Annotated in this window: 61 protein-coding genes (2 of these 61 running past the window's edge); 35 read left to right on the forward strand and 26 right to left on the reverse strand. The window is 61.8% G+C overall.

The window, feature by feature from the left end; translation table 11 throughout:
* From FJQ55_RS13185 to FJQ55_RS13200, 4 genes are all read right to left on the reverse strand, one after another.
* Window positions 1-1,443, reverse strand: partial view of an AAA family ATPase gene (locus tag FJQ55_RS13185; RefSeq protein WP_140828504.1) — the 5' portion only. It extends 474 nt beyond the left edge of the window; 1,443 of the gene's 1,917 nt are visible here — the first part of the coding sequence; its start codon is at window positions 1,441-1,443; its stop codon lies beyond the left edge, outside the window.
* A 3-nt stretch (window positions 1,444-1,446) separates the two neighbouring features.
* Window positions 1,447-2,598: a hypothetical protein gene (locus FJQ55_RS13190; protein WP_246085098.1), complete on the reverse strand. Its 1,152-nt coding sequence runs from the start codon at window positions 2,596-2,598 to the stop codon at window positions 1,447-1,449.
* A 31-nt stretch (window positions 2,599-2,629) separates the two neighbouring features.
* The gene (locus FJQ55_RS13195) at window positions 2,630-3,718 is read right to left on the reverse strand and encodes a hypothetical protein (RefSeq protein WP_140828506.1); all 1,089 of its coding nucleotides are present in this window, start codon (window positions 3,716-3,718) and stop codon (window positions 2,630-2,632) included.
* A gap of 201 nt (window positions 3,719-3,919) precedes the next feature.
* On the reverse strand, window positions 3,920-4,306 hold the full coding sequence (locus FJQ55_RS13200; protein WP_140828508.1) for a c-type cytochrome: 387 nt from the start codon (window positions 4,304-4,306) through the stop codon (window positions 3,920-3,922).
* Window positions 4,307-4,640: 334 nt separating this feature from the next.
* Between FJQ55_RS13200 and FJQ55_RS13205 the strand changes: the two genes are divergently transcribed.
* The 5 genes from FJQ55_RS13205 (at window position 4,641) to FJQ55_RS13225 (ending at window position 8,770) form a co-directional block, all read left to right on the forward strand.
* Window positions 4,641-5,531: a choline ABC transporter substrate-binding protein gene (locus tag FJQ55_RS13205; RefSeq protein WP_246085147.1), complete on the forward strand. Its 891-nt coding sequence runs from the start codon at window positions 4,641-4,643 to the stop codon at window positions 5,529-5,531.
* 92 nt (window positions 5,532-5,623) lie between these two features.
* Window positions 5,624-6,499: a choline ABC transporter permease subunit gene (gene choW / locus FJQ55_RS13210; protein ID WP_140828510.1), complete on the forward strand. Its 876-nt coding sequence runs from the start codon at window positions 5,624-5,626 to the stop codon at window positions 6,497-6,499.
* Window positions 6,496-7,539 carry a choline ABC transporter ATP-binding protein gene (gene choV, locus FJQ55_RS13215; RefSeq protein ID WP_140828512.1) on the forward strand — a complete coding sequence of 348 codons (1,044 nt, stop codon included), beginning with the start codon at window positions 6,496-6,498 and terminating at the stop codon, window positions 7,537-7,539. Before choW ends, choV begins: the two co-directional genes overlap by 4 nt.
* Before the next feature lie 51 nt (window positions 7,540-7,590).
* Window positions 7,591-8,337, forward strand: coding sequence for a HugZ family pyridoxamine 5'-phosphate oxidase (locus tag FJQ55_RS13220; RefSeq protein WP_140828514.1), 747 nt, complete (start codon window positions 7,591-7,593; stop codon window positions 8,335-8,337).
* A gap of 112 nt (window positions 8,338-8,449) precedes the next feature.
* Window positions 8,450-8,770 (forward strand): ArsR/SmtB family transcription factor, encoded by a 321-nt coding sequence (locus tag FJQ55_RS13225; protein ID WP_140828515.1) that lies wholly within the window; start codon window positions 8,450-8,452, stop codon window positions 8,768-8,770.
* A 162-nt stretch (window positions 8,771-8,932) separates the two neighbouring features.
* On the opposite strand, the gene FJQ55_RS23890 is transcribed toward FJQ55_RS13225, so the two are convergent.
* A complete protein-coding gene (locus FJQ55_RS23890) occupies window positions 8,933-9,055 on the reverse strand; it encodes a hypothetical protein (RefSeq protein ID WP_281285487.1) in 123 nt (40 codons plus the stop codon).
* A gap of 153 nt (window positions 9,056-9,208) precedes the next feature.
* Between FJQ55_RS23890 and aptA the strand changes: the two genes are divergently transcribed.
* From aptA to FJQ55_RS13280, 11 genes are all read left to right on the forward strand, one after another.
* Window positions 9,209-10,537, forward strand: a complete 1,329-nt coding sequence (gene aptA / locus FJQ55_RS13230; protein ID WP_140828517.1) for an omega-aminotransferase AptA — start codon at window positions 9,209-9,211, stop codon at window positions 10,535-10,537.
* A 254-nt stretch (window positions 10,538-10,791) separates the two neighbouring features.
* Complete coding sequence (locus FJQ55_RS13235; RefSeq protein WP_140828519.1) at window positions 10,792-11,067, forward strand: hypothetical protein; 276 nt, start codon at window positions 10,792-10,794, stop codon at window positions 11,065-11,067.
* A 169-nt stretch (window positions 11,068-11,236) separates the two neighbouring features.
* Window positions 11,237-12,343: a branched-chain amino acid ABC transporter substrate-binding protein gene (locus FJQ55_RS13240; protein WP_140828520.1), complete on the forward strand. Its 1,107-nt coding sequence runs from the start codon at window positions 11,237-11,239 to the stop codon at window positions 12,341-12,343.
* Window positions 12,344-12,513: 170 nt separating this feature from the next.
* Entirely contained in the window at window positions 12,514-13,158 is a 645-nt protein-coding gene (locus tag FJQ55_RS13245; protein ID WP_140828522.1) for a DUF47 domain-containing protein, read from the forward strand.
* Window positions 13,158-14,162: an inorganic phosphate transporter gene (locus tag FJQ55_RS13250; RefSeq protein ID WP_140828523.1), complete on the forward strand. Its 1,005-nt coding sequence runs from the start codon at window positions 13,158-13,160 to the stop codon at window positions 14,160-14,162. The genes FJQ55_RS13245 and FJQ55_RS13250 overlap by 1 nt, the downstream gene beginning before the upstream one ends.
* A gap of 93 nt (window positions 14,163-14,255) precedes the next feature.
* Window positions 14,256-14,657 carry a rhodanese-like domain-containing protein gene (locus FJQ55_RS13255; RefSeq protein WP_140828525.1) on the forward strand — a complete coding sequence of 134 codons (402 nt, stop codon included), beginning with the start codon at window positions 14,256-14,258 and terminating at the stop codon, window positions 14,655-14,657.
* Window positions 14,658-14,783: 126 nt separating this feature from the next.
* Window positions 14,784-15,653: an aldose 1-epimerase family protein gene (locus FJQ55_RS13260; RefSeq protein ID WP_140828526.1), complete on the forward strand. Its 870-nt coding sequence runs from the start codon at window positions 14,784-14,786 to the stop codon at window positions 15,651-15,653.
* Between the two features lie 68 nt (window positions 15,654-15,721).
* The gene (gene ade, locus FJQ55_RS13265; RefSeq protein WP_140828528.1) at window positions 15,722-17,416 is read left to right on the forward strand and encodes an adenine deaminase; all 1,695 of its coding nucleotides are present in this window, start codon (window positions 15,722-15,724) and stop codon (window positions 17,414-17,416) included.
* 57 nt (window positions 17,417-17,473) lie between these two features.
* Window positions 17,474-17,737 (forward strand): type II toxin-antitoxin system Phd/YefM family antitoxin, encoded by a 264-nt coding sequence (locus FJQ55_RS13270; RefSeq protein WP_140828529.1) that lies wholly within the window; start codon window positions 17,474-17,476, stop codon window positions 17,735-17,737.
* A gap of 3 nt (window positions 17,738-17,740) precedes the next feature.
* Window positions 17,741-18,007, forward strand: coding sequence for a Txe/YoeB family addiction module toxin (locus tag FJQ55_RS13275; protein ID WP_140828530.1), 267 nt, complete (start codon window positions 17,741-17,743; stop codon window positions 18,005-18,007).
* A gap of 9 nt (window positions 18,008-18,016) precedes the next feature.
* Window positions 18,017-18,805: an ion channel gene (locus FJQ55_RS13280; protein WP_140828532.1), complete on the forward strand. Its 789-nt coding sequence runs from the start codon at window positions 18,017-18,019 to the stop codon at window positions 18,803-18,805.
* Between the two features lie 6 nt (window positions 18,806-18,811).
* Here the strand turns inward: FJQ55_RS13280 and aac(6') are convergent, their stop codons facing one another.
* Together aac(6') and bglA are read right to left on the reverse strand one after the other, a co-directional pair.
* Window positions 18,812-19,264: an aminoglycoside 6'-N-acetyltransferase gene (gene aac(6') / locus FJQ55_RS13285; RefSeq protein ID WP_140828533.1), complete on the reverse strand. Its 453-nt coding sequence runs from the start codon at window positions 19,262-19,264 to the stop codon at window positions 18,812-18,814.
* A complete protein-coding gene (gene bglA / locus FJQ55_RS13290; RefSeq protein ID WP_140828534.1) occupies window positions 19,261-20,922 on the reverse strand; it encodes a beta-galactosidase BglA in 1,662 nt (553 codons plus the stop codon). The genes aac(6') and bglA overlap by 4 nt, the downstream gene beginning before the upstream one ends.
* A gap of 180 nt (window positions 20,923-21,102) precedes the next feature.
* On the opposite strand from bglA, the gene FJQ55_RS13295 reads away from it, so the two are divergent.
* Entirely contained in the window at window positions 21,103-22,203 is a 1,101-nt protein-coding gene (locus FJQ55_RS13295) for a glycosyltransferase family 4 protein (protein WP_140828536.1), read from the forward strand.
* A gap of 9 nt (window positions 22,204-22,212) precedes the next feature.
* Here the strand turns inward: FJQ55_RS13295 and der are convergent, their stop codons facing one another.
* From der to FJQ55_RS13310, 3 genes are all read right to left on the reverse strand, one after another.
* Window positions 22,213-23,637, reverse strand: coding sequence for a ribosome biogenesis GTPase Der (gene der / locus FJQ55_RS13300; RefSeq protein WP_140828537.1), 1,425 nt, complete (start codon window positions 23,635-23,637; stop codon window positions 22,213-22,215).
* A gap of 36 nt (window positions 23,638-23,673) precedes the next feature.
* Complete coding sequence (locus FJQ55_RS13305; protein ID WP_140828538.1) at window positions 23,674-24,345, reverse strand: tetratricopeptide repeat protein; 672 nt, start codon at window positions 24,343-24,345, stop codon at window positions 23,674-23,676.
* Window positions 24,346-24,451: 106 nt separating this feature from the next.
* Window positions 24,452-25,030 (reverse strand): NnrU family protein, encoded by a 579-nt coding sequence (locus FJQ55_RS13310; protein ID WP_140828540.1) that lies wholly within the window; start codon window positions 25,028-25,030, stop codon window positions 24,452-24,454.
* A gap of 127 nt (window positions 25,031-25,157) precedes the next feature.
* Between FJQ55_RS13310 and FJQ55_RS13315 the strand changes: the two genes are divergently transcribed.
* A complete protein-coding gene (locus tag FJQ55_RS13315; protein WP_140828541.1) occupies window positions 25,158-26,174 on the forward strand; it encodes a polysaccharide deacetylase family protein in 1,017 nt (338 codons plus the stop codon).
* A gap of 80 nt (window positions 26,175-26,254) precedes the next feature.
* Here FJQ55_RS13315 and sbmA read toward each other — a convergent pair whose 3' ends face one another.
* From sbmA to FJQ55_RS13330, 3 genes are all read right to left on the reverse strand, one after another.
* On the reverse strand, window positions 26,255-27,526 hold the full coding sequence (gene sbmA / locus FJQ55_RS13320; protein WP_140828542.1) for a peptide antibiotic transporter SbmA: 1,272 nt from the start codon (window positions 27,524-27,526) through the stop codon (window positions 26,255-26,257).
* A 159-nt stretch (window positions 27,527-27,685) separates the two neighbouring features.
* On the reverse strand, window positions 27,686-28,063 hold the full coding sequence (locus FJQ55_RS13325; RefSeq protein WP_140828544.1) for an HVO_A0114 family putative DNA-binding protein: 378 nt from the start codon (window positions 28,061-28,063) through the stop codon (window positions 27,686-27,688).
* Window positions 28,060-28,326, reverse strand: a complete 267-nt coding sequence (locus tag FJQ55_RS13330) for a toxin-antitoxin system TumE family protein (protein ID WP_246085099.1) — start codon at window positions 28,324-28,326, stop codon at window positions 28,060-28,062. Before FJQ55_RS13330 ends, FJQ55_RS13325 begins: the two co-directional genes overlap by 4 nt.
* A 147-nt stretch (window positions 28,327-28,473) precedes the next feature.
* On the opposite strand from FJQ55_RS13330, the gene FJQ55_RS13335 reads away from it, so the two are divergent.
* Window positions 28,474-28,710, forward strand: a complete 237-nt coding sequence (locus FJQ55_RS13335; protein ID WP_140828547.1) for a hypothetical protein — start codon at window positions 28,474-28,476, stop codon at window positions 28,708-28,710.
* 30 nt (window positions 28,711-28,740) lie between these two features.
* Here FJQ55_RS13335 and map read toward each other — a convergent pair whose 3' ends face one another.
* Window positions 28,741-29,493: a type I methionyl aminopeptidase gene (map, locus tag FJQ55_RS13340; RefSeq protein WP_140828548.1), complete on the reverse strand. Its 753-nt coding sequence runs from the start codon at window positions 29,491-29,493 to the stop codon at window positions 28,741-28,743.
* A gap of 64 nt (window positions 29,494-29,557) precedes the next feature.
* Window positions 29,558-30,604, reverse strand: a complete 1,047-nt coding sequence (locus FJQ55_RS13345; RefSeq protein WP_140828549.1) for an LLM class flavin-dependent oxidoreductase — start codon at window positions 30,602-30,604, stop codon at window positions 29,558-29,560.
* Between the two features lie 250 nt (window positions 30,605-30,854).
* On the opposite strand from FJQ55_RS13345, the gene FJQ55_RS13350 reads away from it, so the two are divergent.
* The 3 genes from FJQ55_RS13350 to xdhB all read left to right on the forward strand — a co-directional run bounded on the left by FJQ55_RS13350 (window position 30,855) and on the right by xdhB (window position 35,891).
* A complete protein-coding gene (locus FJQ55_RS13350; protein WP_140828551.1) occupies window positions 30,855-31,628 on the forward strand; it encodes a 3-hydroxybutyrate dehydrogenase in 774 nt (257 codons plus the stop codon).
* 90 nt (window positions 31,629-31,718) lie between these two features.
* On the forward strand, window positions 31,719-33,191 hold the full coding sequence (xdhA, locus tag FJQ55_RS13355) for a xanthine dehydrogenase small subunit (protein ID WP_140828552.1): 1,473 nt from the start codon (window positions 31,719-31,721) through the stop codon (window positions 33,189-33,191).
* A 363-nt stretch (window positions 33,192-33,554) separates the two neighbouring features.
* On the forward strand, window positions 33,555-35,891 hold the full coding sequence (gene xdhB / locus FJQ55_RS13365) for a xanthine dehydrogenase molybdopterin binding subunit (protein ID WP_140828553.1): 2,337 nt from the start codon (window positions 33,555-33,557) through the stop codon (window positions 35,889-35,891).
* Window positions 35,892-35,895: 4 nt separating this feature from the next.
* On the opposite strand, the gene FJQ55_RS13370 is transcribed toward xdhB, so the two are convergent.
* A complete protein-coding gene (locus tag FJQ55_RS13370) occupies window positions 35,896-36,780 on the reverse strand; it encodes a hypothetical protein (RefSeq protein WP_140828555.1) in 885 nt (294 codons plus the stop codon).
* 136 nt (window positions 36,781-36,916) lie between these two features.
* Between FJQ55_RS13370 and xdhC the strand changes: the two genes are divergently transcribed.
* Window positions 36,917-37,717 carry a xanthine dehydrogenase accessory protein XdhC gene (gene xdhC / locus FJQ55_RS13375; protein ID WP_140829289.1) on the forward strand — a complete coding sequence of 267 codons (801 nt, stop codon included), beginning with the start codon at window positions 36,917-36,919 and terminating at the stop codon, window positions 37,715-37,717.
* Window positions 37,718-37,786: 69 nt separating this feature from the next.
* On the opposite strand, the gene FJQ55_RS13380 is transcribed toward xdhC, so the two are convergent.
* Window positions 37,787-38,017 (reverse strand): hypothetical protein, encoded by a 231-nt coding sequence (locus tag FJQ55_RS13380; RefSeq protein ID WP_140828557.1) that lies wholly within the window; start codon window positions 38,015-38,017, stop codon window positions 37,787-37,789.
* Between the two features lie 111 nt (window positions 38,018-38,128).
* On the opposite strand from FJQ55_RS13380, the gene FJQ55_RS13385 reads away from it, so the two are divergent.
* From FJQ55_RS13385 to FJQ55_RS13425, 9 genes are all read left to right on the forward strand, one after another.
* On the forward strand, window positions 38,129-39,046 hold the full coding sequence (locus FJQ55_RS13385; RefSeq protein ID WP_167507705.1) for a LysR substrate-binding domain-containing protein: 918 nt from the start codon (window positions 38,129-38,131) through the stop codon (window positions 39,044-39,046).
* Window positions 39,047-39,209: 163 nt separating this feature from the next.
* The gene (gene puuD, locus FJQ55_RS13390) at window positions 39,210-40,442 is read left to right on the forward strand and encodes a urate hydroxylase PuuD (RefSeq protein ID WP_140828562.1); all 1,233 of its coding nucleotides are present in this window, start codon (window positions 39,210-39,212) and stop codon (window positions 40,440-40,442) included.
* The gene (gene guaD, locus FJQ55_RS13395) at window positions 40,442-41,758 is read left to right on the forward strand and encodes a guanine deaminase (RefSeq protein WP_140828564.1); all 1,317 of its coding nucleotides are present in this window, start codon (window positions 40,442-40,444) and stop codon (window positions 41,756-41,758) included. Before puuD ends, guaD begins: the two co-directional genes overlap by 1 nt.
* 7 nt (window positions 41,759-41,765) lie before the next feature.
* Window positions 41,766-42,188, forward strand: a complete 423-nt coding sequence (locus FJQ55_RS13400; RefSeq protein ID WP_140828566.1) for a hypothetical protein — start codon at window positions 41,766-41,768, stop codon at window positions 42,186-42,188.
* Window positions 42,189-42,204: 16 nt separating this feature from the next.
* Entirely contained in the window at window positions 42,205-42,639 is a 435-nt protein-coding gene (locus FJQ55_RS13405; RefSeq protein ID WP_140828568.1) for a potassium channel family protein, read from the forward strand.
* A gap of 78 nt (window positions 42,640-42,717) precedes the next feature.
* Window positions 42,718-43,302 (forward strand): TetR/AcrR family transcriptional regulator, encoded by a 585-nt coding sequence (locus tag FJQ55_RS13410; RefSeq protein ID WP_140828570.1) that lies wholly within the window; start codon window positions 42,718-42,720, stop codon window positions 43,300-43,302.
* Between the two features lie 120 nt (window positions 43,303-43,422).
* Window positions 43,423-43,938: a hypothetical protein gene (locus FJQ55_RS13415; RefSeq protein ID WP_140828572.1), complete on the forward strand. Its 516-nt coding sequence runs from the start codon at window positions 43,423-43,425 to the stop codon at window positions 43,936-43,938.
* A gap of 97 nt (window positions 43,939-44,035) precedes the next feature.
* A complete protein-coding gene (locus FJQ55_RS13420; RefSeq protein ID WP_140828574.1) occupies window positions 44,036-45,181 on the forward strand; it encodes an alpha-hydroxy acid oxidase in 1,146 nt (381 codons plus the stop codon).
* Window positions 45,182-45,322: 141 nt separating this feature from the next.
* Entirely contained in the window at window positions 45,323-46,660 is a 1,338-nt protein-coding gene (locus FJQ55_RS13425) for a TIGR02594 family protein (protein ID WP_140828576.1), read from the forward strand.
* A 6-nt stretch (window positions 46,661-46,666) separates the two neighbouring features.
* Here FJQ55_RS13425 and FJQ55_RS13430 read toward each other — a convergent pair whose 3' ends face one another.
* The 6 genes from FJQ55_RS13430 to FJQ55_RS13455 form a co-directional block, all read right to left on the reverse strand.
* Window positions 46,667-47,416, reverse strand: coding sequence for a metallophosphoesterase family protein (locus FJQ55_RS13430; protein ID WP_140828578.1), 750 nt, complete (start codon window positions 47,414-47,416; stop codon window positions 46,667-46,669).
* A 2-nt stretch (window positions 47,417-47,418) separates the two neighbouring features.
* Window positions 47,419-47,775, reverse strand: a complete 357-nt coding sequence (uraH, locus tag FJQ55_RS13435; RefSeq protein ID WP_140828580.1) for a hydroxyisourate hydrolase — start codon at window positions 47,773-47,775, stop codon at window positions 47,419-47,421.
* Window positions 47,772-48,272, reverse strand: a complete 501-nt coding sequence (locus FJQ55_RS13440; RefSeq protein WP_140829291.1) for an ureidoglycolate lyase — start codon at window positions 48,270-48,272, stop codon at window positions 47,772-47,774. Before FJQ55_RS13440 ends, uraH begins: the two co-directional genes overlap by 4 nt.
* A gap of 5 nt (window positions 48,273-48,277) precedes the next feature.
* Window positions 48,278-48,562 (reverse strand): HepT-like ribonuclease domain-containing protein, encoded by a 285-nt coding sequence (locus FJQ55_RS13445; RefSeq protein ID WP_140828582.1) that lies wholly within the window; start codon window positions 48,560-48,562, stop codon window positions 48,278-48,280.
* 76 nt (window positions 48,563-48,638) lie between these two features.
* A complete protein-coding gene (locus tag FJQ55_RS13450; protein ID WP_140828584.1) occupies window positions 48,639-48,929 on the reverse strand; it encodes a nucleotidyltransferase family protein in 291 nt (96 codons plus the stop codon).
* A 128-nt stretch (window positions 48,930-49,057) separates the two neighbouring features.
* Window positions 49,058-50,098 (reverse strand): glutamine synthetase beta-grasp domain-containing protein, encoded by a 1,041-nt coding sequence (locus FJQ55_RS13455; protein WP_140828586.1) that lies wholly within the window; start codon window positions 50,096-50,098, stop codon window positions 49,058-49,060.
* 396 nt (window positions 50,099-50,494) lie between these two features.
* Here FJQ55_RS13455 and FJQ55_RS13460 point away from each other — a divergent pair, with 396 nt between their 5' ends.
* A complete protein-coding gene (locus FJQ55_RS13460) occupies window positions 50,495-50,674 on the forward strand; it encodes a DUF2735 domain-containing protein (protein WP_140828588.1) in 180 nt (59 codons plus the stop codon).
* 98 nt (window positions 50,675-50,772) lie between these two features.
* On the opposite strand, the gene alc is transcribed toward FJQ55_RS13460, so the two are convergent.
* On the reverse strand, window positions 50,773-51,795 hold the full coding sequence (alc, locus tag FJQ55_RS13465) for an allantoicase (RefSeq protein ID WP_140828590.1): 1,023 nt from the start codon (window positions 51,793-51,795) through the stop codon (window positions 50,773-50,775).
* A 1-nt stretch (window position 51,796) separates the two neighbouring features.
* On the reverse strand, window positions 51,797-52,294 hold the full coding sequence (gene uraD / locus FJQ55_RS13470; RefSeq protein ID WP_140828592.1) for a 2-oxo-4-hydroxy-4-carboxy-5-ureidoimidazoline decarboxylase: 498 nt from the start codon (window positions 52,292-52,294) through the stop codon (window positions 51,797-51,799).
* 230 nt (window positions 52,295-52,524) lie between these two features.
* On the opposite strand from uraD, the gene FJQ55_RS13475 reads away from it, so the two are divergent.
* Window positions 52,525-53,574 carry an NAD(P)-dependent alcohol dehydrogenase gene (locus tag FJQ55_RS13475; protein WP_140828594.1) on the forward strand — a complete coding sequence of 350 codons (1,050 nt, stop codon included), beginning with the start codon at window positions 52,525-52,527 and terminating at the stop codon, window positions 53,572-53,574.
* Window positions 53,575-53,580: 6 nt separating this feature from the next.
* Here FJQ55_RS13475 and FJQ55_RS13480 read toward each other — a convergent pair whose 3' ends face one another.
* Entirely contained in the window at window positions 53,581-54,066 is a 486-nt protein-coding gene (locus FJQ55_RS13480; protein ID WP_140828596.1) for a helix-turn-helix domain-containing protein, read from the reverse strand.
* 68 nt (window positions 54,067-54,134) lie between these two features.
* On the opposite strand from FJQ55_RS13480, the gene FJQ55_RS13485 reads away from it, so the two are divergent.
* Window positions 54,135-54,548, forward strand: the start of a protein-coding gene (locus FJQ55_RS13485) for an MFS transporter (RefSeq protein ID WP_140828598.1). Its footprint extends 1,002 nt past the window's final position; the window shows 414 of its 1,416 coding nt (coding positions 1-414); its start codon is at window positions 54,135-54,137; its stop codon lies off the right edge, out of view.

A 54,548-nucleotide genomic window follows, 5' to 3' on the forward strand; every position in this document is an offset into this window, starting at 1 on the left:
CTGGATCTCCTGGCCGGCAAACAGCTGGTGGTCTCCGAGCGGGATAGAGTGGTTCTTGCCGACGAGCAGCGAGAAGATGTCGATATAGTCCTCGCGCGTCTGCGGCCCGTCGACCAGCCAGCGGGCGCCGGCGCGCTGGCGCAGCGCATCGTCGACATTCTCGGGATAGTTGGAGAACATGCCGAAGGTGGCATTGCCCCGGACCACAGTCGAAGCACCGGCAAAGCTCTCCATCAGCACCGCAGTGACCTCGTGCTGACCAGATGACGCCCGGTCGTCCGAGCGCTTGGCCGTCACCTGGTCGACATCGTCGATCGTGCCGAAACCGATGACGCGCGGATTGAGCACGTTGTTGACGAAGCTCTTGGCATTCTGGCCCGACTTGCCCTGATAGGACGAGATCTGGTCGACGCCGAAATTCTCGTAGTGGAAGGCATAACCCGCCATCTTGCAGTAGTCGTTCAGGAGACCTGCCAGCATCTGGATCAGGATCGTCTTGCCCGTGCCCGGCATGCCGTCGCCGATGAAGGTGAAGAGGAAGCCGCCGAGCTCGACGAAGGGGTTCATCTGCCGGTCGAAATCATAGGCCATCAGCATCTTGGCAAGCTTCAGCGCCTGATACTTGGCGATGTGATTGCCGATGATTTCTTCCGGCTTCTTGAAGCTCATCGTGAGCGGCTTGGACTTGGCGCTCGGCACGGCGTCGAAACCGTCGAGTGTGAAATCGTCCTGATCGACGCGGATATGGGCGTTCTCGAAGGCACCGAGATGCTCGAAGCGCGCCTTGCGGGTCAATAGCCCCTGCAGAGCCAGTTCGGCGAAGGCACGGGTGCGGCCGATCACGGTCGCGTCGTCGCCGGCCCCATGCAGGGCCGCATCCAGCCCGCCGACCAGGCTTTTGAGCGCATCCTGGGCAGTATCGAACAGGAAATCCGGCTCGCGCTGCCCGTCGAGCTGAGCGCTCTCGCCCGCAATTGTCGACAGCAGATAGGCGGAGAAAGCGAAGGCCGAGATATAGGATGCCGATGCCAGAAGCCCCTTGAACCGCGCAGCCTCCTCGCCCTGCAAGGGGGCAGTGATATTGCGGGCCTGCAGGCTTTCGAGCTCGGTCTGCCGGGCGAACACATCGGTGACCGCCAGCGCCACCTGTGCTCCGCGCCGGACACGATAAAGCACCGTGTGCTGGGCAGGCGTCAGGAGCGGATCGCCCTGCCCGCTCGCCTGGATCGTTTTTGTCAGCTCCACCTCGCGGGTCTTGCGCACGGACCCGGTCGACACCGTCGAAACGAAGCGGCGGCTCGTCCCGGCGAGTGCCGCCCCGTCGCTGCCGCCGCCGCCGGCATCCAGCATGACGAAGCGCGTGACCAGCCCCTGGGCGACAACGAGATGTTTGGCGATATCCGCCTCGTGCAGCGTGGTGAGCCCGGCCGTCAATTCGCTCATCTCTTAGACCTCGCTGACGATCTGGTCGCCGGAAATGACGTGAACCTTGTAATTGCCGAAGACGGCGGCCACCTCGCCGGCGGCATAGAGGGCCTGATAGGCGTCATGCGGCACCAGCGCGTGTTTCTCGTAAGCCGAAACACCCATGCGCGCGGCCTCGAGATCATGCGTCTCGATATGGAATTCCTGGATCGCCGGCGTCGAGGAGAAAAAGCCTTTGGTTGCCGGCTGCTCGCGCTTGGAAAACACTTCCTGCACCGTCCAGGTCATCACCCAGGCGTTTTCCGGCTTGCGCACGCGGCTCAGAATCTCGTTCACCCGGCCCGTGTTCTCGGTGATCCCCGTCGAATAGAGCGGCCCGAGCACGACGCGCCGGATTGATTTCGGATGCAGTGTCGGAAAATCCCGGTCCAGATTGGTGGCAATCGTTGCGGGTGTCAGCGAGAAGGCCGAGTTCTTGGCGCAGAAATCGTCGAAGCTGCGGGCGAGCTCCGGATTGAGCAGCCCGCCGACCGGCAGCGGGATCTCGACCGTCTCGTCGAGCCGGCCATCCGGTGTCACCAGGATCTTCGTCACGCCTTCGGACGAGTCCTCGATGGTCGCGAGATAGATCATCGGCAACGTGCTGGTCCCGTCGAAGGCTGCCCAGGAGACGAGGCAACTTGGACGTTTCGTCTGCGGATTGACGCTGACGGCGACCGTGGTCGGCAACACGAAGGGCGAGAACACCTCGCCGGCACTCACCTGCTCCAGATAGAGCCGTTCCGCCATCTGCCGCTGCAGGGCGGCCGGAAACTCTTTCTGCCGCAGGATGAAATCGACCATTTCCTCGCGCAGTGCCGGAGCCGCCGGGATCGCCGCCAGCCGCTGGGTCGCGCCCGCCCGGTCGTTTTCCAGCTCCAGCACATTCTGGTACACCGGAAGGCCGCTTTCCGCCCGCGAGATCCGGAACTGTTCGCTGAAAGCCACCCGGTTGCGCCAGGAGGCAAAGGAATTGCGCAGCCGGTCGAGATAGGGCAGCAGGTGCAGCCCCGACGGCCCGTTCTGAAGGATGCGCCGCTCCGGTTGGCCGAAAAACAGCTCAAGCCCGGCGAGCGCCGCCGAGATGGTGGCGAAATAGGACGTAACGGCGCTGTTGCGATCGATGACGTTCAAGGCTGGCCCCCGAGCCGGTAGCATCCCGTCATCACGGCTTCACGTAATTGGCCGCGTTGTGCTTGTCGAGCACGCCCTGGAAGCGCCGGGCGAAAGCCTCGTCGGCGAGCTTCTTGCGCCGCTGGATGTCCTGCGTCGACAGCATGTTCTTCTCGTGCAGTTCCAGGAGATCGCCGATATGGCGCTGGGCGGCAGCGCCGATGCCGGCCATGGTCTCTTCCGCGGCGGTGTCGACCTGGCTGCCGAGCGTATTGATCCGGTGGGCGACCTCCTGCTGGGCGGCGGTCTTCAGCGAATCCTCCAGCGCCTTGTAGAGCACGATGCGCTGCTCGGTATCGATGGTCAGCTTGTTGATCAGCGTGTTCTGCGCGGCAATCTGGTTGTTGAGGCTGTCGACGAAGGTCTGGAACATCGAGGTATAGCGTTCCAGCGTCTGGCTTTCGGCCAGGAGCTCCTGTTCGCGGGCCTGGGCCTGATTGTATTCGGTGGCGAGCCTCGAACGTTCGGCTTCGAGATCGGTGCGCTCACCGGTATCGGTGGACGCGGCGATCTTGTTTTCGATGTCGAGCAGCGCCGGGTTGAGCTGTTCGATGCGCTTCTGGGTTTCCTCCAGATTGGCGATCGTCTGCTTGCGCCGCTCGATCACCTGGATGAGGCTCGCCTCGGAGCTCTTGTAGCGCTCGTCGAGAACCGATTTCTGCTCCTTCAGGATGCCGACAATGCTGTCGGATTTGGCGAGCAGTTCCTGCAGATTGCCGGCGAGCGACATGTTGCGCACGCGCTCGGTGCGCATCCGCTGCGCCTTCTGCTTCGAAAAGATGCCGATGAATTTTTCCATGCCGGAAAAGCTCTTCATGCTCTCGAATTCGGAGCCGAAGACATTGGTCGCGTCCTCCAGCCCGATGATCAGGTCGGCGATATTCGCCTCCATCACCTTCTGCTGGTTGAGGACATCGGAAATCCGGGCATTCTCGATATCGAAGTTAGGGTCGGTGAGCTTGCTGTCGCTCTTGGCCAGCGTGTCGAGAACGCTGCCCGACTGTTCGATCTTGCCGCGCATCTCGGCCACGATCTGCCGTGTCTTCTCGATGTCGCTGTCGAAGGATTGCAAAGTCGCCATGTCGTCCCCTGTCTCTCCTGCCGGCGATCGCCGACCTCTCCACTGCCAGCATAGCGGGATTCTCACCCGGCGGAAGCGATGCTTCGCACAATGCGCCCGCTCATTCGATATGGATGGCGCGCCGGGCAACACAAGGGGCTATGGCAGAGAAATGCGACAGCCGTTCCGTGGCTGTCGCAATCCAGGGGCGAACCGCAGCCTTTACTGGCCGCCGGCGGCCGGGTCCTTGAGATAGGCGATGATGTTGGCGAGATCATCGTCCTTTTTCACGCCAGCAAAGGCCATCTTTGTGCCCTTGACCACCGCCTTGGGAGCCTTGAGATATTCCGTCAGCAGAGCCTCGTCCCACACTTTGCCCTGGCCGAATTCGGTCATGGCGGTGGAGTATTTGTAATCGGCGATCGAGGCCACCGGACGACCGACGACGCCCTGCAGCGTTGGGCCGACCTTGTTCTTGGCTTCGGTCGCGATGTGACAGGCGGAACAGACCTTGAAGGCCTTGGCGCCGGCGACCGGGTCGCCCTCGGCCAGCGCCGGGAGCGGGAGGGCAAGCGAGGACAAAAGCATGAGCATGGAAGACGTCTTCATCGGGACTCCTCTTGAACCTATTCGAAAAGCGCCTGAGGCGCCGCCCATCAAGATACCCGTTCGCACGACAGGGCAACGGCGCGCATTGACGCGCCTCAGGAGAGCGACGTTTTTTTAACATTCGCGACATGGTCGTCGTATTGCGACGTATCATGGGCATGGAGGTCGCAAACGGGGGGCATGCCGCGGCGCAAACGCACGGGCATCCTTGCAATTCTTCGGTATTGATTGTTGACTTGGGAACTTAATTAAAAAACGGGAGCCTATAATGCATAATTTCCTCGCCTGTCGCCGCACCCTCGTTGCCACCGTTTCGCTGCTGGCACTCTCCGCCATGCCGCTCGCGGCCGCAGAAGCCGAGAGCTGCTCCACGGTTCGCTTCTCCGACGTCGGCTGGACCGACATCACGGCGACGACGGCCACCGCCTCTGTCATCCTGAAAGCGCTCGGCTACGAGCCGACCACCACGGTGCTCTCCGTTCCGGTCACCTATTCCTCTCTGAAAAACAAGGACATCGATGTCTTCCTCGGCAACTGGATGCCGACCATGGAAGGTGACCTTGCTCCCTATCGCGACGACAAGTCGGTCGAAATCTTCGGCCCGAACCTTGAAGGCGCGAAATACACGCTCGCCACCAATGCCAAGGGCGCCGAACTCGGCATCAAGGATTTTGCCGATATCGCCAAGAACGCCGATGCGCTGGGCGGCAAGATCTACGGCATCGAGCCGGGCAATGACGGCAACCGCCTGATCCTCGACATGATCGACGCCAACAAGTTCGACCTCGGCAAGTTTGAAGTGGTCGAATCCTCCGAACAGGGCATGCTGGCCCAGGTGGCCCGTGCCGAAAAGGATGGCGAACCGGTCGTCTTCCTCGGCTGGGAACCGCATCCGATGAACGCCAACTTCAAGCTGACCTATCTCTCGGGCGGCGATGATGTCTTCGGACCGAACTTCGGCGGCGCCACCATCTTCACCAACACCCGGGCCGGCTACACCACCGAATGCCCGAATGTCGGCAAGTTCGTCACCAACCTCAAGTTCTCGCTCCAGATGGAAAACGAGATCATGGGCAAGATCCTCAATGACGGCGCCGACGCCGAAGCCGCAGCGACCGACTGGCTGAAAGCCAACCCGGCCGTGATCGACCCCTGGCTTGCCGGCGTCACCACCAAAGACGGCGCCGAAGGCCTCCCGGCAGTGAAGGCGGCCCTCGGCCTCTGACCGCAGTCCGTCGACTAGGGAACCGCGCGAAAGGAGGGGGAGCCTTTCGCGCGGTCTCCAGGCAATACAATTGAGCCTGCTCGGGGACATCCATGAATTTTCTGACCGACTACAAGTTGCCCATCGGGGCTCTCTCGAAGAGTTTTGTCGACTGGTTGACCACCAATCTCGACGTGCTGTTCGATCTGATCGCCACCATCCTCAGCGCCTCGATCAATGCGATGCTGTTCGTCCTGCAGGGCCCGTTCCTGAAAGCGACCGCGCTTGAGCCCTTTTATCCGCTCTTGATGATCGCGCTGTTTTCGCTCTTTGCCTGGTTCATGCGCCGGTCGATCGGCGTTGTGATCTTCACTTTCCTCGGCCTGCTTCTGATCTACAACCAGGGCTATTGGAAGGAGACCATGGAGACGCTGGCGCTGGTATTGGCCGCAGCCGGTGTATCGATGGTGATCGGCGTTCCCGTCGGCATCGCCTGCGCCCGCCGTCCCTGGCTCTACACGGCTGTGCGCCCCGTACTCGACCTCATGCAGACCATCCCCACCTTCGTCTACCTCATCCCGGCGCTCATCCTGTTTGGCCTCGGCATGGTGCCGGGTCTGATCGCGACAGTCATCTTCGCCATCCCCGCCCCGATCCGCCTCACGCGCCTCGGCATTATCTCCACCCCGCCATCCCTGGTCGAAGCCGCCGTTGCCTTCGGCGCAACGCCCTCCCAAGTGCTGCGCAAGGTGGAACTGCCCTTCGCCACGCCGCAGATCATGGCAGGCCTTACCCAGACGATCATGCTGTCGCTTTCGATGGTCGTGATCGCGGCGCTGGTTGGCGCAAGCGGCCTCGGCGTTCCCGTTGTCCGGGCGCTCAACACCGTCAACATCGCCCGTGGTTTCGAGGCAGGTCTCTGCATCGTCATCCTCGCCATCATTCTCGACCGGATCTTCCGCATCCCCGGCATGGGAGACGACGCATGAGCGACGCAGTAATCTTCGGCAATGTCGACATCGTCTTCGGGGACAATCCTCAGCGTGCCCTGGACATGGTCGACAAGGGCAAGACCCGCGACGAGATCGGCGCGGAAACCGGCCTGGTGCTCGGTGTGGCCGGCGCCTCGCTTGCGGTCCAGGAAGGTGAAATCCTCGTTCTGATGGGCCTGTCCGGCTCCGGAAAGTCCACCCTGCTGCGCGCCGTCAACGGTCTTGCGCCCGTGGTGCGCGGCAATGTCGGCGTCAAGACGGATGCCGGCTTCGTCGATCCCTACAAGGCCTCGGCCAACGTTTTGCGCGACCTGCGCATGCATACGGTGTCCATGGTTTTCCAGCAGTTCGGCCTGCTCCCCTGGCGCACGGTCGCCGAAAATGTCGGTTTCGGTCTCGAACTCGCCGGCGTGCCGGATGCCGAGCGCGAGAAGACAGTGGCCACCCAGCTTGAGCTGGTCAACCTGTCGAAATGGGCCGATCGCAAGGTGCAGGAACTGTCAGGCGGCATGCAGCAACGCGTCGGCCTTGCCCGTGCCTTTGCCACCGGCGCGCCGATCCTGTTGATGGACGAACCCTTCTCGGCGCTCGACCCGCTGATCCGCACCCGTTTGCAGGACGAATTGCTGGAGTTCCAGGCGCGCCTGAAGAAGACGATCCTCTTCGTCAGCCATGACCTCGACGAGGCCTTCCGCATCGGCAACCGCATCGCCATCATGGAAGGCGGGCGTATCATCCAGTGCGGCACGCCGCAGGAGATCGTGCAGAACCCCACCAACCAGTATGTCGCTGACTTTGTGCAGAACATGAACCCGATCAACATGCTGACGGCGGCCGACGTGATGCGCGACGGCGTAACCGGCGAACAGGGTCAAGTGACCGGCACGACGGCCCCGCGCACCCCGCTGGTCGACGTGCTCGATGCGCTGGCACGGCAACCCGGCACGATCGGCGTCGTTGACAATGGCGTCGTCATCGGCACCATCAACGCCCAGGATGTGGTGAGTGGCCTGACCAAACACCGTCGCAAGGCCTGACGCCCGGCCTGACATCCGCAAGACCAAGGGGCGGATGCCGGAGACGAGGACATGAACGACAAACCGAAGGTGATTCGTGACACCGACGACGATGCGCGCCGTCAGGCGCGCATTTTGCTGCGCGGCGCGCGCTTTGCCGCAATCGGGGTTATCGACCCGGAAACGGGTTTCCCGTCGGTCAGCCGCGTATTGCTCGGCACCGATATCGATGGCGCCGCCGTCATCCTGGTTTCCAACCTGTCGGCCCATACCACGGCACTGCTCGCCGATCCCCGTGCCTCGCTGCTCACAGGGGAACCGGCCAAGGGCGATCCGCTCGCCCATCCACGACTGACGCTGCAATGCCTGGCCGAAAGCGTCGAACGCGACAGTTCATCACACACCCGCCTGCGCTTCCGCTTTCTCGCCCGCCATCCAAAATCGCAGCTCTATATCGACTTTCCCGATTTCCGCTTTTTCCGCCTTGTTCCTGAACGGGCAAGCCTGAACGGGGGCTTCGGGCGCGCCTATCATTTGGGCAAAGAGGACTTTCTGATCCCGATTCCCACTGACAATTTTTGGGAGGATCAGCAGAGCCTCATACGAGATTTAGGGGTACGAGACCCAGACCTGGCGAGCCGGATTGCCACCAAAATTCATCACGGCCCCAGCGGAGACTGGGCTGTTTGTGGGATTGATTCGCATGGATTAGACATTAATTTCAAAGACATGCTGATTAGGCACGAATTTGTGACGCCCGTCACAGAAAAATCCAAACTCGAATTAGAGTTACCTAAATCAGAATACGCAGTACCTTAAATTTAGGCATATACAATTTTGTTGTGATCGATAAACTTGACGGCATATCTAAGGCACGGATTTTTTACGACTGCCCCTCCCCCAAGGCGCTCGACCAAGGAAAGTTGAACCGATGAAAACCAAAGCTTTGTCTGAACAATCAACCGTTGCTGCCGGCTTGCTGTCCGCCATGGCAAACCCGAAGCGTCTGATGATCCTCTGCAGCCTTGTTGAGGGTGAAGTCCCGGTTGGCGTTCTGGCGGCCCAGGTGGGCCTGAGCCAGTCGGCTCTGTCCCAGCACCTGTCCAAGCTGCGCGCGCAGAAGCTGGTGAAGACCCGCCGCGACGCCCAGACCATCTACTACTCCTCGACGTCTGAATCGGTCATCAAGATCCTTTCGACGCTGGAAAGCATCTACTGCGCACCCGTCGCGGCGAGCAAAACTGCCGCCTGATGACAGCGCTGCCAAAGCCCGCCCAATGGCCTTGGGAGGAGCCACACCTGATCTCTCGACGATCGGTGCGGTACCGTTAGGCTGTGCCACGGCAACACGACATCTGATCTTCAGAAGCCCCGGCCGCGACAGCGCCGGGGTTTTCTCATTGATGCCGAATGATCAGATCATCACGTCGCCTCCCGAGGCGCTGTCATCAAGAGCGGGGCTTTCCTGCTGCGGCTCTGCGCCCTCATCGCCGAAGACGCCCGGATCCTCCTCGTCAACGTCGGCTTCATCAAGCAAACTGCCTGATCCATGACCTTTGTTGATGCGGCCCGCGGTGGCTTGACCATGCTTCTCGCCCTGCTAACGTGACGGCGCAAACGACAGCCGCGGCGACAGAGCCGATGGCCGGGAGAATGGCCGCCCGCGACCGAAAGGGCCATGGAGAACACGATGTCGAACCGCCTCAATTCCACGCCGAACGACCTGCGCGCCTTCTGGATGCCGTTCACCGCGAACCGCCAGTACAAGAAGGAGCCGCGCCTCTTCGTCGGCGCCAAGGACATGCACTATACCACCCATGACGGCCGCCAGGTGCTCGACGGCACCGCAGGCCTCTGGTGTGTCAACGCCGGCCACTGCCGCCCGAAGATCACCGAAGCGATTCGCGAACAGGCCGGCGAACTCGATTATGCGCCGGCCTTCCAGCTCGGCCATCCCAAGGCTTTTGAACTGGCGAACCGCCTGATCGATCTCGCGCCCGACAACATGGCGCACGTGCTCTACACCAATTCCGGTTCGGAATCGGTCGAGACGGCGCTCAAGGTGGCGCTCGCCTATCAGCGCGTGAAGGGGCAAGGGTCGCGCACCCGCCTGATCGGTCGCGAGCGCGGCTATCACGGCGTCAATTTCGGCGGCATCTCCGTTGGCGGCATCGTCTCCAACCGTAAGATGTTCGGCACGCTGCTCACCGGCGTCGACCACATGCCGCACACTCACCTGCCGGCCCAGAATGCCTTCACCAAGGGCATGCCCGAGCACGGCGGCGATCTCGCCGACGAGCTGGAACGTATCGTCACGCTGCATGACGCCTCGACCATTGCCGCCGTCATCGTCGAGCCGGTCTCCGGCTCCACCGGCGTGCTGATCCCGCCGAAGGGCTATCTGCAGCGTCTGCGCGAGATCTGCACCAAACACGGCATCCTGTTGATCTTCGATGAAGTCATCACCGGTTTCGGCCGCCTCGGCGCGCCCTTCGCCGCACAATATTTCGACGTGAAGCCGGATATCATGGTCACCGCCAAGGGCCTGACCAATGGGGTTATCCCGATGGGGGCAGTCTTCGTGACGGCCGAAATTCATGACGCCTTCATGGCCGGACCCGAGCACATGATCGAGTTCTTCCACGGCTATACCTACTCGGGGAACCCGATCGCCTCGGCCGCAGCCCTCGGGACGCTCGACACCTACAAGGAAGAGGGCTTGCTCACCCGCGCCGCCGAGATTGCGCCTTACTGGGAAGAGAAGCTGCACTCTCTACGCGATTGCCCGAATGTGATCGACATCCGAAACCTCGGCCTGATCGGCGCGATCGAGCTGAAACCGATCGACGGCGAACCGACCAAGCGCGCCTTCAACGCCTTCCTCAACGCCTATAATGACGGCCTCTTGATCCGCACCACCGGCGACATCATCGCGCTGTCGCCGCCGCTGATCATCTCGCACGCTGAGATCGACGAACTCTTCGACAAGCTGCGCAAGGTGCTGATGAACAACATCTGAGCCTCGTCTCGGTTGATCCCGGAAGAAGCGGCCCACGTGGCCGCTTTTTTCATGCCTTGCCCAAAGCTTGCGGCCTCGGTTCCGCCCAGCTTGTTCCGGCCGCCCCCTTCCCTTATTGTTGAGAGAATCGCACGTTCGATCCCGACGCAGATGACCGCGAGGGCCCGACCGACGACTTTAGCAGCCCCGGCCGTCTCCGCCTCCGACATCAGGTCCGGGGCGATCTGACCGGGTCAGGTCCCGGGAGGAAATCCGTGGTCGACCTCTTCAAGCGTTTGTTCGGCAAAGACACTTCATCCACGACCGTACCGGCGGATGCTGGCGAACCCATGCCCCAGCCGACGCCTCAAAACCGCGTCGACGAAGCGCGACTCGCCGCCCGCCGCGCCCAGATCAGCAATGATCTGTTCGAACTGCAGCAGATCGCCATGGCCGAGCTGGCGCTGCGCAAGGAGCAGGACGCCGCCGCCGCCAAGGCAGGCTTCGAGGCCGACGAAAAGGACACGACCGGCCGCGTTCTGATCGTCTGAGGCGAACTTGCGCTGTTTCCCGCAGAAACCTGTGGTGTGACATCGCACCCCTTTGGTCGGGCTTTTGCCGCTTCCCGAATTTGTCTAAAGACGAGCCGGGGAGCAACAAAAGAACCCTCATGGCGTTGAAGCTGACACAGATCGGTCGCGCCGACCCAAGGAGACGGACATGAAATTTCAATATCTCGCCAGTGCGGCCCTCGCCGCCCTGATTGCCACCGCACCTGCAGCCCGTGCCGAAATTGTGCTCGGTCTGATGGCGCCGCTCACCGGCCCGCTGGCCGCCGTCGGCGCCCAGGTCAAGAACGGCGCCGAAACGGCTGTTGAGGAAATCAACAAGAAGGGCGGCGTCAACGGCGAACAGCTGAGCTTGAAGATCGCCGACGATGCCGCCGAACCCAAGCAGGGCGTGTCGGCTGCCAACCAGCTCGTCGGTGAAGGCGTGCGTTTCGTCGTCGGCCCCGTCACCTCGGGTGTCGCCGTCCCGGCCTCAAGCGTTCTCGCCGAAAACGGCGTGCTGATGGTCACCCCGACCGCGACCGCACCGGATCTGACTGCCCGTGGGCTGACCACGGTGTTGCGCACCTGCGGCCGCGACGACCAGCAGGCCGATGTCGCTGCTAAGTTTGTGCTGTCAGCCTACAAGGACAAGAAGATCGCCATCCTCGACGACAAGGGCCAGTACGGCAAGGGTCTGGCGGATGCCTTCAAGGCAGCGCTCAATGCCGGCGGCGTGACCGAAGTCTTCAAGGATTCGCTGACCGCGGGCGAAAAGGACTTTGGCGCCCTCGTGACGCGTCTGAAGTCGGAAGGCGTCGAAGTCATCTATTTCGGCGGCTACCACCCGGAAGCCGGCCTGCTCGTGCGCCAGATGCAGGATTCCGGCCTGAAGGCCCAGCTGATCGCCGGTGACGGTCTGTCGAACAATGAATATGTGACGATCGGTGGCGACGCTGCCGAAGGCACGATCTTCACCAACGCCGCCGATGCGCTGAAGAACGAAGACAGCAAGGCCGCCGTCGCCGCCCTGCAGGCGAAGAACATCCCCGCCGAAGCCTTCACCCTCAACGCCTATGCCGCGGTCGAAGTGATCGCCGCCGGCATCGCCAAGGCCGGCAGCGCCGAAGATGCCGAAGCGGTCGCGACAGCCCTGAAGGACGGCTCGGAAATCCCGACCGCCATCGGCAAGCTGACCTATGGTGAAACCGGCGACCTTACCTCCCAGAGCTTCGCCGTCTACAAGTGGGAAGGCGGCAAGACGGTTTCGGCCGAATAAGGCACGAGCACCGAAAACGACGAAGGCGGCCGGCAACGGTCGCCTTTTTTTGTCGGTCATCCCCAGGGAATGCGAAAAAACCCGCATGTCCGGCACGCCGGACGGTTTCCTTTGCCGGTCCGGCCTTTTATGACAGCCGCATGACATTTCCGTGAAAGGGTCCGGAACCCATGCTCAGCCTGTTTCGTAAAATGCTCCCGCGCGAAGACCGCTTCTTCGACATGTTCGCTGCCCATGCAAAGAAGGTGGTCGGCGCCGCCGAGGCGCTGAGCGCACTGCTTGATGGCAAGGATGTGGAGACCAATTGCGCGCTTATCGTCACGCTGGAAGACCAGGCGGACAACATCACGCGTGATGTTCTCCAGGCCGTGCGCCGCAGCTTCATCACGCCCTTTGACCGGGGCGACATCAAGGATCTCATCCAGTCGATGGACGATGCGATCGACATGATGCACAAGACGGTGAAGACGGTTCGCCTGTACGAGCAGACCGAATTCGACCCACGCATGCAGGAAATGGGTCGCGCTGTTGTCGAAGCAGCGCGGCTCATCGCCGAAGCCATCCCGCTGCTCGACAAGATCGGCCAGAACCACCAGCGCCTGACACAGATTGCCGAGGAGGTGACGCGCGTAGAGGGCCGCTCGGATGAACTGCACGACCAGGGCCTGAAGGCGCTCTACCGCATTCATCGCGACAGCGGCAACGCCATGGCCTATCTCATCGGGACCGAAATCTACGGCGAACTGGAGAAAGTTCTCGACCGTTTCGAGGACGTCGCCAACGAAATCAGCGGCATCGTGATCGAGAACGTCTGATGGAAGCGACGCTGGCCTTCCCGCTGCTGGTCGCCCTGATCGGCGTTGCGCTCTTCTTCGACTTTCTGAACGGTCTGCACGATGCTGCAAACTCGATCGCAACAATCGTCTCGACGCGGGTGCTCAAGCCGCAATACGCGGTGGTCTGGGCGGCCTTCTTCAATTTCATCGCCTTTATGTTCTTCGGATTGCATGTCGCCGAAACGCTCGGCAAGGGCATCATCGACCCCGCCATCGTCTCGCCGGCCGTGATCTTCGCGGCCCTGATGGGCGCGATCATCTGGAACATCGTCACCTGGATCTTCGGCATACCGTCTTCCTCCTCGCATGCCCTCGTCGGCGGCCTGGTCGGTGCGGGTCTGGCGAAGGTCGGCTTCAGTGCAATCGTCTTTTCGGGCCTGTCGAAGACGGTGCTCGCGATCTTCCTGTCCCCGATGATCGGGTTTTTGCTTGCACTCGTTCTGGTGCTGATCGTCTCCTGGGTTTTCGTGCGACAGACACCCTTCGCAGTCGATAATACCTTCCGCATTCTGCAGTTCATCTCGGCCTCGCTGTATTCTCTCGGACATGGCGGCAACGACGCGCAAAAGACCATGGGCATCATCGCCGTCCTGCTATTCAGTCAGGGTTATCTCGGTCCGGAATTCCACGTGCCCTTCTGGGTGGTCATTTCCTGTCAGTCGGCCATGGCGATCGGCACCCTCTTCGGTGGCTGGCGCATCGTGCACACCATGGGGTCGAAGATCACAAGGCTCAACCCGATGCAGGGCTTCTGCGCCGAGACCGGCGGAGCGATCACCCTCTTTGCCGCCACCTGGCTCGGCATCCCGGTCTCGACGACCCACACCATCACCGGCGCCATCGTCGGTGTGGGGGCAGCGCGCCGCGCAACGGCGGTTCGCTGGGGCCTCGCCGGCAACATCGTCATCGCCTGGATCGTCACGCTGCCCGCCGCAGCCCTGATCTCCGCCACGTTTTATCTGCTGACGGATCTGTTCGGCTGAGTGCTTTGCGCAAGCGCGCGCGAAGTCTATGATAGGGCGGCGATGAGGAGCCATATTGGCACGGGCTCCACGAGACATGATCGGGAGGCTGGCATGCGCAAGGGCTACAAGGACCTTCTGGCGGAAGCCGATGCACTCGTGGAGGCCGTGAACGTATCGGAAGCGGCCAGGTTGCACGGCGCGAGCAACGTCGTCTTCGTCGATCTGCGCGACCCACGTGAGCGCGAGCGCGAAGGCACGATTGCTCACGCCTTCTCCTGTCCGCGCGGCATGCTCGAATTCTGGATCGATCCGGAAAGCCCCTATCACAAGCCCATTTTCGCGGACGACAAGCTCTTCCTCTTTTTCTGCGCCAGCGGCTGGCGCTCGGCCTTGGCGACGAAGACGGCGCTTGAGATGGGACTTGAGAATGTCTGCCATCTCGAAGGCGGTTTTTCGGCTTGGCGCAATGCCGGGCTAGCGGTGGAACAGCTGCCGGCAAAGGCGAAGGAATGAGCGGCCGTACCGCTCTCTTCATGGGGATACTCCCATCAAAGCACCGCACCGGTCAGCAGCAGTCATTTCCCGTCGCGATCCCTCCCTTATCTCCGTAAGATGGCGGAACGCGCAAAAGGAGTCCCCATGTCCGAGACGATTCGCATCGCCAACGCAGACCTGTCCGTCGAAATCGCCTCGCTCGGCGCCGAGATGCAGTCGCTGAAGACGGCGGATGGCCGGGACTGGCTGTGGAATGGCGATACTGCCTGGTGGACGGGGCGCTCGCCGATCCTCTTTCCCATCGTCGGCAAGGCGCCGGGAGACATGCTGGCCGTCAACGGCAAGACCTATCCGATGGCCCAGCACGGGATTGCGAGGCGTCGCGACTTTGCCCTGATCGAGCAGACGGCAACGGCCTGCCGGCACGAACTCGTCTCGTCCTCCGAGACGCGCGAGGTCTATCCCTTCGACTTCCGCCTGACACTTGAGCACAGCCTGCACGGCCGCACACTGTCGGTGACCGCCACCGTCGAGAACACCGGCGCTGGCCCGCTGCCCTTCGGCATAGGCTTCCACCCGGCCTTTCTTTGGCCGCTGCCGGGTGCCGAGAGCAAACCGCATGCGGTGATCCTCGACAACGGGGCCGAACCCGGCGTCATCCAGCTCGAAGGCGGCCTGATCGGCAAGACGCTGCCGACCTCGCCCTTCAAGGCGGGCCGATTGGAGCTCTCGCACGACCTGTTCGCCAACGACGCCCTGATCTTCCCCGAAGGTGCCGGCACCGGCCTCACATTTGCGGCAGAAGGCGGCCCATCGCTCGCCTTCACCTTCGACAACCTGCCGAACATCGCGCTGTGGCAGAAACCCGGCGCGCCGTTCCTCTGCATCGAGCCCTGGCACGGCATGGCGGCACACGCGGGCGGCACGGCGGAACTGGTGGAGCGGCCGTATACCGTTGCGCTTCCCGAAGGTGGAACAATGCGGTTTGGCTTCAGCGTTGAGGTCAAAGGATAGGCACATCATTTGCCGCTCGGCTTCCAGCCGCTAAACTGCTGCACGAACAACAGAATCGGAGAGCCTGCATGACCGACCTCGCACGCCGCATCGACCAGGGCACCGGCCGCGAGCTCGCGGATATCGTCTTGAAGGGCGGGCGCTTCTTCGATCTGGTCACGGGCGAGCTGGTCGCCTCCGACATCGCCATCTGTGGCGAAACGATCATCGGCACGGTCGAGAGCTATGAAGGCCGCGAGGTTATCGACATCTCCGGCAAGATCGTCGTGCCCGGCTTCATCGACACGCATCTGCATATCGAAAGCTCGCTGGTCACGCCGCATGAATTCGACCGCTGCGTGCTGCCCTATGGCGTGACGACCGTGATCTGCGATCCGCATGAGATCGCCAATGTGCTCGGCACCGAAGGCATCCAGTTCTTCCTGGATTCGGCCGAACAGACGATCATGGACATCCGCGTCCAGCTCTCTTCCTGCGTGCCGGCAACGCATCTCGAAACCTCCGGCGCCGATCTGCCGATCGAGCGCCTCGTTCCCTTCCGCAACCATCCGAAGGTCATCGGCTTGGCGGAATTCATGAATTTCCCCGGCGTGATCCACAAGGATCCGATCTGCATGGCGAAACTCGAGGCCTTCCAGGACGGCCATATCGACGGCCATTCGCCGCTCCTGTCAGGCAGGGATCTGAACGGCTATCTCGCAGCCCGCATCCGCACCGACCACGAATGTACGACGGCGGCGGAAGCCCTGGAGAAGATTCGCAAGGGAATGCACATCCTCGTGCGCGAAGGCTCGGTGTCGAAGGACCTGCATGCGCTGATGCCGATCCTGACCGAGCGGCTCTCGCCTTTCCTCGCGCTCTGCACCGATGACCGCAACCCCCTCGACATCGCCGAACAGGGCCATCTCGACTACCTCATTCGTGAGGCGATCAAAAACGGCGTCGAACCAATCGCCGTCTACCGCGCCGCCTCGGTTTCAGCCGCGCGCGCCTTTGGCCTGCGCGATCGCGGCCTCGTCGCACCTGGCTGGCGGGCCGATCTCGTGGTCGTCGACAGCCTGGAAAACTGTAAGGCCGAGATGGTCTTCTGTGCCGGTCGCCGCGTGACCAACGAACTCTTCGCCAGCCGCAAGCCGGTTGCCCCCGTCGGTCTCGACAGCGTCAAGGCGCGGGAAGTGAAGGCAGCCGATTTCGGCGTGCCGGTGGCGGAAGGTGAGACACCCGTGATCGGCGTGTTGCCAGGAAAAATCATCACCGAACACCGGCGCTACCGCCTGCCGACCTCCGGCAACCAGACCGCAGTCGATCTGGCAAACGACGTGATCAAGGTCGCCGTCATCGAGCGGCACGGCAAGAACGGCAACCACGCCAATGGCTTCGTCCAGGGTTTCGGTCTGAAGAAAGGCGCGATCGCCTCGACCGTCGGCCATGACAGCCACAACATCTGCGTCGTCGGCGTCTCAGAGGAAGACATGGCGCTCGCCGCCAATAGACTCGGCGAAATCAAGGGCGGCTTCGTGGTGGTCGAGGACGGCAAGGTGACCGGCGAGATCCCGCTCCCCGTCGCCGGCCTGATGAGCCTCGAGCCTTACGAGAGCGTGCGCGACACGCTGCACCACTTGAGAAAAGCGGCCTATGCCCTTGGAACGACTCTGGAAGAACCCTTCCTGCAAGTCGCTTTCCTGCCGCTGCCGGTCATCCCGCATCTGAAGATTTCCGACAAGGGCATGGTGGATGTCGATCAGTTCAGGTTGATTGGGTAATCGGCATTGCTTGATTGTCCTACTTGTACCATATTCGGGACAACTCGAGGATCAATCATGGACACCATCTTTTTCTCGAAGGCACGGGCCGAACTTGCCGGCCTGCTCGACAAGGTCAATGATGACGCCGCCCCCATTGAGATTGTCAGGCGGGACAAACCTTCGGCGGTCCTGATGGGCAAGGATGAATACGACAGTCTCGTTGAAACAATCCATCTGCTCTCCTCGCCGACCAATGCGGCCCGCCTGCTGAAGGCGAAGGATGATCTGGCGGCGGGTCGCTTCACGGAACGATCATTAATAGCGGATCTGGAACGCTGAACCATGCGGATCGCCTTCGCGCCGGATGGATGGGCTGACTACATTCACTGGCAAGAAACCGATCGAAAGATACTGGTCCGCATCAACGATCTGATCCGCGAGATGGTAAGGCACCCGTTCGAGGGCATTGGCAAACCGGAGCCTTTGAAAGGGACGCTGGAAGGCATGTGGTCCCGTCGTATCACACAGGAACATCGGATTGTCTACGCCGTTGTCGGCACGGGTGAGGATCAGACACTCGTCATCCTGCAATGCCGCTACCACTACTGATGAGGCCCCATGGCATCCGAAACTGACGGCACATCATCAACCCCTCTCCGCCAGCGGCTCGCCCGCCTCTACTACGGCCGCGACACCGCCGCCATCCGCTTCCAGTTCGCCCTGATGGTGATCGATATGGCGATCATCGCCTTCTTCCTGGCGGGCCCCTATCTGCGCGACCGGCCGAGTTATCTGATCCTCGACTATGCCATCGCCGCCTGGATCGCAGTCGAGATCTCGGCGCAATGGGCGGCGTCGCGCACGACGCGCGGCTTCCTGATGCGGCCGATGACGTGGGTCGATCTCTTCGTGCTCGGCACGCTGCTCTTTCCGCAATGGCTGTTCAACTTCGCCTTCCTGCGCGTGGCGCGGATCTGGGCCGTCGCCCAGAGACCGGTCTTCAAGCTGATGTTGAAAAGACTGGGGCTGAAGGAACAGACGGATGTCGTCACGGCCTTCATCAACCTCTTTGTCTTCCTCTTCCTGGTGACCGGTTTCGTCTACAGCTTCTTCTTCTACCGCGAAGACGCCGGCACCGGCTTTATCGATGCGTTGTATTTCACCGTAGCGACGGTGACGACGACAGGCTTCGGCGACATCACGCTTCCCGGCACCTTCGGCAAGCTCACCTCGATCGTCACCATGATCATCGGCATCTCGCTCTTCGTCCGTCTCGCCCAGGCGATCGTGCGTCCCTACAAGGTCACATTTCCCTGTCCCGAATGCGGGTTGCAGCGCCACGACGCCGACGCTGTGCACTGCAAGGCCTGCGGCCATGTTCTGAACATCCCTGACGACGGATTGTGACGGCGGTTATAGCGGTCGACGGAAATAGACGACCCGCTGGGTCTCCTCGAAACCGAGCGCTTCGTGCATCGCATGAGAGGCGGAGTTACCGATATCGGCGTCGGACGCGATTTCGCGCACTCCCTTGGATCGCGCCCAGTCACAGACGGCGGAAGTCAACGCCCGCGCGATACCCTGCCGCCTGAGGGCGGGAGCGACGACGATCCCCTCCAGAAAGGCAACCGGCGAGGTCTCGCAGCCGTTCACATAATCGGAACGCAAACTTGCCTCGGCCAATCCCACCGCCTGACCGGCGCCATCGAAACAAAGGAAGGCGACAAGCCTGTCAGGCTCTGCAAGTGCAGCCTCGACTTCCTCGCGATGGCCATCGGGCGAAAGATGCGGCCACAGACTGTGGCGCAGGGATCCCCAGCCGTCGAGATCCGCAGCACCTGCCACGCGCACCAGCCACCTCGTCATGTTACCCTCGCGCAAAATCCGTCGAGCAGGCCGAGCCGGATATCGCCGTCCACCAATTGTCCGCTCAAGCCCGGCATGGGGATCGCCTCCCGGACGGTCATGCCGTGCGGCAGGGCGATCTCCTGCGGACCACGCCTCAGATTGAAGACGAAAAGCAGTTGCTCTTCCCCCTTCTTGCGGGTGAAGGCGAGCACGTCCTCGTTGGTGGCAAGAAAATGCATATCGCCGTCGATCAGGGCCGGATGCTGTTTTCGGAAGGCGAGCACCGCCCGATAATGGGCGAGGACCGAGGACTTGTCCTTCTCCTGCGCGTCGACGGCCAGCCCCCCATGCTCCTTCGGCACCGGCAGCCAGGGTTTGCCGCTCGAAAAGCCCGCCTGCGCCTTGGCCCTCTCCCAAACCATCGGCGTGCGGCACCCGTCCCGCCCCTTGAAGGCCGGCCAGAAGCGGATGCCGTAGGGGTCGCGCAGATCCTCGAAGGCGAGTTCTGCTTCCGGCAGGCCGAGCTCCTCGCCCTGATAGAGGCAGATAGACCCCCGAAGCGTGGCGAGCACCGAGATCGCGAGCTTGGCGACGGCCACCCGTTCCTCCGGCTTGTCGATGAAACGGCTGACATGGCGGGTCACGTCATGGTTCGAAAAGGCCCAGCAGACCCAGCCATCCTTCACCTGTTTCTGAAAACTCTCGACACAGTGGCGGATATGGCTCGGGGTGAAATCCGGCCCCAGCAGGTCAAAGGTGTAGCACATATGCAGCTTGTCGCCGCCGGAGGTATAGGCAGCGACCGTCTTCAGCGAGCGCGCCCCGTCGCCCACTTCGCCAACAGTCGTGCGATCCTCGTACTGGTCGAGCAGCGCCCGGAACCGCTTCAGGAACTCGATATTCTCCGGCTGGGTCTTGTCATAGAGATGGCTCTGCATGCCGTAGGGATTGACGTCGGGCGCGTCGAGGCCTGCATCGTCGCTGTCAGGCATGTGCGGCGGATTATCCCTCAGTTCCTTGTCGTGGAAATAGTAGTTCACTGTATCGAGGCGGAAGCCGTCAACGCCCCGGTCGAGCCAGAACTTGACCGCATCCAGCACCGCGTCCTGGACCTCGCGATTGTGGAAATTGAGGTCCGGCTGCGAGGCTAGAAAGTTATGCATGTAATACTGCTTGCGCACCCCGTCCCATTCCCAAGCGGGACCGCCGAAGACCGAGAGCCAGTTGTTGGGCGCGGTCCCGTCGGGTTTGGCGGCGGCCCAGACGAACCAGTCGGCTTTGGCATTGTCGCGGCTGGTCCGGCTCTCCTTGAACCACGGATGCTGGTCCGAGGTGTGCGAGATCACCTGGTCAATGATCACCTTCAGCCCCAGCCGCTTCGCCTCTGCCATCATCGCATCGAAATCGGCAAGCGTGCCGAACATCGGGTCGACATCGCAGTAATCAGACACGTCGTAGCCCATGTCGGCCTGAGGTGAGGTGAAGAAGGGTGAGAGCCAGATCGCATCCACACCCAGCGAAGCAATGTAAGGCAGCCGCGCGATGATGCCCTTGATGTCGCCGATCCCGTCGCCGTCTGTATCCTGGAAAGAGCGCGGGTAGACCTGATAGATCACGGCACCCCGCCACCAGTTGGAAGAACTCGGGCGGAGAGATTTCGCGGCGGCTTTGGCCATGGCACGTCCTTTGCGGGAATCGGGATGGAGGTTCAGGCAACCCCCTTGCGGGGTGAATGTCAAACAAGACAAAGCCTAGACTGACATGCGGCTGTAATGTTCCGGTCGCATAAGGCCTTGTCACGACACTTGCAGGATGAGCGCCAAGTCCATGGGGTGATTCCGAAATCGAGCGGCCCCATGTCGATGCCCATGCAAAGCCTCGCCCCATCCAGACTGACCATCGTCACCGATGCCTGGCACCCGCAGGTGAACGGCGTCGTCCGCTCGATCGAGACGACCAATCGCGAACTGAAGACAATGGGCGTCGAGGTTTCGATGGTGACGCCCGAGCACTTCGCCAGCTTCCCGATGCCGACATACCCGGAAATCCGCCTGTCGCTCGCTTGGCCGGGTCAGGTCGGGCGGATGATCGCAGCCCAGCGCCCGGACTATGTCCACATCGCAACCGAAGGCCCGCTCGGCCTGATGGCCCGCCGCTGGTGCCTGAAAAATGGCCAGCCCTTCTCGACCAGCTATCACACCCGTTTTCCCGAATATGTCGCCGCCCGCCTGCCGGTCCCTCTGACCTGGCTCTATGCCTATGTGCGCTGGTTCCACAACCGCGGCGGCGCCTGCATGGTGGCAACCGAAAGCCTGCGCCGCGAACTGACAGCACGCGGCATCAAGAACCTCAGCCTCTGGAGCCGCGGCATCGACACGACGCTGTTTCGCCCGCGCGACAAGACGGAGAAGCCTTTCGGCTTGGCACGCCCGATCTTCATGACGGTCGGTCGCGTTGCCGTGGAAAAGAACCTGCCGGCCTTCCTCGATCTTGACCTGCCTGGCTCGAAGGTCGTGGTGGGCGACGGCCCCGCGCGCGCCGAACTGCAGGCGCGGTACCCGAATGTGCATTTCACCGGCATGTTGCATGGCGAGGCACTGGCAGAAACCTATGCGCAGGCAGACGTCTTCGTCTTTCCGTCGAAGACTGACACCTTCGGCAACACCATCCTGGAAGCGCTCGCCTCCGGCGTGCCGGTCGCCGCCTATCCGGTGACGGGGCCGATCGACATCATCCCGGCAGGCTCAAACGCCGGTGCCTTGAACCACGACCTGCAAATCGCCTGCATCGCAGCCCTGCAGGCTTCACCCGAAAGCGCCCGCAGACTGGCAGAGACCTATTCCTGGAAGGCCGCGACCGAGCAGTTTTTCGACAACGTTGTTGAAGCCAAGGAGCAGCGCCGCAAGCGGGGCTTGCGTGCCCGCTTCGGCACACGGCCGGCCGATCTCACCGGCTGAGAAACGAAGTCAGCGCTTGCGCTTGCGGTTCTCGAACGGGTTTTCCCCCGCCTTGAAATGGATGCGGATCGGCACGCCCGGCATCTGGAAATCGGCGCGTAGACCATTGGTCAGGTAACGGATATAGCTTTCCGGCAGGGCGTCGGGTCGCGTGCAGGAAATCATGAAGGCCGGCGGGCGGGCCTTGACCTGCGTCATGTATTTGAGCTTCAGGCGGCGGCCCGAGACTGCCGGCGGCGGATGCTGCGTCTGCACGGCATCGAGCCAGCGGTTGAGCTTGGCGGTCGAAATGCGCTTGTTCCACACCTTGTCGGTGTCGACGATGTTCTGCATGAGCTTGTCCAGCCCATAGCCCGTCTGGCCGGAGATCGGCACGGCACGGATGCCGCGCGCCTGGGGCAGAAGACGCTCGGTCTTTTCGCGCAGATCGGCGAGAACCGCCTGCTGGTCTTCGACCAGATCCCACTTGTTGAAGGCAAGCACGGCGGCGCGCCCTTCGCGCAGCACGAAGTCGACGATCTGCAGATCCTGCTTCTCGAACGGAATGGTCGCGTCGAAGACGATGACGACCGTTTCGGCGAAACGCACGGCACGCAGGGTGTCGGCGACCGAGAGCTTTTCGAGCTTTTCCTGCACGCGCGCCTTGCGGCGCATGCCGGCGGTGTCGAACATCTTGATGGTACGGCCGCGCCAGTCCCATTCAACCGAGATCGAATCGCGGGTAATGCCGGCTTCGGGTCCGGTCAGCAGACGGTCTTCGCCGAGAAAGCGGTTGATCAGCGTCGACTTGCCGGCATTCGGACGGCCGACGATTGCCACGCGCAGCGGCTTGCTGTCGTCGTATTCCGGCTCGAACTCCTCGTCCTCGCCATCCTCGTCGGTGGCACTCAGAACGACGTCGGTTTCTGCCTCGTCGTCCGGCTCCGGGAAGGCGCGCTCCTCGCCGATCGCCTCGACGATGGCGTCGCGCAGGTCGATCATGCCCTGGCCGTGTTCGGCCGAGATCGGCACGGGTTCGCCGAGCCCCAGCGTATAGGCATCGTAGAAACCGCTGTCCGAACCACGGGCTTCCGACTTGTTGGCGACCAGCACGACCGGCTTGCCGCGCCGACGCAGCATTTCGGCGAGCGTCTGGTCGACCGGAGTCAGGCCGAACTTGGCATCGACGACGAAGAGCGACAGATCCGCCTCGTCGATCGCCGCTTCCGTCTGGGCGCGCATGCGGCCTTCGAGCGTATCGGCGCCTGCCTCTTCGAGACCGGCGGTATCGATGATGGTGAAACGCAGGTCCACGAGCTTGGCATCACCCGGGCGGCGGTCGCGGGTCACGCCCGGGGTATCATCGACGAGCGCCAGCTTCTTTCCGACCAGACGGTTGAAAAGCGTGGACTTGCCGACATTCGGACGACCGACGATGGCAACGGTGAAACTCATGGAACACTAGCTTTCCGACCCTTCTGGGCCTTGTTGTTACGGCGCCTTGCCGGACGCCTTGATGTTGTCGAGCATCATCTGGGCGCGGGCCGAGGTGTTGCGCGGGGTTTCCGCGTCTTCCGTGATCTGCTCGAACCATTCGCGGGCGCGCACCATGTCGCCGGCCTTGTATGCGGCGAGGCCGAGTGCTTCGCGGGCGGCGTGACGCATAGCATTGGACGGCGTCGCCATGGCTTCGACTTCCGCCGAGACCTGCTCATAGGTGCCGGTATCAACCATCAGCCAGGCAGCACGAACGCGTGCCGCGTTGCGCACGGCTTCCGGCACGTCATTGTCATCGGCGATCGTCTTGAAGGCAGCGATTGCGCCCGCCGGATCACCCTTCTCGGCCAGAACCGAAGCGCCACGGAAGCGAGCGAGGACGCCGTAAGCGCCGTAGCCATCTTTCTCGAGTGCCTGAAGGGCGGCTTCCGCCTCGTCGCGCTTGCCTTCGTCGGCGAGCTTGAGGGCCGCGAGGAACTGGTCGCCGGCACCCGAGGCCTGGGTGGAGTTCCAGTGATCCCAGAGCCTGTGGCCGGCCGTGCCGACGACGATCAGAACCGCAACGCCGATGATGATGCGGCTATAGCGTTTCCAGGCATTGCGCACCTGATCGGAGCGAAGCTCTTCGTTGACTTCGCGGATAAAGCTGTCGTTCTGGTCAACCATTCATACCCCCGGCAGCGCCGGCCTTTCCATGCAATCTCATGCGTGAGCGGCCTTCTAGCCGATTTTTGTCCGCTTGTAAGGGGAAAACCGCGAAAAGCCAGCGGCCTCACATCGGCAGCGGCGCAACCCCGATCAACAACTCGTGCAGCTTGAAGGTGATCAGCGCCCAGACGACGAGACCGACGACCACGGCAATGGCGTCGAAACGCGCCGAAACGAAGGGCCGCAGCACCAGATCGCCAGCCCGGACACGGCGCTTGTAGTTGATCCGGAGCACCACGCCCCAGGCGAGCAGCGCACCGAACAACAGGATTGAGGCAAGATCGCCGTTAGCCAGAAGATGGGCCGCCGCCCAGATCTTGATCGACAGCACGATCGGATGCTTGGTCTTGGTCGCGATATGCCCGGCCGGCAGGAAACCGGCAACCAGACAGATCATCGCAATCAGCATCAGCGTGATGGTCAGGTGGTTCATGCCCATGGGAGGGAACCAGACATTGACGAAGGGCGCCGTGGCATATCCCCAAATCAGCACCACCAGCGACAGGAGGCTGAGGATGGAGTTGATCACGCGCCAGCCGGTCTCGCCGAAGCGCTCGATCATCGACAGGCGAAAGCCCGGCGCGACGACGCGGATCAGATGGGTGGCGAGAAACAGGATGATGCCGAGAATGAGAAGCGTCATGGCGAAAACCTTTCAGGTCGTGTTGTCAAAAGCCTTACTGGTACGCCGCTCGAATATCCAGCCTGTTCAAAGCTTCGCCGCATTTGGATGACACCCAGCCCCCTTGTTGATGACCGGGTGTTTGCCGATGTTTCGTTCCCTGATGGCCATTTCCCTTGCCTTGACCGCCACGACGGCGCTCTCCGGAGAGCCGGCCCCTGCGGCAATAAGTGCGGGCGAGACAAGGCCGAAACAGATCCTGATGATCTCCTTCGACGGCGCACATGACAACAAGCTGTGGAAGCGCAGCCGCGACATCGCGAGGCGCGCCAACGCCCATTTCACCTATTTCCTCTCTTGCGCCACGCTGATCCCGCGCGAGCGGGCGAGCGACTACAAGGCGCCGGGCATCAAGGCCGGGCGCTCCAATATCGGCTTTGCCCAGACGGTGGACGAGGTCGCGACGCGCCTCGACAACATCTGGAGCGCGCACGAGGAAGGTCACGAAATCGCCAGCCACACCTGCGGCCACTTCGATGGCAAGGACTGGACCAAGGATCAGTGGCTAACAGAATTCGAGAGCTTTGACCGCGGGCTGGCCGGCGCCTGGAAGGACAACGGCCTGGGCGACCGGGAACCGCAGGGATGGGCGGACTTCGTCACATCCGGCATCACCGGCTTCCGCGCGCCTTATCTCTCCGCTCCCGACAGTCTCTATGACGCCGAGCGCGAACACGGCTATCGTTACGATGCGAGCCTCGTGACCCACGACCCGGCCCCGCCGCGTAAAGAGGATGGGCTGATCCGCTTTGGCCTGCCCTTGATCCCCGAAGGACCGGAGAACCGCCGCATCATCGCCATGGACTACAACCTCTTCATCCGCCATTCCGGCGGCATTGACCACCCGTCCAAGGGCGACGAATTCGCCGAACGCAGCTACAAGGCCTTCAAGACCGCCTTCGAAACCCAGTACAACGGCGACCGCATGCCGCTGCAGATCGGCCTGCACTTCGTCACGATGAACGGCGGCGCCTATTGGGCGGCGATGGAGCGGCTGGTGGCCGAAGTCTGCCCGAAGCCGGATGTCGCCTGCGTCACCTATTCGGAGGCGCTGGAGATGCTGGGCAAGGATGGTGGCGCGAAGTCGGGAACAGGCGAGATGTGACGGTTCGTTCAGACAGATAACAAAAGGCCGCGCTGGCTTGCCGGGCGCGACCTTGTGTATTTGATCTGATCTTCAGCGCCTCAGGTTGGCTTGTCCGCAGCAACCTCTCCAGCAACGGCCTCCCGCTCCAGATAGCGCTGGTCTATTTCCGGCAAAGGCTCGTCGTCGATCGCCGCCTCGAAGGCCTTGAGGCGCTTGTGGATCGACAGAAGCTCGATGATCGTCGTCCAGGAATTGACCAGATACTGGAACGAATTCGAGACCTGCCCGAAGGCGGTCGCGATCTGCTGATAGATGCCATAGGTGATCTTGCCCGCGACGATAGTCGGCACCAGCACGATCAGCAGGAAGATCGCATCAGCCTGCATGTAGAAATAACGGGCGACGTTGAAATAGAGGTAGTGGAAGTACAGCGTGAAATAGTTGACCCGGACGTTATTGTAGAGTTCCTTGACGGTCGCTGGCTGCGCGCGATCCGCATGGTCTTCGCCGTAGACGAGCTCCTTGCGATAGGCGGCCTCCACACGCTGGTTGCGGAAGTTGAGACCCGGCAGCCGGATACCGGCAACCGCCAGCAGGATCGTGCCGAAAGCAGACCAGAAGATCGCCAGCCAGAACAGCGCATGTGGCACTTCGCCGATGATCGGCAGCTCGCTGACGTAACCCGACAGCGAAAACAGGATCGGCAGGAAGACGATCAGAGTCATCACTGCATTGATGAGCGAAATGCCGAGCCCTTCCAGCGTCGAGGAGAACCGCATCGTATCTTCCTGCACGCGCTGCGAGGCACCTTCGATATGCCGGACCTTCTCCCATCTGGACATGTAGAAGTCGTTCATCGCCGTACGCCAGCGGAAGATGTAGTGGCTGGTGAAGAAGTCGGTCACGATCGAGATCGCCATGCTGACGAAGACGATCTTCGCGAACACGATCTGCAGGCTGTAGAAGTCCCACACGGTGATGCCCGGCTGCTTCGAGAGCGCGTTCTGCAGCAGATCACCGAAGGGGCGGCGGAAATTGTTGATGACGACCGAAACCTGCACGCCGAAATAGACCGCCGCGATGATGAACAGCGATCCCCATATCGACCAGATCTTCCAAGGGTGATCCTTGGCGAGAAGCGTCCAGACCCCACCGAAAGCGACCATGCACAAGAGGAAGTAGGCGTAGAAGTACAGGTTCGACGGAAGAGCGAAGAAGCTCAGGTCGAACGGCTCGGTCTCCGGGTGCACATAACCCAGGCTGTTGCCGAGTTCCTGGACCCCGAAGTACCAGGCCAGAACGCAGACGAAGGTGAAGATGACGGCTGATGTGAAGAACAGCTTGGGCCGGGGGAAGAAGGAATGAAACACGCGGAAAACCTTCGTGTGGGAGAAGTCATGTCGATCGCGTTGAAACCTATGGCACAGGCTGCAACGCGGCAACAGCATCGCCAAATTGTGGCGGAATTACCCCCGCAATAATTACAGGTTCGCAAGGATCGGCCGGCGGGCGTTCACCCATTGCAAGCGTCAGGCGGCCGCACCCCGCAAAACGAAATCAGCTTCGATCTCGTCAAAAGGCACAAACACCTTGGAGGCCGCGTCCTTCTCGACCAGACCCCACTCGACCAAAACGCTTACATCCTCATGCACACGCTTAACATCACGCTCCAGTGCCCGGGCAAGGCCCCGGATGGTGGACGGTCCGAGCGTCTGCAGGCGTTCAATGAGCTCCCAACGTTTGGGAGACAGGATCGAGAACAGTTGAGCCGGCGAGGAAAATGTCAGGACCGTGGAGTGGGGCGCTGCTTCGCCAGTCTTCCACACGCCCACAAAGCGGGAAGCCATGGCCTCGACCTGGGCCATCACATCTGCTGCACGTCGGATCTGAATGACTGCTTTTTTCATTGTCTCAGCCTCATTCTCACTTCGTCCATGAAGTCGGCGACCAGCCGATCGACATCCCTGAATTCGTAAGGCATCTCCAGGCCATCGATATGTCGGTGATCGCCCTTGCCGCGCTCGTTGTCGAAGCAGACGATCCTCGAACCGTCTCGGCCGAAATAAAGCCTGTATTTATAGTCGTGTTTGCTACCGACAACTGGCCTGGGAACGCTCCAGATCACCATCTCAATGATCGAACCGTCCTCAAGAACAAGCTTTTCATGCATCAGCTTTGTCGCTCGCATGTTGGCATAATTGCCAACACATCAAATTTTGTCAAGGAAATGCCGTCCGGGAAGCGCTGCCCTAAGCTCCCTTGCCTCCCGGCCAAAAATCGCTAGGGAAGTCGCAAAGCTTTTTTTCAGGAGTGCCCCATGAGCGATCTCAGCCTGCAGCAGGCCATCGACAACATCTACACCTCGCTGAACAACGACAACGAGGACATCGACCTGCACATTGCCGCCCTGAAGGCAGCGATGGCCAAGGAAGGGGTGAAGGAAGCCGTGTTCGAGCCGGGCAAGCTGGCGCAGTCGAACCGCCAGGGCCGCAAGATCATGCAGTCCTATTTCAAGAAAAAGGGCGTCGCCGTCGCCTTTTCCAAGTCCGAATAAGGCTTCCGACGAGAGGCGAAAACGCTCGCCTTAGTCGGCGAGCGTCAGAACCAACGGCCCATTCTTCGTCACCACGATCGTGTGTTCGAACTGGACGGTCGGCGCCGGCGGATCGCTGTAGAGCGTCCAGGCATCCTTGTCGCCGTCCTCCGCCCAATGGCCGCCGAGCGAGAGAAACGGCTCGACGGTAAAGACCAGCCCCTCCTCCATGATCCGGGTTTCGTCCGGATCCGGCCAGGTCGACAATTCCTTCGGCTCTTCGTGCAGCGAGCGACCGACGCCGTGGCTGGCGAGATTGGTGATCAGCGTATAGCGGTTCTTGCGAGCAAAAGCGCCGATGGAATTGCCAATATCGGCCATCGGCCTCCCGGTCTTCACTTGATTGAGGCCCACCCAGAGCGCCCGCTTGCCGTCGCGCAGCAACCGTTCCTGCTTCGCCGTGCCCGGCGGCACGATGAAGGACTGGCCGGTATCGCCGAAATAGCCGAGCTTTTCCGCCGACACGTCGATATTGACGAGGTCACCCGCCTTGATCACCCGGTCGCCCGGAATGCCATGGGCGATTTCTTCATTGACCGAGATGCAGGTGGCACCCGGAAACTGATAACAGAGTTCCGGTGCGGATTGCGCGCCGTTGTCTTCGAGAACCTTGCGGCCAATCAGATCGAGTTCACGCGTCGTGATCCCCGGCTCGAGCGCCGCCGCCATCACCTTGACGGCCGTGGCGCAGATCCGCCCGATATCTTTCAGACGGACGAGGTCCTCTTCGGTTTCAACGATCATCAGGGGTCCTCGCAGGCTTCAGGGCGCCGGTCCTCGGGGCCGTCGCCCCTGGCACGGTCGCTGCTTACGCAGCCGACGCCTTCTCCGTCAACGCCTTCCGAACCAGCGGCGCGACTTTTGTTCCGAAGAGTTCGATCCCGCGCATGATTTCCTTGTGCGGCATCGGCCCGATCGCCATCTGCAGCAGGAAGCGGTCGTTCTTGAAGATGCCGTGCATGGCGACGATCTTTTCGGCGACCGTCTCGGGATCGCCGACGAAGAGCGCGCCGCGCGGACCGCGCGAGGCATCGAACTGCGCCCGGTTGGTCGGCCCCCAGCCGCGCTCCCGGCCGATCCGGTCCATCACCACCGCCTGCGGCGCATAGAAGATGTCGGCGGCCGACTGGGTCGTGTCATGGATGAAACCGTGCACGTTGATCGAGGTCTGGAGCGTCGCGGGATCGACGCCGGCCTTCGCCGCACTCTGGCGGTAGAGATCGAAGAAGGGCGCAAAGCGATGCGGCTCGCCGCCGATGATGGCGAGCGCCAGCGGCAGTCCGAGATAACCGGCACGTGCCGCCGACTGCGGCGTGCCGCCAATCGCGATCCACAGCGGCAGAAGCTCCTGCAGCGGACGCGGATAGACGCCCCGCGCTTGGATGGGCTTGCGGGTCTGGCCTTCCCAGGTCACCACTTCGTTTTCGCGGATTTCCATCAAGAGCTGCAGCTTTTCGGCAAAGAGCAGGTCGTAGTCCTCAAGGTCATAGCCAAACAGCGGGAAGCTCTCGATGAAGGAGCCGCGCCCGACCATCAGTTCCGTGCGCCCGCCGGAGAGCAGATCGACCGTCGCATATTGCTGGAAGACGCGGACCGGATCGTCCGACGAGAGCACCGAAACGGCGCTGGTCAGCCGGATGTTCTTGGTCTGCACGGCAGCGGCCGCAAGGATCGTCGCCGGCGACGAGGCCATGTAGTCAGGGCGATGATGTTCGCCGAGACCGAAGACATCGAGCCCCACCTCGTCGGCAAGCTTGATCTCGGCCAGCAACTCGTCGACCCGCCGCTTGGCTTCCGCCCCCTTGTTGGCGGCATTGGGATCGACGTCGGCGAAGGTGTAGAGACCGAGTTCCATGACATTGCTCCGCTGGTAAGCTGTTTCGTCTGACATAGCGATTATGCCGGTGGTGGCAAAGTCCCCTCCATCGAACAGTGTGTCACGCCTGGTTCTTCTCCCGCCCTCTCCGCAACAAGCCCTCTGCCCGGCCTTTACTGCACCGCAGTAAAACGGCCGTTGCACAAGAACTTCCTTTGGGACTAGGCTCAGGCTGGCGGGACATTCAGGGCCGGGTTTCACCGGCATGCGTCAAACAGGAATCAGTCTGATGAAAAGAACAGTTGTCGTCACCGGCTCCACCAGCGGCATCGGCCTCGGGATCGCCCGCGCCTTTGCCGCCGAAGGCGCCAACATCGTGATCAACGGCTTCGGTGATGCCGCCGAAATCGAAAAGGTCCGCCAGTCACTGGAAACATCCGGCGGCAAGGCGATCTATCATGCCGCCGACATGTCGAAGCCGGCCGAGATCGCCGATCTGATCGCTACCGCCGAGCGCGAGTTCGGCGGCATCGACGTGCTCGTCAACAATGCCGGCATCCAACATGTCGCGCCGGTCGAGGAATTCCCGATCGAGAAATGGGACCTGATCATTGCGATCAACATGTCGAGCGCCTTCCACACGATTCGCGCCGCCATTCCCGGCATGAAGGCGAAAAAGAAGGGCCGCATCATCAACATTGCCTCGGCCCACGGCCTCGTCGCCTCCCCTTTCAAGTCTGCCTATGTGACCGCCAAGCACGGCGTTCTCGGCCTGACCAAGACGGTAGCGCTGGAGACGGCCCGCGACGGCATCACGGTGAACGCGATCTGCCCGGGTTACGTCCTGACGCCCCTGGTCGAAAAGCAGATCCCCGACACCGCCAAGGCACGCGGCATCTCCGAGGATCAGGTCAAGAACGACGTGATGCTGCATCTGCAGGCGACCAAGGAATTCGTCGGCATCGACCAGGTCGCAGCGCTCGCGATTTATCTGGCGAGCGATGCGGCCGCTCAGGTAACCGGGACCTCGATCTCGATTGATGGGGGCTGGACTGCACAATAGACTTGAAAGATAGAGCTGCGCCGCCCACCATCACAAGTCGGGCGACGCAGCCGCGTCCGGCAGCCGGACATTGAGGGACAAGACTTTTTCATGGCAGACAGCATTCGTTTCATCCTGAACGGCGAAGACGTCGCCCTTTCCAGCCTCGATCCGACCGAGACGCTGCTCGACTTCCTGCGCCTGAAACGCCGGCTGACAGGCTCCAAGGAAGGCTGCGCGGAAGGCGATTGCGGTGCCTGCACGGTGCTGGTCGGCCGTCTCGTCGATGGCCGGCTGAGTTATGAAACGGTCAATGCCTGCATCCGCTTCGTCGGTTCGCTGAACGCCACCCATGTGGTAACCGTCGAGCATCTGGCGGCAAAAGACGGCACGCTGCATCCCGTGCAGCAGGCCATGGTCGACTGTCACGGCTCGCAATGCGGCTTCTGCACCCCCGGCTTCGTTATGTCTCTCTACGGGCTTTGGCTGACCTCCGAGAACCCGAGCCGGGCCGAAATCGAGCGTGCGCTGCAAGGCAATCTCTGTCGCTGCACGGGTTACGAACCGATCGTCAAGGCGGCCGAACAGGTCGGTCATGTCAGGCCGTCGGCCCTCTTCGACCCACTGGAACGCGAGCGCGCCAACATCATCGCGCGGCTGGGAGAAATCTCGACCCGCGAGACGATCGCGATCACGGGACCCGATGGCCGCAGGCTCGTCGTGCCCGGCAGCGTCGAGGGACTGGCCGAAACGCTCGCCGCCCATCCCAAGGCCACGGTCGTCGCGGGTGCCACCGATGTCGGTCTCTGGGTCACCAAGCAGATGCGCGTGCTCGATCCTGTCGTCTTCATCAACCACCTCGAAGATTTGCAGCAAATCTCGGTGACAGCAGACGGCATCATGCTCGGCGCCGGCGTCAGCTACACCAGCGCCTTCGAGGTTCTACGCCAGGAAATACCGGCCTTCGGTCGTCTGATCGAACGTATCGGTGGCCAGCAGGTACGCAATATGGGCACGATCGGCGGCAATGTCGCCAACGGCTCGCCAATCGGCGACTCACCCCCGGCCCTGATCGCGCTCTCCGCCACCGTCACCCTGCGCTCCGCCAAGGGCGCCCGCACCATGCCGATCGAGGACTATTTCATCGACTACGGCAAACAGGACCGCCAGCCGGGCGAATTCGTCGAAAGCCTGTTCGTGCCGCGCCCGAAGGCGGCAAGCCACGTGGCGGTCTACAAGATCACCAAGCGCCGCGACGAGGACATCTCTGCGCTGTGCGGCGCCTTCCACCTCGAAACCGATGCGGCTGGTCTCGTCACCCACATCCGCATCGCCTTCGGCGGCATGGCTGGCACGCCGAAGCGCGCACGGTCGGTCGAGGCCGCGCTCTACGGCAAGCCCTTTACGCAAGGCACCGTCGAGGCCGCCCGCGACGCCTTCGACCTCGACTACAAGCCGCTCACCGACTGGCGCGCCACGGCGGACTATCGCCAGCTGACGGCGAAGAACCTGCTGACACGGTTCTTCCTGGAGGTGTCGGGCACCCCGCAGGAACTGCAGCGCTTTGCGGTGGAGGAGGCGTGATGAGATCGGCTTTGCTCTTGGGTTACCCCCCTCTGCCCTGCCGGGCATCTCCCCCTCAAGGGGGGAGATCGGCAAGACGATTACACTCGCCCAGATCAAGGGTCGCAATTGCCGCAGCCAACAGCTTGATGGAAGGGCAGAACGGCTGCCGCGCGTCGATCTCCCCCCTTGAGGGGGAGATGTCCGGCAGGACAGAGGGGGGTGATCTTGCGGTCTCAAGGCCCCTCACCCTGACCCTCTCCCCGCAAGCGGGGAGAGGGGAAAGCCACCCGACGGCATCCGCGTCTCTCCTTCTCCCCGCCTGCGGGGAGAAGGTGGCCGGCAGGCCGGATGAGGGGCAGCACGAAACACATGGAGGCCTTCATGGATAAGGCGACCTACGAGACGACGAAATACATCAAGGGGCCGATGCACCAGTCGCTGCGGCATGATTCAGCGCACAAGCATGTCGCCGGAAGTGCCGAATATATCGACGATATTCCCGAACCCGCAGGCCTGTTGCACGGCGCGCTCGGCATGGCGGATCGCGCCCATGCCGAGATCCTGTCGATCGATCTTTCGGCGGTGAAGGCCTATCCGGGTGTCGTGGACGTTCTGACGGCTGACGATATCACCGGCGTCAACGATGTCTCCTCCGGCGGCCGACACGACGAGCCGCTGATCGCAACCGACAGGGTCGAATTCCACGGCCAGACCATTTTCGCAGTCATCGCTGAGACCCGCGACGTGGCGCGGAAAGCGGCCCGCCTCGCCAAGGTCGAGTATCGCGACCTGCCCTTCTGGACCGACATCGACGGCGCGCTGGAGAATGGCGCGCCGCTCGTCACCCCGGGTATGACGCTGAAGCGGGGCACGCCGGAAACCGAGCTCGACAAGGCAAAGCATCGCATCAAGAGCTCGATGCGCATCGGCGGCCAAGAGCATTTTTACCTCGAAAGCCATATCGCGCTCGCCCTTCCCGGCGAAGACGACGACGTCACCGTCTGGTCCTCCACCCAGCACCCCTCAGAAATCCAGCACATCGTCGGCCATGTGCTCGACATTCCCTCCAATGCGATCACCGTCAACACGCGCCGCATGGGCGGCGGCTTCGGCGGCAAGGAAACGCAGGGCAACCAATTTGCAGCCCTTGCGGCGCTGGCCGCCAAGAAGCTGAAGCGCGCCGTCAAATTCCGCCCCGACCGCGACGAGGACATGGGCGTCACCGGCAAGCGCCACGACTTCAGGATGGATTTCGACGTCGCCTTCGACGATGACGGAAAGATCCACGCGATCGAGGCCAATTTCGCCGCCCGCTGCGGTTACTCGTCCGATCTCTCCGGCCCGGTCACCGACCGCGCGCTCTTCCATGCCGATTCCAGCTATTTCTATCCGCATGTGAAGCTGACCTCGCAGCCCTTGAAAACCCACACAGTCTCCAACACCGCCTATCGTGGATTCGGCGGCCCTCAAGGCATGTTGGGTGGAGAACGGGTGATCGAAGAGATTGCCTATGCGCTGGGCAAGGACCCGCTTGAGGTCCGCAAGGTCAATTTCTATGGCGAAAAGGGTTCAGGGCGAGACGTGACCCCCTACCACCAGCAGGTGGACGACAACATCATCCTGAAGGTCGTCGAGGAACTGGAAGCCTCGGTCGATTATCAGGCGCGCCGCCAGGCGATCATCGACTTCAACAAGACGAGCCCTGTCATAAAGAAGGGCATTGCGCTCACCCCGGTGAAGTTCGGCATCTCCTTCACCATGACCGCCTATAACCAGGCGGGCGCGCTCGTCCATATCTATCAGGACGGCTCAATCCATCTGAACCACGGCGGCACCGAGATGGGTCAGGGCCTCTATACCAAGGTCGCCCAGGTCGTCGCCGATTGTTTCCAGGTCGACGTCGACACGGTGAAGATCACGGCGACGACGACGGCCAAGGTTCCGAACACGTCTGCCACCGCCGCCTCCTCCGGCTCGGACCTGAACGGCATGGCAGCATGGGATGCCGCGCGCCAGATCAAGGAACGGCTGATCGCCTTTGCCGCCGAGAAATACGGCGTTCCCGCCTCGGAGGTCGAGTTCCTGCCGAACCGGGTGCGCGTCGGCGACCAGATCTTCTCCTTCGGCGAGTTTGCAAAGCTTGCCTATCTCGCCCGCGTCCAGCTCTCGGCTGCCGGCTTCTACAAAACGCCCAAAATCCACTGGGACCGCGCTGCAGGGCGCGGCACGCCCTTCTACTATTACGCTTATGGCGCCGCCTGCACCGAGGTCTCGATCGACACGCTGACCGGCGAATATCTGATGGAGCGCACCGACATTCTCCATGATGTCGGCAAATCGCTGAACCCTGTTATCGACATCGGCCAGATCGAAGGCGGCTTCGTCCAGGGCATGGGCTGGTTGACGACGGAAGAGCTCTGGTGGGACGGCAAGGGGCGGCTTCGCACCCACGCTCCCTCCACCTACAAGATCCCGCTCGCTTCGGACCGGCCGAAGATCTTCAACACCAAGCTCGTGCCCTGGTCGGAAAACACCGAACCCACCATCGGCCGCTCCAAGGCCGTCGGCGAGCCGCCCTTCATGCTGGCGATCTCGGTTCTGGAGGCCCTGTCGATGGCAGTCGCTTCGGTGGCCGATTACCGCATCTGCCCGAGGCTCGATGCGCCGGCCACGCCGGAACGGGTGTTGATGGCGGTGGAGCGGTTGAAGCGGGCGTGATGGATCAGCGTGTTGCGGCCCGCAGTAGATAAAGAAAGGCTGCGAGGATCAGCACCGGCAGAACCAGCAGTTTGACCAGATAGGCCGTCGCGATGCCGATTGAGGCGGTGAAGAGGTCCGCTGAGATCGCCACGCCATCCTGGATCACCTGCGCATTCGCCGCCGCCGTTTCCGCCATGTCCGAAGCGGCCTGCAGCGTGCCGGTAAACGCGGAGCCGAGGCGGTCGAACATGCCGTCTTCTGCCGGCGGGATGCGATCGGTGGGCGACAGGGTTTGCGCGGGCGGCACCACGTCCACGTCTGCACTGGCCAAATCCTGCTGCCCCCGCATGCGGTCGAACACCTCGGTTGCGTTGGTCCAGGCTCGGTCGGTGATCGCGTCACCGGCGTAAAAGGCAATCGTGTACGAGGCCGGCAGCAGAACGGCACCCAGCAGACCAAGAACGAAGACCGCCTTCGTCAGGCGAGACAGCAAGGGCGGCACCTGACGTGCGGTCAGGATCAGCCCCGCTGAAAACAGCGCGCAGGCGCCGAGTGCTACCGAAGCGACCTTGGCGACCGGCACGAGCACGAGCGACAGAATACCGGAGACGATGGCGAGGCCGAAAAGGAGATCGACGAGCCGCTCGATGGTATTGATGACCGGCTGCAGCAATTGTCCGGGGCTTGCGGTCACCGAGGCGACACCTACGCCGCCTGAAATATCGGCGTCGCGGGCGACACTCATCACGGAATTGGCCACCCGCAGCGTCCCATAGAGCGCACCGCTGCCGACCATCACGTCACGGCTGAAGCGGGCGGCAATATCGGCGAGCGGATTGACGAGGAACAGCGTCACGGCAAAGCAGGCGACGAGCAACCAGATGATCAGGCCCTGCGTTCTGGTCATGTAAACCCCCATGTGTTTCGGGCGAAACCATAACACGTCGGGCATGTTACAGGCGCTGTGAAACCTTTGTCGGATAAACCGAAAGCCGCGCTGTCCAGTTCCCCCTTGAGAATGCTAGGATTGCCGCATCATGAGCCTGACCACCCTCCCCGCCTTCCTCAAAACCCACCCCAACGCCGTTCTCGTCGAAGTCGCCGAGACCAGGGGATCGACCCCGCGCGAGGCCGGGACGTTGATGCTGGTATCCGGAACCAGCCTCTGGGGCACGGTCGGTGGCGGCCATCTGGAGTTCATGGCGATCGAACACGCCCGCAAGCAGCTGGCTGGCGAAACGGTGTCGGAGACGCTGGACGTGCCGCTCGGGCCCGAGATCGGCCAGTGCTGCGGTGGTCGCACGATCCTGTCGTTTCGTGTCGTCGATCAGGCCCTTGTTGCCGAACTCACGCAACGCCTGGCAAGCGAACGTGCGGCATTCCCCGACGTCATGGTTTTCGGCGCCGGCCATGTCGGCCTGGCACTCGCCCAGGCGCTGGCACCCCTTCCCTTGAAGGTCACCTTGATCGACACGCGCACCGAAATCGACGGCGACGTGCCCGCCGGCATCACCTTCCGCCGTGTGGCGATGCCGGAGGCCGAGGTGGCGAAGGTCAGGCCCGGCGGCGCCGTCGTCATCCTGACCCACGACCATGCATTGGATTTCCTGATCGGCAGGCAAGCGCTTGCCCGAACCGATCTCGCCTATGTCGGCATGATCGGCTCCAAGACCAAACGCGCCACCTTCGCCTCCTTCCTCGATCGCGAGGGCGCCCAGCGCTCGGCGATGGAGCGCCTGACGCTGCCGATCGGTGGCAATGCGGTGAAGGACAAGCGCCCGGCCGTGATCGCGGCCATGGTTGCGGCGGAACTGCTCGGCGTGCTGCTCGGCTCCCGGAGCTGAATCAGTCTCTCAAGCGCTGGAATCACATTGCCAGCACATGTCGGCAAACCACTGATCCTAAACTCGTTTTCAGAACGGACCGGGACGGAGATAGTCCGTCAAACCACGGCGATGCCGCCAGAGATCGCTGCGCGGATCGGACGATGATGTCGGTTTCTCGATGCCGATATCCTTCAGGAGCTCCTCGGGAACGTCATCGATATGGGGCAGTTGCTGGCGTCGATGCGACCGGGTCACTCCGGACCACAGGATCGACACAAGCCTGTCGAACGGCAAAATTCTACGGATCGCGGACACCATGTCTGCCTCCACGCAGGTTCAATTTGTCGGTTTCTGATGCTCCTTTTGTGCCTGCAGTTGCGGCGGCAATCCAATTCAATTACGCTGCCTGTGCATAAAGAAAGCTTATCCATGAAACTGTCGAAACAGCTTCCTCTCAATGCCTTGCGCGTCTTCGAAGCTGTTGCGCGGCTTGAGAGTTTTACGCGTGCCGGCGAAGAACTCGGCATGAGCCAGACGGCGGTGAGCTATCAGATCAAGCTCTTGGAAGGACATGTCGGCGAGGCGCTTTTCCTGCGCAGGCCGCGCCGCATTTCGCTGAGCGAAGCCGGAGAGCGGCTCTTGCCGAAGGTCACCGAAGGTTTCGAGCTGCTGCGCGAGGCGCTGGCCGATCTGCGCAACACGGCCGACGGCACGCTGATCATCCACGCCACCGCCACCTTCGCCTCGCAATGGCTGGCCCGCCACCTCGGCCTTTTCCAGCTGAATAATCCCGGCATTGCCGTCCGGCTCGAGACCTCGCAGGAGGTGATCGATTTCAGTCGGACGGAGGCCGATCTCGCCATCCGCAGCGGCAAGGGCAACTGGCCGGGTCTGCGCGCGCACTTCGTCATGCACAATCATTTCACGCCGATGCTGAGCCCGAAGCTCGCCGACAGCATCGGCGGCGTTCGCGAACCGCTCGACCTTTTGAAGCTGCGCATCATCGACCCGTCCGACCCCTGGTGGCGCATCTGGTTCACGGCGGCCGGCTATCCGGATGTCGAACTCGACACGCACCAGCGCACCCGCCTCGGCGCTCAGTCCTTCGAAGCGGCCGCCGCTGTTGCAGGCCATGGCATCGCCATCCTGCGGCCTGAATTCTATCCGGAAGAGATCGCCTCGGGCGCACTGATCCAGCCATTCGAACTCACCTGCGAAGACGGATCGCATTATTGGCTGGTGTATCCCGAAGCACGCCGCAATGCCGGCAAGATCCGGGCTTTCCGCGAATTCCTGCGCAGCGCTCTGCCGAGCTTCGAGGCGATGCCGGCAGGCGCAAAGAGCTGAGGCGCATCCGCCGGGCGCTGCCGAGGCGCCGCCCAAATCCGTGTCGAGGCCGAACGCTGAAAACTTCCCGTGCAGCTTTTGCTGCAGTGCGTCCTTTCCGCTTTCCTTCCCGCGGAATTTTTCGCAATGTCGATCCAACAGGGGAACATGAAAGACTTATCAGATGTATGAATACGCGATCGCCTGGGAATGGCTGTCCTTCGCCGTCCGCTGGCTGCATGTGATCACGGCCATCGCCTGGATCGGCTCGTCCTTCTATTTCATCGCGCTGGATCTCGGCCTGGTGAAGCGCCCGGGACTGCCAGTCGGCGCCTATGGCGAGGAGTGGCAGGTCCATGGCGGCGGCTTCTATCACATCCAGAAATACCTGGTCGCGCCCGCCTCGATGCCGGAGCATCTGACCTGGTTCAAATGGGAAAGCTATGCCACCTGGCTCTCCGGTTTTGCCATGCTGGCCGTGGTCTATTACGGCGGCGCCGATCTCTTTCTGATCGACCGCTCGGTGCTGGAACTCGCACCCTGGCAGGCGATCTGTCTGTCATTGGCGTCACTCGCCATCGGCTGGATCCTCTATGATCTCCTGTGCAAGTCGCCGCTCGGCAAAAACACCTGGGGCCTGATGGCGCTGCTATATATCGTGCTGATCGCCATGGCCTGGGGCTATACGCAGATCTTCACCGGCCGCGCCGCCTTCCTGCATCTGGGCGCCTTCACCGCCACCATCATGTCGGCCAATGTCTTCTTCATCATCATTCCGAACCAGAAGATCGTCGTTGCCGACCTGATCGCGGGGCGCACGCCCGATCCGAAATACGGCGTGATCGCCAAGCAGCGCTCGCTGCACAACAATTATCTGACGCTGCCCGTCATCTTCTTCATGCTGTCGAACCACTATCCGCTGGCCTTTGCCACGCAGTTCAACTGGATCATCGCAGCTCTCGTCTTCCTGATGGGCGTCACCATCCGCCACTGGTTCAACACCACGCATGCCCGCAAGGGGCAACCGACCTGGACCTGGCTGGTAACGGTCGTCATCTTCATCGTCATCATGTGGCTCTCCACCGTGCCAAAGGTGCTGACCGGCGAGGAGGAACAGGCGAGCCTCTCGCCGCGGCAACAGACCTTTGTCGAGAATGGCCATTTCGAAGCCGTGCGCGATGTCGTACAGGGGCGCTGTTCGATGTGCCATGCGGCCGAACCCGTCTGGGAAGGCATCGCGCGCGCACCGAAGAACGTGAAGCTTGAGACGGACGGCGAAATTGCCGCCCATGCCCATGAAATCTACATCCAGGCCGGCCGCAGCCATGCCATGCCGCCTGGAAACATCACCGAAATCTCGCCCGAAGAGCGCAAGCTGCTCGTCGCCTGGTACGAGACGACGGTCGAAGGCAAGTGATGACAACAGAGACCCTGATCCGCGGCCGCCTGCTCTCCTTCCGTCGTGCCCCTGAGGATGCCGGTGACCGGGAAAGCTATCTCTATGAGGAGGATGGCGCGCTGCTGGTCCACGATGGCAAGATTGCGAGCGTCGGCGCTTACGCAGAGGTGAAGCCCAAGGCCGGCGTTGAGGCAACCGAGATCGACCATCGCCCGCATCTGATCCTGCCCGGCCTGATCGACTGCCACGTGCATTTCCCGCAGATGCAGGTGATCGCCTCCTATGCCGCCAATCTGCTGGAATGGCTGAACACCTACACCTTCCCCGAGGAATGCCGCTTCGTCGAAACGGCCCATGCCGAGCGGATCGCCACGCAGTTCTTCGACGAATTCCTGCGCCAGGGCACGACCACGGCGGTGGCCTATTGCTCCGTGCACAAGGCCTCTGCCGATGCCTTCTTTGCCGAAAGCCTGAAGCGCGGCACGCTGATGATCGGCGGCAAGGTGATGATGGACCGCAATGCGCCGCAGGGACTGCTCGACACGCCGCAGCTCGGCTACGACGAGACCCGCGCCGTCATTGAGCAATGGCATGGCAAGGGCCGCAACCACGTCGCCATCACCCCTCGCTTCGCCATCACCTCGACGCCCGAACAGATGGCAATGACGCAGACGCTGGCGGAGGAATTCCCCGACTTGCATATCCAGACGCATCTCTCGGAAAACCACGACGAGATCCGCTATACCTGCGAGCTCTATCCGGACGCCAAGGACTATACGGACATCTATGCCCGTTATGGCCTGCTGCGGAAAAAGGCGCTCTTCGGCCATGCGATCCACCTGTCGGACCGCGAAGCCGATGCCATGGCAGAAAGCGGGGCGGTCGCCGTCCATTGCCCGACCTCGAACCTCTTCCTCGGATCCGGCCTATTCCCGCTGAAAGCGATCAAGCGGCGCGAAAAGCCCGTGACCGTCGCGGTCGCCACCGATATCGGCGGCGGTTCCAGCTATTCCATGTTCAAGACCATGGACGAGGCCTACAAGATCCAGCAGCTGCTCGGCGAACGGATGAACCCGCTGGAAAGCTTCTACCATATGACGCTCGGCAACGCGGTCGCACTCGACCTCGCCGACAGGATCGGCACGCTGGACGAAGGCACGGATGCCGATATCGTGGTGCTGAATGCTGCCGCCACCCCGGCCATGCGACTGAGGATGGAAACGGTGACGTCGCTTTCGGAAGAACTCTTCCTCTTGCAGACGCTCGGCGACGATCGGTCGGTGGTCGAAACCTATGTGGCGGGCAAGGCATCGAAGCCAGGCGCGGAGGCATGAGACGGTCATGAGCGAAAGCGGCTATTCCGGCACCCCTCTTCCGAAAAAGCTCGGATTGAAGCCGGACATGGCCGCCCTCTTCATCGCCCTGCCCGACAGCCTCTCCCACCTGGCCGAAGAGGTCCCCGGCGCCCTCCAGGCGACCGACCTGGTGTCGGCAAATGCGTCGGGCCTCGACTACGCCCATGTTTTCGAGACCTCGCGCACCGCGCTCGAGGAGCATGCACTCCGCCTCAAGGCCATGCTCAAACCTGCGGGCGTGCTGTGGATTTCCTGGCCGAAAAAGGCCTCGAAAATGCCGACGACGATCACCGAAGATGTGCTGCGGGAAGTCTTCCGGCCGACGGGGCTGGTGGATGTGAAGGTCTGCGCCGTCGACGAGATCTGGTCGGGGCTGAAATTCGTGCTGCGCAAGGAGTTGCGCCTGTGATGGCAAGAGGCTCGTCATGCTGATCAGCAACCTCGCCCTCGGCACGCTGATGATCTCGCTGACGGTGGTCATCCACACCTTCGGCCTGATTGCCGTCACCCATGCTATGAGCTTCGTCACGGACCGAACCCGGCTGCACGGGCACCGCAGCCGGATGCTGGCGATGAACACGGTCGTCATCGGCGTCTTTGCTGTGTTGACGGCGGAAGTCTGGCTCTGGGCCGCCGCCTACAGCCTGATCGGCGTGGTCGACGATTTCGAGACGGCCCTCTATTTCTCGACCATTACCTTCTCGACCGTCGGCTATGGCGACGTCGTACCCCATCCCGAATGGCGCATGTTTGCCGCCCTCGAAGGCGTCAACGGCTTCCTGCTGATCGGCTGGTCGACGGCCTATCTCATCGCCGCGGGCATGCGTGTCGGCCCCTTCAAGTCGGGTGAGCATTTCTGAAGGACGTCGACAGCAAGGCCAGGCTCGCATTCCGCAAGCCGGATTGACATTCTACCTACCAGTTGGTAGGAGTTTGTCATGAGCAATCTTTCCACTACATCCGACCAGATATTGCAGTCGGCCCAGACGCTGATCGTGGCCGGCGGATATAATGGCTTCAGCTATGCGGACATTGCCGCAGTCGTCGGCATTCGCAAAGCCAGCATCCATCATCACTTTCCGAGCAAGGCGGATCTGGTGCGCACACTGGTGGCACGCTACCGCGAGGACGCCGCGGCCGGCTTGGCCAGGCTCGAACAGTCGGTCACCGATCCTCTCGAGCAAGTGCGGGCCTATCTCGCCTATTGGGAAGCCTGCCTTCTTGACAACACCGCCCCCTTCTGTGTCTGCGCCATGCTTGCCGGTGAAGCGCAGCTTTTGCCCGAAGACGTGCACCGGGAGGTGAAGGCGCACTTCCGCAGCCTGTCTGCATGGCTGGCGCGTGTCATGGAGCGTGGCGCCAAGGACGGCGTCCTGTCGTTGCGCTCGCCGCCCGCCGTCGAGGCAGAAGCTCTTCTGGCCACCGTGCACGGGGCGATGCTGTCGGCCCGCGCCTACGGAAGTCCCGAGATCTTCAGCACCGTCAAGGATGCACTTTTGCAGAGGCTGGCCAGGGAAAACTGACACGGGAGATTGTCCGGCATTTCGGCGTCCTTCAAGCCTACCAACTAGTAGATAGACATATCATAAAGCAAGCGCCCCCGCCCAGTTGGCGGGAGGTCTCAGCACAGAAAGGAAATCGACATGTTCGGCATTTCACCCCTCGGTTGGCTGCACACGCTGGGCAGTCTCCCAGCCATTCCCCTGGCAGTTTACATGTTCGCCCGTTACGGGCGGATCACGCCGCGTAGCACCGCCGGCCAGCTCTACTTCCTATCCATGCTGATTGGCTCGCTGACCGTCTTCCTCGTCGCCCGTCAGGCAGCGAGCCCGATCATCGGCGCCGTCACGCTCTGTCTGCTGATTGCGGGCTATGGTGTCGGCTACCTCGCCATCCTGGGCAGGGCGAGGCGTTATCTGGAAACCATTTTCCTAAGCCTGACGGCTTTTCTCCTGGCGATCCCCACCGTCAGTGAAACGCTGCGCCGGGTGCCGGACGGCCACCCGATCGCAACAAATGAGCAGTCACCGATTTTGCTCGGCGCGCAGGCAGCGATTGCCGTGGTCCTAATCGTCGGCGTGACGCTTCAGATGATCCGGCTACGTCGCGAGAGCCACGCTCGGCCTCATGATGGAGGCATGACCGCCAAAGGATCCTGAGAGGTAAAATTATTTTACCTCTCACCTGGCCGAGATGTTCCAGCCGACCCGATGCCATGATATGGCGGTTCTTAAGACCTTTCCGGAGAACCGCACCATGGCACCGATCCTCGAAATCTCAGATCTGAAAAACCTTGCTCGCAAGCGCGTGCCAAAGCTGTTCTTCGATTATGCCGACAGCGGCTCCTATACCGAGAGCACCTACCGCGCGAATGAGAGCGATTTTTCAAGGATCAAGCTGCGTCAGCGCGTGCTCGTCGATATGAGCGGTCGCACGCTGGAAACGACGATGATCGGTGAGAAGGTGAAGATGCCGGTGGCGCTGTCACCAACCGGTCTCACCGGCATGCAGCATGCAGACGGCGAGATGCTGGCGGCGAAGGCCGCGGAAGAATTCGGCGTGCCCTTCACCCTCTCGACCATGAGCATCTGCTCGATCGAAGACGTTGCTTCGGTCACCAAGCGGCCCTTCTGGTTTCAGCTCTACGTCATGCGCGACCGCGAGTTTGTGGTGAACCTGATCGAGCGCGCTCGGGCCGCCGGTTGCTCGGCACTCGTGCTGACCGCCGATCTGCAGTTGCTCGGCCAGCGCCACAAGGACATCCGAAACAGCCTCGCCGCCCCGCCGAAGCTGACGCCGAAGCACCTCTACCAGATGGCGATCCGTCCACGCTGGTGCTGGAACATGCTGCAGACCAACCGCCGCACCTTCCGCAACATCCACGGTCACGCGAAGAACGTCACCGACCTCTCCTCGCTGCATTCCTGGACGGCTGAGCAGTTCGATCCGAAGCTTTCCTGGGCCGATGTCGAATGGATCAAGAAGCAATGGGGCGGCAAGCTGATCATCAAGGGCATTCTCGACGTCGAGGATGCGAAGATGGCCGCCGAAACCGGCGCTGACGCGATCATCGTGTCCAACCATGGCGGCCGCCAGCTCGACGGCGCCCATTCGTCGATTTCGATGTTGCCAAAGATCGTCGACGCCGTCGGCGACAAGATCGAAGTGCATCTCGACGGCGGCATCCGCTCCGGCCAGGACGTGCTGAAGGCGATCGCGCTGGGCGCCAAAGGCACCTATATCGGCCGCCCCTTCCTCTATGGCCTCGGCGCCATGGGCAAAGAGGGCGTGACGAAGGCGCTGGAGATCATCGCCAAGGAGATGGACGTGACCATGGCACTTTGCGGCAAGCGGCAACTGGCCGACGTCGACAGGGGCATCATCGCCGAGAGCCCGTTTTGACATTCAGCCGGCCGCAAAGTCGTCTGGGCGAACGCAACTCCAAGCAACCTGGACGAGCGAGACGGCAGATTAAACACTATTGACGTGCATTTGCGATGCGTTACCATCTTCCCGCGAAATGACTTCGCGGGGGATGACGCAATGACACGCGTGATTATCGATACACCCTATAGTGTGAAAACCAGGGCAAAAGCCCTCGCGATCGGCGGAACGCGCTGTGTGATCCGCTACTATAATCGCAAAAACAGCCAGATCTTTCCCGACAAATGCCTGACGCGGGGAGAAGCAGAGGCGATTTCGGACGCCGGCATGACCATGGCGGTTGTCTTCCAGCAGAACCATCGGCAGCTCTCGGATTTCCTGAACGACAATGCCGAGGGTGATGCAAAGCGGGCGGTGGAATGCGCAGCCGCCGTCGGCCAGCCGAAGGAGAGCGCGATCTATGTGTCGGTCGACCACGACTTCTATCGGGCCGATGAACTTGCAGTGATCGAGAAATACTTCGAGCATGTCGCGAAGGCTTTCAGAGCGGCAGGATACAAGATCGGCGTCTATGGCTCAGGTACGGTCGGCGCGCGACTGAAGAGAGCCGGGTCCGTCGACTATGTCTGGCTCGCCCGCGCGCTCGGCTGGTCCGGCAGCCGCGATGCGCTCCGCGCCGGTGCCTATGACCTCTACCAGGATGCCGTGGACCTCAAGATCGACGGCCTGGACTGCGACAGCAACGTCACCCGGCCCGGGCAGCCGGATTTCGGACAGTTCACATTGTCCGAAGTCCAACCCGAACGACGGCTCCAACTGGTGGATGCCGACGCAGGACGAACGCTCTACGAAGTCGCCAGTCGCAGCAGTCTTAACTTGCGCGGCGGGCCGTCGCTGGACTATCCGGTGATCCGCAGCCTCACCCCCGGGACGCAGGTTTACGGCCTGCAGCGCAGCGGCGACTGGCTGAAGGTCGATCTCGAAGGCGACGGCAAGGCTGATGGCTATGTCTGGCTGAACTATATGAGAAGCATAGCCGGCCACACCGCCAATCTCCCGGTCCAGGGCCAGCAGGCCATCGACATCGCCTATCGCGAACTGGAGTTGCAGGTCCGTGAACTGCCCGGCCCGGCCAGCAATCCGCGTATCTCGCTCTACTATCGAGGCATGGACGGCAGTGGGGCCGACTATGACGACAGCGAGATCTCCTGGTGTTCCTACTTCGCCAACTTCTGTTTTGCCGAACTCGGCCAACGCGGCTCCGGCAAGAGCAATGCACGCTCTTGGGCGACGTGGGGCCGCCCTGTGGTGGGACCGCCGCAGCGGGGCAACGTGGTGGTGCTCTGGCGGGAATCAATCAGCAGTTGGAAGGGCCATGTCGGCTTCTTCGTCGGCTATGATGGCGACAACTGGCTGCTGATCGGCGGCAATCAGGGCGATGCCGTCTCGATCAAGGCTTTCGATCCGGCACGGGTGCTGGCTGTTCGCCGCCTGTAAGCGGGTTCACCCTCGCACGAACCCCGTCGCAAGCGCGCTCGCCCAGGCCGGACGGTTCCGCTCCGTGGCCAGCCGGCTCATTGCCATGTGGTCATAGGGCACCAGCCGGAAGGTGACGGACCAACGGCCCGACGCGTCGTCCAGAATGGCATAGCTCGCATGCGGCAGCCCCGCCTCCACCTTGTGCGGATGCGGCGCGTCGTCCGTATAACCCGGACCGCCGACGCTGCCCGGATTGACGATCAACCGCCCATCGGAAAGCTGCACGGCCCGCGGGATATGGGTATGGCCGCAAATGATCAGGGACTGGGTGATCCCGGCCGCCCAGGCCTCGGTCGTCGCCGGATCGCGCAGATGCACATGCCCCTGGCTTGAGACCTGCTCCAGCCAGTAGGTGTTGTCGTCGTGCGGCGTCGCATGGCAGAGATAGGCGACATCGCGAAACACCGCGTCGAAGGGCAGCGACTTCAGCCAGTCGAGATGCGCGGGCGAAAGCTCGGCATAGGCATCGGCCTCCCATTCATGCATGTCCCCGGCGGCATGCTCGACGAGGTAGCGATCGTGATTGCCGCAAACGGTGACCAGCTGAAGCGGCACGAGGATATCGGCGGTCCGCCCGGCTTCGAGCGGCCCCGACAGGCAATCGCCGAGGTTGACGATGTCGGCGGTGGCAATCCCCTGCTCGGCGATATCGGCGAGAACAGCCTCGAGCGCGAGCGCGTTGCCGTGAATGTCGGCGATGGCGGCAAAACGCATGCTCAGCTGCCCCGATAGGTCGAATAGCCATAGGGGGAGAGCAAGAGCGGCACATGGTAATGCGCCGTGGTGTCTGAAATCCCGAAACGGATCGGGATCACGTCCAAAAAGGGCGGATCGGTCAGCGCGCTGCCCGTCCCCTTCAGATAATCGCCGGCGTGAAACAGCAACTGGTACTGCCCGATCTGAAATTCCTCACCGATCAACATCGGCCCGCCATCGACGCGGCCGTCGTCATTGGTGAAGACGGTTTTGATCAACTCCGCCTCCTCGCCATTCATCCGCAGCAACTGGATGCGAAGCCCCTGGGCAGGCTTGCCGAGCGCCGTGTCGAGCACATGGGTGGTGAGGCCGGTCATGGATGAGGCTCCCGAATCAGGAAGGGGGTATCAAAGAAGAATTCTTCGAGATTGTTGCCGGGTCCGTCGCGATCGACAACCAGGAAATCGCTGACCTCCCCGATCGCCATCAACGGATGATGCCAGGTGTTGCGCCGATAGTTCACCCCCTGATGCGGGGCAGCGAGGAACACCTGAGGTTCACCCGGTTTGCCGCCTTCATCCGGGGAGACGGCAACGAGGAAGGGCCGCCCGGACAGCGGCGAAAAGCTCTGGCTGCCGAAGGGATGGCGCTCCATCATGCCGATCGCGTAGGGAAAGGCACGCGGCTGGCCGCGAAAGATGTTGACGATCACCCGAGCGCCCTCGCCCGTGACCTCAGGCGAAAACAGCGCATGAAACCGCTCGGTCGTGCCGCCATTGATCAGCCGCATGGTCGGGGGATCGGCCTCGATCACCTCACCGAAAGGCGCAAAGGCGGAAGCCGTCAGCGGACGGATGGGAAGGTCGATGGGCAAAGGGGTCATTCTCCCTGAACATGCGGGTGGCGCAGCTGGTCGATCTGACGAACCAGCTTCGGAAGGTCACGCTCCACCGTATCCCAGACCTGACGCCAATCCAGCCGGTCGTATTCATGGACCACAAGATTACGTAGCCCGCGCATTTGTGCCCACGCGATCTCCGGTTGCTCAGACGCAATATCGGGAAACCTTGCCTGAATACGGGCGGCGGCGGCCGCAATCAAGACGAAGCTCATGGCCACCGCGCGCTGGCGCAGCAGATCGACCTCGAACGCCTCGAAACTCACCCATCGAGAAAGCCTATAGCTTCGGTTGCAGCCTCCTCCATGTCTAGGAGATTATCAAGCAGCCGCTCTTCGGGGGTCATATAGCGCGCGCCTCGGCAAGAATCCGCTCTCGCATCCGCTCTTTCAAACCGCCCGAGGGGACGATATCCACCCGACAGGGCAACAGATCTTCCAACTCCGCTTGCAGGCCGCCAAGATCGAAGAGCGTCATGCCCGGAAGTCCATCCACAAGGATGTCCAGGTCGCTGTCCGGTCCATCCTCACCCCGGGCTACAGAACCGAAGACACGGGGGTTTGTCGCCTTGTGACGTGCTGTCACATCGCGGATCGCTTGCCTGTTCTTCTCCAGCACTTCGGACGGTCGCATGGCCGATCTCCCTATCCGCGATCATAGAACAAACGCGAAGCGCGAGGAAGCTCCGCAGCAAGACCCCAAAAACGCAAACAGCGCCGGCGTTTCCACCGGCGCTGCAATCTTAAAGCCTTCGCCTGAAATCAGGCGGCAGACTTGGCGTAGTCGGCCGTCGGGACTTCGGCGATCGTCTTCAGAACGATCGAGGCGATCTGGTAGGGGCAGCCCTGCGAGTTCGGGCGGCGATCTTCCAGGTAACCCTTATAGCCGTTGTTGACGAAGGAGTGCGGGACGCGGATCGAGGCACCACGGTCGGCAACGCCGTAGGAGAACTTGTTCCACGGAGCCGTCTCGTGCTTGCCGGTCAGGCGCAGGTGGTTGTCCGGACCGTAGACGTCGATGTGCTCCTTCCAGTTCTTCGCAAACGCTGCCATGAGCGCTTCGAAGTACTCCTTGCCGCCAACTTCACGCATGAACTTGGTGGAGAAGTTGCAATGCATGCCCGAACCGTTCCAGTCGGTATCGCCGAGCGGCTTGCAGTGGAATTCGACGTCGATGCCATACTTTTCGCAGAGGCGGAGCAGCAGGTAGCGGGCGATCCAGATCTGGTCGGCAGCGCTCTTGGAGCCCTTGCCGAACACCTGGAATTCCCACTGGCCCTTGGCCACTTCGGCATTGATGCCTTCGTGGTTGATGCCGGCTTCGAGGCAGAGGTCGAGATGCTCTTCGACGATTTCGCGGGCGACAGAACCGACGTTCTTGTAGCCGACGCCGGTGTAGTACGGGCCCTGCGGAGCCGGGTAGCCCTGCTCCGGGAAGCCGAGCGGACGGCCGTTTTCGTAGAAGAAGTATTCCTGTTCGAAGCCGAACCAGGCGCCTTCGTCGTCGAGGATCGTGGCGCGGCTGTTCGACGGATGCGGGGTTACGCCATCCGGCATCATGACTTCGCACATGACGAGAGCGCCGTTGGTGCGAGCCGGGTCGGGATAGATGGCGACCGGCTTCAGCACGCAATCAGACGAATGGCCTTCGGCCTGCATCGTCGAGGAGCCGTCGAAGCCCCAGAGCGGCAGCTGTTCCAGGGTCGGGAAGCTGTCGAATTCCTTGATCTGCGTCTTGCCACGCAGGTTCGCTACCGGCTTGTAGCCATCGAGCCAGATGTACTCGAGCTTAAACTTGGTCATGGTGCTCTCTCTTCAGTCTCGCGCCACTCATCGGCGCAACAGAGGGGTGATTCTCCGGCTTGCCCGGGAGTCCTTCACAAAAATGCAGGAAGCGTGCCAACTCGCAGCACAAGCGGCGGTCGCTCGCGATTTTTTCACCGAAGCGCCCGGAATCCCGGAAAACAACAGCACTTTCTTAAATAGAAAGATGCAGGATCATGGAACAACGCGGCCTGATTGCGGGTTCATGGCAGGAATCGGCTCAAGAAAGCACAGTGATGATCTTAAATTCATCACATTATCTGCGCCATTTGTGCCCATAATTTAGGCATTTTGCACTTTTCATGTGCATTTGATTTTTATCTGTGTTAGGGATGGAGCATCGAGACAACACTCGGTGAAACGAGAGGTAGTAGCATGACAACGAACATCGTTCGGGAATCGGCGAAGATCTACGAATTCCCGGTGCGTGACCTGGCCCGCCTCAACGCCATGCGTGAGCGCCAGCAACCGAAGCCCGTGATCTATGAGAGCGGTTCGGCAAGCTGGTATCACGAGGAAGCGATCCGCGAGGCCGAACGGGCGCCGAAGCAGTAAACGCCGACACGGCGACAAAAAAGCCGCCCGCATTGCGGACGGCGTCAAGCATGCGACGAGCGGGCCTTATGCCCGCTCTTTTCGTTTCTACTCTGGTTTTAGGCCTTAGTGCCGAAGAGGCGCAGGCGCATCACGCCGCCATCCGGATGCATGGCGATCCGCACATGCGTCACCGGCCCGATCTTCTGCACCTGATCGCCCTCATAAAAATGCTCGGCATCCATCTGCATCTTCTGACGCGTCAGGATCGGCTTCCACTGCTCGGACGCGGCAATCTCCGCTTCCGAGAAGGTGTCGCCTGCGTCCGGCAGATAGGCGCCGAGCAGTTCGCAGGTGTCCGGGTAATTGCCCTTGTAGAAATGCGTGTCGATCAGCACCCGGTTGATGACGCCGGCATGGCCAAGCCGGATGATCGCCCAATCATGGCCCGGGCCACGACGGCGCTTGGTCTCCCAGCCGTCCCCCATATTGGTACCACGGCCCGGCGACAGGATCTTGTCGGGATGGCCGTAATGCGCGTCAGACCAGGCCAGCGATTTGGCGCCGTGAAAGATATAGGCGAGATCGATCTCTTCCGAAGCGCCGACCTTCGACCAGTCGAAATGGGCCGCACCATAGACACGCAGGCGCGCCACGCCACCATCGGGATAGATGTGGAGGCGCAGATGCGTCCAGACCTTCGAGGTATCGGCATTGGCAAAGAAATGCTGCGCCGAGGCCCCAAGGGGTGACTTCGCAACCAGTTCGGTCCACACGGTCGCGTCGGTCGGGTCGCCGCTCTCGACAAAAGCGGCCTCTATCGAGCCATGCGGCGGATAGTTTCCGGTGAAGAAGCGAGTATCGACGTCGAAACCGAAGATACGGCCCGGCATGGCGAGCCGGATGACGCAGAAGTCATGCCCCGGCACGCGCTTGCGGCGGCTTTCCCAGCCGTCCATGTATTTGCCGTTGTCGTCATAGAGATCCGGGTCGAATGTCGCCGGATCGTCGTTCAGCATGCGCGAGACCGGCGCGAAGAACTCGTCAGTCGAGAAGACGCCGGTCGCACCGAGGCGCGCGGAGGCAAGGTTGACGGCGCCGGCAGCGAAATCCGGCAGGACGACGGTCGAGGTCTCAAGCATGTCAGTGTGTCTCCGGAAGCAGGCTTTCGAGACGAAGCCTGGCGATTTTTTCCACCTGCTGGCAGGCGGTATCGAATTCTTGTTCGCGGCTGTTGGAGATCCGCGTCTCAAATGCGGCGAGAATGTCGTCCCTGCTCAAGCCCTTGACCGCGATGATGAAGGGAAAGCCGAATTTCTCGACATAATTAGTGTTGAGCTCGGTGAAGCGGGCGTGCTCGTCAGCGCTCAGGCGATCGAGACCGGCGCCAGCCTGTTCGCGCTTGCTGTCTTCCGTGAGTTCGCCGGCGATGGCGAGCTTGCCGGCGAGATCCGGATGTGCCCGCAACACCCCGAGGCGCTCCTCCTGGCTGGAGGTTCGAAACATCATCGCCATCGCATCATGCACGTCGAGGGCCGTCAGCGGCTCCGCAATCATCCCGGCATCATAGGCACGCTCCGCGATGAAGGGCGAATGCTCGAACACCCCGCCGAAACGTTGAACGAAGTCCGCTCTGTCCATGCCGTCGATCCAGTTTCATGTAAGGCCGCAGCACAGTAAGCCGCAGCAGGGAGGGCCCGTCCGCCATTCGGCGAAGCAGTTGACGACAAGGATTAGCCGACCCCCCTGTTCTTGTCGAGTTTCTCAAAAAGATAGGCACTTTCAACGCGGGCGGCAGCAAACCCCGCTTGTCCGGGCACTATTTCGACCTATCTTGAATGTGCTTCCATCATATCTCGAAAGGATATTTCATGCCGATAGCCAAGGGCTATGCTGCAACCGATGCCTCCAAGCCATTGGTTCCCTTCACCTTCGAGCGTCGCGAGCCGAATGACGACGACGTGGTGATCGACATCAAGTTCTCCGGCATCTGCCATTCTGATATCCACCAGGCGCGCAACGAATGGGGCAACTCCACCTATCCCATGGTGCCGGGTCACGAGATTGCCGGCGTGGTCACCGCAGTCGGTTCGAAGGTCACGCAGTTCAAAGTCGGCGACCGCGTCGGCGTCGGCTGCTTCGTCGACAGTTGCGTCCATTGCGAGAGCCGCAATGTCGATCTCGAACAGTATATGCCGGGCGTCGTGCCGACCTATAACGGCTTCGAGGCCGACGGCGTGACGCCGACCTATGGCGGCTATTCGAACACCATCACCGTGAAGGAAGGCTATGTGCTCTCCATCCCGGACAACCTGCCGCTCGACAAGGCAGCACCCTTGCTCTGCGCCGGGATCACGCTCTATTCGCCGCTCGTGCACTGGAAGGCCGGCCCTGGCAAGAAAGTCGCGATCGTCGGCATGGGCGGCCTTGGCCATATGGGCGTGAAGATCGGTGCAGCCCTCGGCGCCGAGATCACCGTGCTCAGCCAGAGCCTGTCGAAGAAGGACGACGGCATCGCCTTCGGCGCCAAGGATTACTACGCCACCGCCGACAAGGAGACCTTCAAGAAGCTCGCCGGCACCTTCGACCTGATCATCTGCACCGTCGGCACCGAGATCGACTGGAACGCCTATCTGAACCTGTTGAAGATCGACGGCGCGCTGGTTCTGGTCGGTCTGCCGGAAAACCCGGTTCCCGTCCATGCCTTCTCGCTGGTCATGGGCCGCCGCTCGCTCGCCGGCTCCTCGATCGGCTCGATCAAGGAGACACAGGAAATGCTCGACTTCTGCGGCAAGCACAACATCACGCCGGAGATCGAGATCATCGACATCCAGCAGGTGAACGAGGCCTATGAGCGCGTCATCAAGAGCGACGTCCGCTACCGCTTCGTCATCGACATCGCGAGCCTCGACAAGGCTTGAAAGCCTTCAGCTCCGGCGTCCTGAAAGGGACGTGACGGGATGGCAAACCATGGCGGTGCCGGCTTCTTCCGGCACCGCAACCGATTTCGACGTGTTCCGACGGGCACTCGAGGACACACGCAGCAGGCGCTGAAACTTCGGGCAGTCCATGTGCTGCTCTGCCTTGCAATCGGCCACATGCCGCAATGCGTTTCGCAGCGTCGTCAGCTTGCGGATCTGCGCGTCCAATTGATCGGCCTTGCCATGCAGGGTCAGCCGCGAGAGTTCCGGCAGACCGTCGGGGCCAAACATGCCCCGCATCTCCTCCAGCGAGAAGCCCGCCGTCTTGCCGAGTGCAATCAGAGAAAGCTGCATGAGTGCACGCGGCTCGAACTGGCGGCGAAGCCCGTGCCGGGCGACCGACCGGATGAGACCCACCTCCTCGTAGTAGCGCAGCGTTGCAGCCGAGACCCCTGCTCGGCGCGCCAGTTCGCCGATATCAAGCAATTTCATCCTTGACCTCAAGTTGACTTGAAGTGGCAGGCTATTCTTCTCCCTTCCCTCAGACAACGAGAAACGTCATGAAACTCCCTTCTTTGGCCTTCAGAAATCCTGAACTGGTCGTTCTTGCCGGCAGCATGCTGGTCGGGTCGCTCGGCATCAGCCTTGCGACGGTTGCGCTGCCTGCTTTGGCAAGGGCATTTTCGGCCGCCATCCCGTCGGTGCAGTGGGTCATCATCGCCTACCTCGTCGCCGTCACCGCCAGCATTGTGGCGCTTGGCAGATTGGCCGACATCATCGGCCAGACCCGGGTCCTGATCCTCGGTCTGGCGCTCTTTGCGGGGTCATCATTGGCCTGCGCGCTTGCCCCGTCGATCTCAAGCCTGGTCGTGGCCCGTGTTTTCCAGGGCATCGGCGGGGCGGTGCTGATGGCTCTGCCGGTCTCGATGATCCGCACGGTCGTCGTAAAGGAAAAGACGGGCTCGGCCATGGGC

Origin of the sequence: Rhizobium glycinendophyticum, from assembly GCF_006443685.1 — a bacterium.
Classification (GTDB): domain Bacteria; phylum Pseudomonadota; class Alphaproteobacteria; order Rhizobiales; family Rhizobiaceae; genus Allorhizobium; species Allorhizobium glycinendophyticum.

What these genes read in the sequence shown, in the direction of transcription:
- FJQ55_RS13385 (WP_167507705.1), top strand. Translation starts at nt 38,129, where the DNA reads ATGAAACTGTCGAAACAGCTTCCTCTCAATGCCTTGCGCGTCTTCGAA.
- uraH (WP_140828580.1), bottom strand. Translation starts at nt 47,775, where the DNA reads ATGACCGGCCTCACCACCCATGTGCTCGACACGGCGCTCGGCAAGCCT.
- der (WP_140828537.1), bottom strand. Translation starts at nt 23,637, where the DNA reads ATGAGTTTCACCGTTGCCATCGTCGGTCGTCCGAATGTCGGCAAGTCC.
- map (WP_140828548.1), bottom strand. Translation starts at nt 29,493, where the DNA reads ATGATCGTTGAAACCGAAGAGGACCTCGTCCGTCTGAAAGATATCGGG.
- FJQ55_RS13405 (WP_140828568.1), top strand. Translation starts at nt 42,205, where the DNA reads ATGCTGATCAGCAACCTCGCCCTCGGCACGCTGATGATCTCGCTGACG.
- guaD (WP_140828564.1), top strand. Translation starts at nt 40,442, where the DNA reads ATGACAACAGAGACCCTGATCCGCGGCCGCCTGCTCTCCTTCCGTCGT.
- alc (WP_140828590.1), bottom strand. Translation starts at nt 51,795, where the DNA reads ATGCTTGAGACCTCGACCGTCGTCCTGCCGGATTTCGCTGCCGGCGCC.
- FJQ55_RS13280 (WP_140828532.1), top strand. Translation starts at nt 18,017, where the DNA reads ATGGCATCCGAAACTGACGGCACATCATCAACCCCTCTCCGCCAGCGG.
- FJQ55_RS13250 (WP_140828523.1), top strand. Translation starts at nt 13,158, where the DNA reads ATGGAAGCGACGCTGGCCTTCCCGCTGCTGGTCGCCCTGATCGGCGTT.
- FJQ55_RS13450 (WP_140828584.1), bottom strand. Translation starts at nt 48,929, where the DNA reads ATGCGACCGTCCGAAGTGCTGGAGAAGAACAGGCAAGCGATCCGCGAT.
- aptA (WP_140828517.1), top strand. Translation starts at nt 9,209, where the DNA reads ATGTCGAACCGCCTCAATTCCACGCCGAACGACCTGCGCGCCTTCTGG.
- FJQ55_RS13305 (WP_140828538.1), bottom strand. Translation starts at nt 24,345, where the DNA reads ATGGTTGACCAGAACGACAGCTTTATCCGCGAAGTCAACGAAGAGCTT.
- uraD (WP_140828592.1), bottom strand. Translation starts at nt 52,294, where the DNA reads ATGGACAGAGCGGACTTCGTTCAACGTTTCGGCGGGGTGTTCGAGCAT.
- FJQ55_RS13260 (WP_140828526.1), top strand. Translation starts at nt 14,784, where the DNA reads ATGTCCGAGACGATTCGCATCGCCAACGCAGACCTGTCCGTCGAAATC.
- choW (WP_140828510.1), top strand. Translation starts at nt 5,624, where the DNA reads ATGAATTTTCTGACCGACTACAAGTTGCCCATCGGGGCTCTCTCGAAG.
- FJQ55_RS13295 (WP_140828536.1), top strand. Translation starts at nt 21,103, where the DNA reads ATGTCGATGCCCATGCAAAGCCTCGCCCCATCCAGACTGACCATCGTC.
- FJQ55_RS13225 (WP_140828515.1), top strand. Translation starts at nt 8,450, where the DNA reads ATGAAAACCAAAGCTTTGTCTGAACAATCAACCGTTGCTGCCGGCTTG.
- FJQ55_RS13480 (WP_140828596.1), bottom strand. Translation starts at nt 54,066, where the DNA reads ATGAAATTGCTTGATATCGGCGAACTGGCGCGCCGAGCAGGGGTCTCG.
- xdhB (WP_140828553.1), top strand. Translation starts at nt 33,555, where the DNA reads ATGGATAAGGCGACCTACGAGACGACGAAATACATCAAGGGGCCGATG.
- FJQ55_RS13220 (WP_140828514.1), top strand. Translation starts at nt 7,591, where the DNA reads ATGAACGACAAACCGAAGGTGATTCGTGACACCGACGACGATGCGCGC.
- FJQ55_RS13270 (WP_140828529.1), top strand. Translation starts at nt 17,474, where the DNA reads ATGGACACCATCTTTTTCTCGAAGGCACGGGCCGAACTTGCCGGCCTG.
- bglA (WP_140828534.1), bottom strand. Translation starts at nt 20,922, where the DNA reads ATGGCCAAAGCCGCCGCGAAATCTCTCCGCCCGAGTTCTTCCAACTGG.
- FJQ55_RS13430 (WP_140828578.1), bottom strand. Translation starts at nt 47,416, where the DNA reads ATGCGTTTTGCCGCCATCGCCGACATTCACGGCAACGCGCTCGCGCTC.
- FJQ55_RS13380 (WP_140828557.1), bottom strand. Translation starts at nt 38,017, where the DNA reads ATGGTGTCCGCGATCCGTAGAATTTTGCCGTTCGACAGGCTTGTGTCG.
- FJQ55_RS13245 (WP_140828522.1), top strand. Translation starts at nt 12,514, where the DNA reads ATGCTCAGCCTGTTTCGTAAAATGCTCCCGCGCGAAGACCGCTTCTTC.
- FJQ55_RS13350 (WP_140828551.1), top strand. Translation starts at nt 30,855, where the DNA reads ATGAAAAGAACAGTTGTCGTCACCGGCTCCACCAGCGGCATCGGCCTC.
- FJQ55_RS13370 (WP_140828555.1), bottom strand. Translation starts at nt 36,780, where the DNA reads ATGACCAGAACGCAGGGCCTGATCATCTGGTTGCTCGTCGCCTGCTTT.
- xdhA (WP_140828552.1), top strand. Translation starts at nt 31,719, where the DNA reads ATGGCAGACAGCATTCGTTTCATCCTGAACGGCGAAGACGTCGCCCTT.
- FJQ55_RS13410 (WP_140828570.1), top strand. Translation starts at nt 42,718, where the DNA reads ATGAGCAATCTTTCCACTACATCCGACCAGATATTGCAGTCGGCCCAG.
- FJQ55_RS13455 (WP_140828586.1), bottom strand. Translation starts at nt 50,098, where the DNA reads ATGACCAAGTTTAAGCTCGAGTACATCTGGCTCGATGGCTACAAGCCG.
- FJQ55_RS13330 (WP_246085099.1), bottom strand. Translation starts at nt 28,326, where the DNA reads ATGCATGAAAAGCTTGTTCTTGAGGACGGTTCGATCATTGAGATGGTG.
- FJQ55_RS13425 (WP_140828576.1), top strand. Translation starts at nt 45,323, where the DNA reads ATGACACGCGTGATTATCGATACACCCTATAGTGTGAAAACCAGGGCA.
- FJQ55_RS13335 (WP_140828547.1), top strand. Translation starts at nt 28,474, where the DNA reads ATGAGCGATCTCAGCCTGCAGCAGGCCATCGACAACATCTACACCTCG.
- FJQ55_RS13420 (WP_140828574.1), top strand. Translation starts at nt 44,036, where the DNA reads ATGGCACCGATCCTCGAAATCTCAGATCTGAAAAACCTTGCTCGCAAG.
- FJQ55_RS13415 (WP_140828572.1), top strand. Translation starts at nt 43,423, where the DNA reads ATGTTCGGCATTTCACCCCTCGGTTGGCTGCACACGCTGGGCAGTCTC.
- FJQ55_RS13345 (WP_140828549.1), bottom strand. Translation starts at nt 30,604, where the DNA reads ATGGAACTCGGTCTCTACACCTTCGCCGACGTCGATCCCAATGCCGCC.
- FJQ55_RS13315 (WP_140828541.1), top strand. Translation starts at nt 25,158, where the DNA reads ATGTTTCGTTCCCTGATGGCCATTTCCCTTGCCTTGACCGCCACGACG.
- FJQ55_RS13475 (WP_140828594.1), top strand. Translation starts at nt 52,525, where the DNA reads ATGCCGATAGCCAAGGGCTATGCTGCAACCGATGCCTCCAAGCCATTG.
- FJQ55_RS13460 (WP_140828588.1), top strand. Translation starts at nt 50,495, where the DNA reads ATGACAACGAACATCGTTCGGGAATCGGCGAAGATCTACGAATTCCCG.
- ade (WP_140828528.1), top strand. Translation starts at nt 15,722, where the DNA reads ATGACCGACCTCGCACGCCGCATCGACCAGGGCACCGGCCGCGAGCTC.
- choV (WP_140828512.1), top strand. Translation starts at nt 6,496, where the DNA reads ATGAGCGACGCAGTAATCTTCGGCAATGTCGACATCGTCTTCGGGGAC.
- FJQ55_RS13205 (WP_246085147.1), top strand. Translation starts at nt 4,641, where the DNA reads ATGCCGCTCGCGGCCGCAGAAGCCGAGAGCTGCTCCACGGTTCGCTTC.
- FJQ55_RS13275 (WP_140828530.1), top strand. Translation starts at nt 17,741, where the DNA reads ATGCGGATCGCCTTCGCGCCGGATGGATGGGCTGACTACATTCACTGG.
- puuD (WP_140828562.1), top strand. Translation starts at nt 39,210, where the DNA reads ATGTATGAATACGCGATCGCCTGGGAATGGCTGTCCTTCGCCGTCCGC.
- FJQ55_RS13310 (WP_140828540.1), bottom strand. Translation starts at nt 25,030, where the DNA reads ATGACGCTTCTCATTCTCGGCATCATCCTGTTTCTCGCCACCCATCTG.
- FJQ55_RS13325 (WP_140828544.1), bottom strand. Translation starts at nt 28,063, where the DNA reads ATGAAAAAAGCAGTCATTCAGATCCGACGTGCAGCAGATGTGATGGCC.
- FJQ55_RS13195 (WP_140828506.1), bottom strand. Translation starts at nt 3,718, where the DNA reads ATGGCGACTTTGCAATCCTTCGACAGCGACATCGAGAAGACACGGCAG.
- FJQ55_RS13200 (WP_140828508.1), bottom strand. Translation starts at nt 4,306, where the DNA reads ATGAAGACGTCTTCCATGCTCATGCTTTTGTCCTCGCTTGCCCTCCCG.
- FJQ55_RS13255 (WP_140828525.1), top strand. Translation starts at nt 14,256, where the DNA reads ATGCGCAAGGGCTACAAGGACCTTCTGGCGGAAGCCGATGCACTCGTG.
- FJQ55_RS13240 (WP_140828520.1), top strand. Translation starts at nt 11,237, where the DNA reads ATGAAATTTCAATATCTCGCCAGTGCGGCCCTCGCCGCCCTGATTGCC.
- FJQ55_RS13400 (WP_140828566.1), top strand. Translation starts at nt 41,766, where the DNA reads ATGAGCGAAAGCGGCTATTCCGGCACCCCTCTTCCGAAAAAGCTCGGA.